Below are 57671 nucleotides of genomic sequence, written 5' to 3'. Positions count from 1 at the left end.
CTACTTTTGGCACCTGTTGACGCTAAAATCTATAATAATTTTACTTTAGTTGATGACGAAAAAAGCAAATAACTAACTTTCAATCTATACCCCCGTATAATTCTGCGGCGTAATTGCTTTTATCTCTACTTTAACATTATCACTCACATCCAAACCATCCACAAAACCGGCAATGGTTTGCGCGTTAACCTGCGTGTTGGTACGTGTAAGCTCTTTTAATGCTTCGTATGGGTTTGGATACCCCTCGCGGCGTAAGATGGTTTGTATAGCCTCGGCAACCACCGCCCAGTTAGCTTCCAGGCTGGCGTTAATGGCCATTTCGTTCAGCAATAATTTATTTAAACCTTTTATGGTCGATTTAAAAGCGATCAATGTATGCGCTACAGGCACGCCAATGTTGCGTAGTACGGTACTGTCGGTTAAATCGCGCTGTAAGCGGGATATGGGCAGTTTGGCCGCCAAATGCTCAAACAAAGCATTGGCAATACCTAAGTTACCCTCGCTGTTCTCAAAATCTATAGGGTTAACCTTGTGCGGCATGGCTGATGAACCCACTTCGCCGGCTTTTATCTTCTGTTTAAAAAAGTTCATGGATATGTAGGTCCATATATCGCGGTCAAGGTCTATCAATATATTATTAATGCGTTTTAAGGCATCACACTGCGCGGCAAAATTGTCGTAATGCTCTATTTGGGTGGTAAACTGCGAGCGGTGTAAACCTAAGGTGTTATTGATAAAATTATTACCAAAAGCTTTCCAATCTATTTGCGGGTAGGCTACATGGTGGGCATTGAAGTTACCCGTAGCCCCGCCAAACTTAGCCGAGTAAGGTATAGCTTTTAATAAAGCCAACTGGTTTTCTAAACGTTCAACAAATACGTTGATCTCTTTACCTAAACGGGTTGGCGATGCCGGTTGCCCGTGTGTATGTGCAAGCATAGGTATAGCATCCCAATCGGCAGCATACTTTTTTAGCAAGCCAAGCAATTCGTCAAAGGCACCAAAGTAAACCTCGTTAAGTGCCATTTTAAATGAGTAGGGAATGGCAGTATTATTAATATCCTGCGAGGTTAAGCCAAAATGGATAAACTCTTTAAATTCCTCTAATCCTAAATTATCAAATTCCTTTTTAATAAAATACTCAACCGCTTTAACATCGTGGTTGGTAGTTTTCTCAATATCCTTTATGGCGGCGGCATCAGCTTCGGTAAAATTCCGGTAAATGTCGCGTAACTTTTCGCTCTTGGTTTTATCAAAACCTTGTAGTTGCGGTAATGGGTGCTCGCAAAGGGCTATAAAGTATTCTATCTCAATAAATACCCGGTATTTAATAAGGGCGTATTCAGAAAAATAAGCGGCAAGGCTTGAAGTTGCGTTACGGTAACGGCCATCAATAGGGGATATAGCAGAAAGGGAATTTAATTCCATGTAAATGAATTTTTGCAAAGATAACAATATGTAACATTTAAGGGAATGTCCAATATAGTAATGTTCATATGTATATACTTTGTCAGCCAAACGTAATTTGCTTTGGAAACTTTGAAATCTAAAAATGTTTCCATAGTTTTGACCCATAATGTCAAACGGTCAAATAGATAGAATAATAAAAGGCGCACTCGACTTGTTTTTGCAAGCCGGTATAAAAAGCGTTACGATGGATGATATAGCCAGGCATTTAGGCATGAGCAAAAAAACCATCTATCAATTTTTTAGCGATAAAAACGAATTAGTAGTAGCCCTGGTAAAAAGCAGGTTAAAAGAAGACGAAGACCAAATTAATGCCATTATAGAAAGTTCGGCAAATGTGATAGAGGAAATGATTAATATGATGAAATGCTCTGAAGATATTTTTTCGAGGATAAATCCTATTGTATTTCATGATATGCAAAAATATCACCCTGATGCATGGCAGGCGTTTCAGAATTTTAAAGCATCTGTCATGATCAACAAACTGGAAGAACTTTTAAAGAAGGGGATGGATCAGGGTTTTATTCGCGAAGATATAGATGTGAAGATTTTAGCCACTATGCGGGTTAACCAGGTAGAAATGGGCTTCAACACTATGATATTCCCGGTAGCGCAGTTTAATACGTGGCGTGTACAAGTGCAATTGTTAGAGCATTTTAACTACGGTATTTGTACCATAAAAGGCCACAAACTGCTTGACCAGTACAAAAACGTTCACGAACAAATAAATTCATAATAATTATAATACTTGCTGACATAAGGTTGTCAACCAAACCCATTGTTTTGCATAACAATAACATAAATAACCTATCATATATATCAACTAAATGAAACGAATAATAACCCTACTAATGCTAATAACCGGGGCCCTGCGTACGTTTGCGCAGGAACAACCCGCAAGCCAAACGTATAATTTTTCTATTAACGATGCCATTAATTATGCATACACCCATAAAGACTCGGTGGTTAATGCCGGCCTTGATGTTAAAAGTGCTGATTATAAAGTAAAAGAAACCATAGGCCAGGGACTTCCGCAAATCAGCGGCTCGGCTGCTTTTCAGGACTATTTAAAAATACCTACTACTTTATTACCCGGCGAGTTTTTTGGCCAGCCGGCCGGTACTTTTATTCCGGTAAAGTTTGGTGTTAAATACCAGTCTAACTTAGGCGTAAGCGTTAATCAGCTACTTTTCGACCCCAGCTACATAGTTGGCTTGCAGGGCCGTAAAACATACAAGGAGCTTTATAACCGCGCTTACACACGCACCCGTATTGATGTTGGTGTAAATGTTACCAAAGCTTACTACCAGGTATTGGTAAGCAACGAGCAGATAAAGTTGCTGGATGCCAATATAGCGCAGCTAAAACAACAGCTGGATCAAACAGTTGCCCAAAACAAACAAGGCTTTGTAGAAAAAATTGATGTTGACCGTATAACCGTTCAATACAACAACCTGATAACCACCCGCGAAAACACAGTGAGGTTACTGGCACTTAACTATCAGTTGCTGAAATTTCAGATAGGTATGCCAATTGAGTATAACCTAACATTAAAAGATGGCCTTAGCGATGTTGCCCTTACCGATGATGTAGCAAACACACTTACCGATACTACTTTTTACCGTAACCGCATTGAGTATGGTTTGTTAGAAACCAGCCTTAAGCTAAGCAAGTTTGACCTTAAACGCCAAAAAGCACAGTTTTTACCAAAACTATCAGCCAATGCAAGCTATGCGGCATCGTATCAAAACAACAACTTTAGTAATTTATATAGCAACAGCTTCCCGTCAAGCTATATAGGTTTAAGCTTAAACGTGCCTATTTTCAGCGGTTTTCAACGCTCAAACCAGGTTAAGCAGGCGGCAATCACCGTTCAAAAAAACCAAAATAATTTAAGCAGCCTTAAAAATGCTTTAAGTCTGCAAGCCAGCCAGGCAAAAATTGTTTATTTCAACGGCTTGCAATCGCTTAATAACCAAAAGCGCAACCAGGAACTGGCCCGCGAAGTGTTAAGGGTATCAAAGATCAAGTATCAGCAGGGAGTAGGCTCAAGTATAGAGGTTACACAGGCCCAAACAGCACTTGAAGATGCCGATAATAAATATATACAAGGCTTATACGATGCCTTAGTAAGCAAAGTAGACCTGGATAAAGCATACGGAAAAATACAATAAATACACTAAACCCACATATATCAATACAAGATGAAAAAATTAATATACATACCGTTTATACTGTTAATGGCGGCTTGCGCGTCTAAGCCAAAAGACAAAAAAGCCGAGTTAGCCGATCTGCAAAAGCAACAGGCAGAAATTAACGCTAAAATAACCAAACTGCAGGCCGAAGTTGGTAGCAGTGATTCGGGCAAAACCACCGATGTAGCGGTTTACGCCGTTAAAACCGGGGCATTTACCAACTTTGTACAAATACAAGGTAAAATTGATGCGCAGGATAACGTTACCGCTTATCCGCAATCGGCAGGTACCATTACTGCTATATATGCAAAACCCGGCCAGCATGTATCAAAGGGCCAGGTATTGGCACAATTGGATAATAGCGTATTGCAACAAAACATAGCGCAATCGCAGGCGCAGTTAGATCTTGCCCAACAACTGTACAACCGTCAAAAAAATCTTTGGGATCAAAAAATAGGTACCGAGGTGCAATTTTTACAAGCACAAACCAACTTGCAAAGCGCCAAAAAATCGGTAGCAGGTTTACGCCAGCAGGCAAACTTATACCGTATTGTGGCGCCAATATCAGGCACTGTAGATCAAATGGACCTTAAACTGGGCCAGGTAGCACAGCCGGGCACCACTGGTATACGTATTGTTGATGCTGATGTATTAAAGGTAAAAGCCGATGTTCCTGAATCGTACGCAGGCCGTGTTGGTACAGGTAACAAAGTACAAATACTGGTACCTGATGCAAACGACTCACTGGTTACCAATGTAACCTTTGCTGCCAAAGCGATTGACCCTACATCACGTAGCTTTGCGGTAGAGATAAAACTACCTACCCGTAAAACCCTTCGCCCTAATATGACGGCTATTATCAAAATAGCCGATTACTCAAAAACCGACGCGATAGCGATACCGGTAAAAGCGGTACAACGTGCAGAAGATGGCGACTACGTTTACTTAAACCAAAATGGTGTTGCTAAACGTGTTACTGTTAAAGTAGGCGTAACCTATGGCGGCCAGTCTGAAATATTATCGGGTTTAAAAGCCGGCGACCAGCTGATAACAGAGGGTGCTTCGGATATTGAAGACGGTGATAAAGTAAAGGTTTTACAAACTGCTAACTAATATTTTATTAATAAGCTGATCTGTTACAGATGAAAGATATTAAAAAAGAGTTTGGCCCCTCAAGTTGGGCCATAGAAAACAAGACCGCCATATACGTTCTCATATTTTTGATAACGGTATTGGGTTTGATAAGTTACAACAACTTACCAAAAGAGAATTTCCCGGATATAGCCCAGTCAAAGGTGTTTGTCACTACGCAGTTTTTAGGCCAATCGCCGCAGAACGTCGAGAATTTAGTGACCAGGCAGATAGAGAAAAAGCTAAAATCGTTAAAAGGCCTTAAAAAGGTAACATCAAATTCGGTACAAAACGTATCGATCATTACAGCCGAGTTCCAGGCAAATATCGATATTAAGGATGCCAAAATAGATGTTAAGGATGCGGTTGATAAAGCCAAGCAGGATCTGCCTCAAAATGATGCTAATTTAAAGGAATCGACCATTTCAGATATCAACGTTGCCGATTTGCCGATACTTTACATTAACATCTCCGGCGATTATGACCTTAAACGCCTTAAAGAGTATGCTGATATTTTAAAGGACGAGATTGAAAGCTATAAAGAGATATCAAAGGTTGATGAAGTAGGTGCCTTAACGCCCGAAATTCAGATAAACGTTGATATGAATAAAATGGCTGCCGCACAGGTAAGTTTTGGCGACATTATACAAGCAGTTGGTAACGAAAACATCCTGTCATCGGCAGGTAGCGTTAAAACTGATGGCGTACGCCGCAGTATTGATGTGAAACAGGATTTTAAAAATGCCGACGAGGTAGCCGCTATGGTTATACGTAACCCAAAAGGCCAGGCAGTTTACCTGCGCGATATTGCCGAAATTAAAGATTCATTTTTAGAGCAGGAGAGTTATGCGCGTTTAAAAACTAACGACAACCCTAAATTTAAAAATGTAATTACCTTAAACGTAAGTAAAAGGGCGGGTGAGAACCTGATACAGGCATCAGACAAAATAAACGAACTGATAAAGCTAAAGCAGAAAACAGTTTTTCCTAAAGGCTTAAACATTACCGTAACCGGCGATCAGAGTGATAAAACGCGTACAACACTTAATGACCTGATCAACACCATTGTAATTGGTTTCTTGTTAGTTACCATTATCCTGATGTTTTTTATGGGTACCACTAACGCTATATTTGTGGCGCTGTCAGTTCCATTATCATGTTTTATTGCCTTTTTGATTATGCCGGCCATTGGCTTTACGCTCAACATGATCGTATTGTTCTCGTTCCTGCTGGCATTGGGTATTGTGGTAGATGATGCCATTGTGGTAATAGAAAACACCCACCGTATTTTTGCCAACGGTAAAGTACCTATTAAGGAGGCTGCTAAAATGGCTGCCGGCGAGGTATTTTTACCGGTGTTTTCGGGTACCATGACCACCCTTGCACCATTTGTGCCACTGGCCTTTTGGAATAGCTTAATTGGTCACTTTATGTTCTTTTTACCTATAACTTTGATCATCACATTATTGGCGTCGTTGGTGGTGGCGTATATTATGAACCCGGTTTTCGCGGTTGATTTTATGAAACCACACCATAAGGGAGAGCACGACAACCCTAAAATGGATAAAAAAACCACTAAAGTATTGCTTATACTATCGGTATTGGCTGCTTTAAGTTATGCCATGTTTGCCGTAGGTAAATGGACAATGGGCATGGGTAACTTATTAGTACTATTTATTATTCTTTATCTGCTTAACCACTTTGTGTTGTTAAGAACTATTGATAAATTCCAGAACAATGTTTGGCCAAAATTCCAAAACTGGTATGCCAAATGGCTGGAGAGGGCAGTGAAAAGGCCGGTTACCATGTTAGTGGGCACTTTCGGATTATTTATTTTGGCTATAATATTAACTGCCACAATAGGCAAAACACCTGAATTTTTCCCATCGGGCGACCCTAACTTTGCTTATATATACATTACCATGCCAATTGGTACCGACCAGGCTACCACTAACGAGGTAACTAAAAAAGTTGAGCAAAAGGTAGCACAGATTGTTGAGCCTGATAAAGATGTAGTAACCTCTGTAATATCAAACGTAACCAAAGGGGTAAGTGATCCTACAGATGAAGACCAGGGCGATTACCAAAATAAAGGTAAAGTAACTGTTGCCTTTGTTGAATTTGGTAAACGTAACGGTAAGGACACAAAAGCCATACTAAAACGTATACGTGGTGCCGTACAGGGTGTGCCGGGCGCTAAAATAGCTGTTGCACAGGAAGCCTCGGGCCCACCGGTGCAAAAAGATATCAGTATTGAGCTGATAGGTGACAACCTGGATTCGTTGGTTAAAACCGGTAACCGTTTAAAGAACTACCTGGCTAAGCAAAATATAGCCGGTATAGAAAACCTGGTAGCCGACGTGGAAAATGACAAACCCGAATTAGTGTTTGACATTGACCGTGAAAGGGCCAACCGCGAAGGTATATCTACCAAAACCATAAATGATAACCTTCAGGCAGCTGTTTTTGGCGCGCCAGCGGCTAACTTCCGTAATACTAAGGAAGATGATTACAAGATACAGGTAAGGGCGCTGGAATCGCAGCGTGGTAATATTGATGAGTTGCGCAACTTAAAAATAACCTATCGTGATTTGGCTACAGGCGGTGCTATACGCCAGGTACCTATATCTGCATTTACCGATGTACGTTACACCAATACCTACAGCAATATTAAGCGTAAGCAACAGCGCAGGGTGTTAACCTTAGGTTCAAGTGTTATAAAGCCTTACAACCCTAATGATGTTAACAATAATATCACTAAGGCCATTGCCAACTTTAAACATGCTGACGATATCATTATCAGGCAGGGTGGCGGCCAGGAAGACCAACTCGAGGCAGTAACCTTCCTCGGCGGTGCTTTAGCTACATCATTTGGTTTGATATTGATCATCCTGATGATACAGTTTAACTCGGTGGGTAAAACTTTCATTATCATCAGCGAGATATTCTTTAGTATCATTGGAGTATTGCTTGGCGTTAGCATATTTGGTATGACCATGGCCATTGTAATGACCGGTGTAGGTATCATAGCCCTTGCGGGTGTGGTAGTGCGTAACGGTATATTACTGGTAGAGTTTACCGATATGTTAATAGAGCAGGGTACCAGCCTGCACGATGCAGTGGTTGAAGCCGGCCATACACGTATGACACCGGTATTATTAACCGCTACAGCAGCTATATTAGGTTTGATACCATTAGCCGTAGGTTTTAATATCGACTTTGTGGGCATGTTCTCTCACTTTGAACCACACATACACTTTGGTGGCGATAACGTTGCCTTCTGGGGGCCATTGGCGTGGACAATGATCTTCGGACTTGGTTTTGCCACTATTATCACCTTGATATTGGTGCCATGTATGTACATCATCCGTGTAAATATGAAGAACTATTTCTTCGGCGAAAAGAAATTATCTGCAAAAGAGCAACGCCTGATAGAGATAGAACAAGCTAAAGCCTAAAATCAACATCTATATATCCAAAAGGCCTCCGGGGAAACCAGGAGGCCTTTTTTATTTTAATGATTTTTTAAACTGCATGTATTAAAGGTATACCTTGTTTTAGGAATGGTTATTGATACTTGTTTAGTAAATATTCATAAAGATGAAATCATCAGCAACCAACCCATTCACACAAGCCGCCGGCTTAGGCCTTATTGCCGGCATGCGCACGTTTATAGCCCCGGCTGTTATCAGCCATATGTATAGCAGACACCCATCTAAAAAGCTTAGAAAGAGCAAGCTCGACTTTTTACAAACCATCACTACCTCAAAAATATTTAAGGTGCTTGCCGCAGGAGAACTCATTGGCGATAAACTACCAACTGCCCCTAACCGTACTGCTGCACCGGGTTTAATAGGCCGTGCTTTATCTGGTGCCGTGGCGGGTGCTGCGGTTTATAGGGTTGCAGGCAAAAATATGGTGGTTGGCAGCTTGATAGGCAGCGCTGCCGCTGTTGCCTCAACGTTTGGCTGCTTTTTTTTACGTAAGGCATTGGCTAAAACCAAAATAATACCTGATGCTTTAGTAGGTGGTATAGAGGATGCTTTGGCCATAAGTGCAGGCATAGCCATAGCACGCACCGTGTAAAAATTTAACATCTTAACATCATCTTTACACTGGGCCCTATTTGTATTACTGGAAATTTGATAAGTTTGTTAAAAAAGTCAGGAATTATAGAAAAATGAGCTCAGGCGCAGATCAGCAGGATATAAAGCGGGAAAAGATTTTAGAAGCATCGCACCAGCGTTTTTTGCATTATGGTTATTCAAAAACAACCATGAACGAAATAGCAGGCGACCTTTCTATGTCGAAAGCGCTGCTTTATTACTACTTCCCTGATAAAAGCGAGCTATATATTGCTGTAATGCGCAAGCTGGCTAACGACTACCTGCACCTTTTAGAAGCTAAGCTTGATCATTTTACTGACCTGCATGAAGCATTCTTGTTCCAGGTAAATACCCATCACGAATTTATAGTTACCAATTACAACTTCTTCGACTTTTTTAGGCTTAACGAGCAAAACCTGCCCGATACCATATGGAGCATTGTTAACCAAATACGCGATACCGAAATACGCCTGTTAACCAACGCAATACATATTGAAGTTGAAAAAGGTAAAATTAAGCCGGTAGACAATCCCGAAGAAATAGTCGAATTATTTATTGATGCCTTACAAGGCATAAAGGTAGGTACGCTGCCACAAAAGAAAAACAACTACCCCCGCAAGGAACATCTTGACGAAATACACCAAAAGCGCCTGCTGCTGATAGATATTTTTGTTAAAGGCCTACGATAACGAGGTATCTATAACCACATTACCAATCAATAGCTTATGAACAGGGCAGGCATCAGCAATGGTGATGAGTCTTTTGCGTTGTTCGTCCGTTATTTCGCCTGTAAAATGTAGTTTCGTTTCTATAAATACACCGGTGGCCGTTTTAAATAGCTCCAGGTTAACGTTTATAGCGTCAATAGCCCACATTTTACGGTTGATGTACATGCGCAGGGTAATTACCGTGCAACTGCCCAGGCTGGCTAATAATAGCTCAAAAGGGTTCATCGCCTTGTCGGTACCACCTTTGTCTTCAGGTTCATCTGCGTTAACGGTATGCTTGCCGCTGGTGATAACCGTATGGTATTGGTCGCGGCCAATTTTACCGCTGGCCGATGCTATGCTATCTTTGTGGTCTTCCATAAGGTGGTAGCGGCGTTAATTATCCTGGTTCAGGTCAAGCATTGTCCAGTTTTGCGTTTTACCCGCTGCGCCGCCGTTATATTTTAAAGTGATAGTGAAATTAGTTTTCGAGCTTTCGCCGTTATTATCTTGCGACGAGTACTGCGATTTGATAACATAAACTGAGTCAGATTTTTTTGCAAATTTATATTCCGAATCGGAGTACTTTATATTGCCCGAAAGTACGGTAGGGGTGATAAACTCTTTGGCTATAGTGTAAGCCTGGTCACTATCGGGCATACCCGAAAATACAGATGCTGATCCGGTAAGCGCGAATTTTGCCAAAAAAACGGCAAATAACACTACTACGGCCACTAACATCCATGCAACAGCTGATGCAGACTTCTTTTTTTCTGATTTTGCCTTTAAATAATCCTTTTCGGTAGCCATAAATTAGGTAGGTATAAATATAATTCGTTGAAGTTAATAAAAATCATAACATCTCCTATTGCCTTCAAATTTGCGCGGCGCGTTTGTACGCGATGGCAACGTGGTTTCGTAACCTATACTGCCCTCGCTAGTGCCGCTGGTATTGCTGTAATTAAGGCCACCGGCGGGTACATCATGGCTAACGCCCAGGCGCAGCCTTTCGCCGCCCTCTTTATTAATAAACAGGTCGAATACAAAGGAAAGTACCAGCGCTTTTGAGCCACCGGAATTGCGGTACCAAAGGCCGGCATTTATACTGCGGCGTTTATACTGCATACCGGCGCTTACGGCTTGTGCTGTTGACTGCTTATAAAATACAACCGATGGTATAACGTACGAGCGGTCCTCTTCGTCCATATTGTCATCGGTGCTGATGTTTAAACGGTAGCTGGCATGCAGGGTTGTGCGTATGGGTAGTTTTGATGGTGTACCTGTAAACGACTCGTTGGGGCGGTTTATATGCTGTGCCGCGCCACCCAGGTTAAAGTTGCCCGCGGTAAGGTTAACACCTGCGCCACTATCAAAAAAGAATTTGTTGTTAAAAACGGGAAGATCGGCCGAGGTACCCGAACCTGGTACATAGCCCAGTGAGGGGTCTATCTGGTCGCCAAATACAAGCCTGCTAAAATCCACCGAACGGTTAGTAACACCGGCCTGTACACCAAAGGATAACACATAACTATCAGACCCAACACTGTACGAATAAATACCCGCTATATTGTTTTTATACAAGTAAGCCAGGCCCTCGGCGCTGCGGGTAAATATTAAACCCAGCCCGCCGCCAAATTGCGGTACATTATAATCAATAGATGCCGATACGTAGCTTAAAGCGCCGGGTACAGATGTATATTGATTGCGATAAATAAGGTTCATGCGCAGGTCGCCATTAAATTGCCCGTTTAGGGCGGGGTTTAAATAAAGCGGCGAGTTAAAAAACTGCGAATACATATGATCCTGAGCGGATAATTTTAAATACCCGGGTAATAACAACAGCAACATAACGGCGCGCCTTAACATCCTCATCTTAATAAATTAATTACACCGGCGCGTTTGGGCAGGTTGGCATTATAGCTCATTCCTTTCCATTCCGATCCGTTTAAAAATACTGCCGTTGCCTGCCATACATATGCCCCCTGCGGCACAGGCTGGCCCTTAAAAGTACCATCCCAGCTTTCTGCCGGCGAACCGTTACTATCCAGCTTAGTGGTTTCCCATAAAAGTGCACCCCACTTATTAAATACCTGCAAACGGTAACTGCCAATACCTGATCCCTTTGCCATAAATGTGCGCAGCTGTGTACTGCTGCCACCCGGCATAAAGGCATTTGGTACATATAATTGGCCCGGTATACCGGTAATATGTACCGTTTTTGTAATGGTGCTGTCGCAGCCCAGGCGGTCAATTACTTTAAGCCTTACTTTATACCGGCCTGTATCAGCATAAGTGTGTACAGGGTTACGATCAATAGATGCCTTACCATCACCAAAGGTCCAGTCCCAAACAATTGGCGTTCCTACCGTTCTATCTTCAAAAGAGAATGTGTAATTGGGGAGCGAGGTTACCGTATCGGGCTTTACATTAAAGTTAGCACCGGGTGGCGGTGTAACTACAATTATCCGTTGCTTAACAGCAATATCTGCACAGCCCGAAGATGGATCGGTAGCGGTTAACGAAACCGTAAAGGGTGAGCCTGCATAGCGGTATAAATGTTGCGGCGGCGCGTTGGTACCGGTAACAGTATATTGGGTACCGTCGCCAAAATCCCAGGTGTATATAAGCGAACTTGACTGTGCATCGGGCAGGCTTTGCGTTTTATTACTAAATGTTACCAGCAGCTCGCGGCAGCCCCGTACACTATTTATCGTGAACTCGGGCTTTGGCACCGGGTAAACCCTAAATGGCTTACGTTCGGATAATTTTGTTTCGCAACCATAGCCGGTTAGCTGTATGTAAAAGTTACCATAGCCGGGAAATTTATATTCGGTAATGCCTTGTGTAGTGTTTTGCCGGGCTATAAGGTTGTTGTTGGCATCATATATAAAATAATAATAGTTTGCCGCCCCAACAGAAACATTGTTTAGTTGAATTGTCAACGGTTCGCACCCCTCTGTTTTATTAGCTGTAAAATCTACCTGAAAAATGCGCGGGGCCACAGGTATCTGGTAAGAGGTACTCACCGCCGAGCCGCATTCATTTTGGGCTTCCATGTTAAGCACATAGGTTTTACCCACGGGCAGGTTATCAAATGGTATCTGCACATCGCTCTTGTCGGTTTTCACTATGGTATTTACAACTGTATTGCCATCGTAAAGGCGATAGGTATAGCTGTTATTGGTGCCCAGCGTACTATTTTTAACCGTTAAAATATAAGGCGCGCAAATAGATACCGCGCCGGGGACAATAGCCGGAGCAGGGCGAGATAAAACGGTTATATTTTTAAAGGCTTCGCGGGTACCGCAGCTACCGGTTACGGTAAGTTTTACACGGTAAATTTTGTCGCTGCCATCGGTACTGGGGGCAAATATATGTATGGGGTCAGCCTCGGTAGTTGTGCTGCCATCAGCGAAATCCCAGGTGGTAGGATTACCGGCCGAAGGCACAGACTTGTTGGTAAAAACGACCCTTAGCGGCCCGCAGCCTTTAACCGTGCTGGCCGTAAAGTCGGCCGTACAGGTTTGTGCTTTGGCACCGGTTAAAAAACCCAGGCATAATAAAAAAACAAAAAGGGTTTTAGTAAAGCTTTTATCCATCAATTCTATCTTTCGCACAGGGCTTTATACGCATTATAACCGGCCTGGTTACAACCATGGCAAATAAACACGGGGTATACATTATTATCCAAAAAATAAGTAGGAGATGAGTATGGCCGCTACAACTCCGGCAAAATCGGCCAGTAACCCCGCCGGTATAGCGTACCTGGACTTTTTAATACCTACTGAACCGAAATATAGCGCAACTATAAAAAAGGTGGTATCTGCGGATCCGTTGAATACCGAACCTAAACGCCCGGCAAAGCTATCGGGGCCATAAGTTTGCATGGTGTTTATCATCATAGCTTTTGAACCCGACCCGCTTAAAGGTTTCATATAAGCTACTGGCAGGGCATCAACAAAGCGGTTATCAATATGCGCCGCATTCACTACATATTTAACGCCGTTGTTTAAATAATCTAACGCGCCGCTGTTCCTGAAAACGCTAATGGCCACCAGCATGGCTACCAGGTAGGGTATTATTTTGATAGATACATCAAACCCACCCTTGGCACCATCAATAAAGGCTTCAAAAACGTTTATCTTTTTATACATGGCACCCAGTATAAATATTACCGGTATGGCAAAAAGCAGAGTATTGCTTATAACCTTTGATACTGTGGCAATTTGCTCTTTAGCCAGGTAAGCTGTAAACACCCATACCAGCAGGGTAATAAAAGCGGTTAAACCACCCAGCCAGCCAATGATCACCCTATCCCAAAGGTTTATTTTTTGTTTAACGGCAACAGCAAGCAAGCCAACAACGGTTGCCACATAGGTTGCTATTATAATGGGGATAAAGACATCGGCAGGGTCTTTAGCGTGCAGTATAAAACGCTGCGCTATAATGGTAACCGGCAGTAATTGCAAGCCCGAAGTATGCAACACCAAAAACATGATCTGCGCGTTAGATGCGGTTTCTTTATCAGGGTTAAGCTCCTGCAAACTGCCCATGGCTTTAAGGCCGAGCGGGGTAGCAGCATTATCCAGGCCCAATAGGTTGGCCGAAAAGTTCATCATCATTTGCCCATTTGCCGGATGGTTTTTAGGAACTTCGGGAAATAAGCGGCTTAAAAATGGCCCAACAATGCGCGAAAGGAAATTCATAGCACCGGCGCGCTCGCCAATATTCATGATGCCGAGCCACAGTACCATGTTGCCGGCAAGGGGCAGGGCAATATCCATCACCGACGATTTTGATGAATCAAACATACCGTCGACCAGTAACTTAAAGGAATTTACATCGCCCAAAAAGATGAGCTTGGCAAGGGCAATTACAAATGCGATGATAAAAAACGCTATCCAGATGTAGTTAAGGGCCATAGCAATGTTTAAGGCCATGAAGTTAATTTTTTTTGAATAATTATTAACTATTCAGGCTATTTTAGATGTATTTTGTTTGAACTAAACCTGCAACATGAAACAAACTGCCATTCTGTTAAACCTTACGGTTGATGATTTTATAGCAAATGCTGCCGACGTAAACTGGGATAACCATACTGCACCCGGTAAATGGACAAATAAAGAGACATTAGGCCATTTGATAGATAGTGCCCACATTAACTTGCAACGTTTTGTGCGCTGCACTTTTGAAGAAGGTTTTAAACTGATATATCACCAGGACGAATGGGTGAAAGCCCAGCACTACGCCATTGCAAACGCAGCCGAGCTTTTAAAACTATGGGAACTGGTAAACCTGCAGATAGTACGCGTATTAGCTAATTATCCTGCCGACCGCACCCAAATTACCTGCGACAACAATCGCGGGGAACCTATATATAATACAATTGAGTTTATAGCGCAGGACTATGTGGCCCACATGCAGCACCACTTAAAGCAGTTGGTTTAATTATAGGCCGTTATACCCTTATCAGATACTATCTGTATGTCGTACTCGCGCCTTAGGGGGTTGTAGGGGTTACTATCGTTGCTTATGATATATATATTACCCAGGTCTTTTACATTGTAGGCTTTTACATCAACGGTAGTACTCTCTTTATTCACATAGTCGGCAATGGATGTGTAGATGAGATTATACTGCTCCGGCTCGTTGGTTTCTATCTCCATGTATAGTCGCCTGCCGTCGGTACGCATGCTAATGTTTACGTACGTGCCGCCAGGAATGGTAAGGTTATATTTACGGGTATGTTTGGCAATGTCCTTTTTCATCAGCCTAAATCCCTTGGCGTTAAAAAAGGTATCGGCCTTATTAATGTTGTTATGCAAAAGGTAATTCAGGTCATCATAAGATACCAGGTTTTTTTGAGCAAAGAGGGCAGAGGTGGAACAAAAAAACAAGGCGGCTGCTAATAAATATTTCATCAAACTATCAGGAGTTTATCAAATTAAATTTCGCTAAGTAAACTATTTTTTTATATTAGTGAAGCCGCCCGGTGGAATTTAATGCAATCGACTTAAGCCGGACGAACAAAAAGAAGGAATTTTTTGTGCTACTTTAGCAAAATAATACAACATACTTATGCCTACTATAAAACTATCACGCGTAAGCGGCCTATACGGTTTTGAAGCCAGCGACGAGAACGGACACACCGTTAGAATGGACAGCAGCCCCGAGAGCGGCGGCGAGAACTTTGGTGTTCGCCCTATGCAAATGCTTTTAATGGGTTTGGGTGGCTGCTCGGCAATTGATGTTATCGCTATCCTAAAAAAACAGCGCCAGGATGTGGTTGATTATAAGATGGTTATATCAGGCGAGCGCGAGGCAGGCAAAGAGCCTTCATTATGGCAGGATATTACCTTAGAATTTCATCTATACGGCGATATTGACGAAGATAAAGCCAAAAAAGCAGTAGAATTATCCCTAATAAAGTACTGCTCGGTTGCTGCTACCCTATATAAAGCCGAGGCCAACATCACACCAAAAGTGTTTGTACATCCGGTTGAAAAGTAAAAAAGGGTAGGTTCAAACCCATCAAATACTTGTTTCGCACTGTAGCTATAACGGCTGGTTTTTGTATGTTTTTTACAGTTGTGTACTATATTAAGCGCACATTCCTATAAGTTTTATTTGGTATAAAACACATGCGCTTTTTTTGAAACACAGCTAAAGTGTTATCAGAAAGGCCTTTTGGCCAGTCATAACTTTGTTTAGTGTGTTAAATTTGTTACTGGCATCAATGTTGCCTAAGGGGGTTAGTAAGCTATAAATATAGCAGACAATTAAACTTTACAACATGAAACCAAATTTAAAAAAAGCTACAATGCTGCTAACCGGCTTAATGGTTGGTAGCAAATTATTTGCACAAACCGCCGATAGCATTGCTACCAGCGATTACGTTAAACCGTTCTCTCCCGAGAGTTCATTCCGCACATGGTCAATAGGCGTGGGCGCAGGTGTATTAACCCCTTACACCATATTTGGAAGCAACAGCAGACAAGATTTCAGAAAACCTGAATCAAACTTAGGGTACAGTGCCTACATTAAAAAACAAATATTGCCTTCATTCGGCTTAAGCCTTGATTATATGGGCGGTAAATTAGGTGGCACAAACGCCGCAATTGAACCTAATACGATCCCACGCGAGAGCTACGAAACCAAACTAAATTATGCAATTACCTTAAACGCTCAGTTCACCTTAGCTAATATTAACTGGCGCCATCAAAAAGGGTATATTCAACCATATCTTAGCTTGGGTGGTGGTATAATGGGTTATAAGCCGGTTACCACAACAGCAGCAGGCGATGTAGTACCATTTAAAAACGGTGCAACTATTAATGAATTTATAATACCTGTTGGTGCAGGTGTTAAATTTAACATTGCCAGCGGTGTTAATTTAGATCTGGGTTATTCGGTTGCGTTTAGCAATTCAGACAACTTAGATGGTTTTACAGCCGGATCAACCAACGACAGGTTCTCATACGGTCACATAGGCTTAGAATTTGCCTTGGGTAAACGTTCAAAACCACAATTAGCTACACATAACCCGGTGGCATCAATGCGTACAGAATACTTATGGGAAAATGCAAATACTAAAAACCAACTGCAAGCTCAAATTGATGCAGAAAAAGCGGCAAATGCTAAGTTAAGAAGTGACTTAGATGCTACCAATGCCAACCTTAGCAAATTCACCGCTGATAGCGATGGCGATGGCGTACCTGATTTTTACGATAAATGTCCTAATACACCTGCTGGTACTAAAGTTGACGGCTCTGGCTGCCCGCTACCAGTTACCAAAGATGTTAAGGTATACGTAACAGAAGAAGATAAGAAAGTTGTTAGAGAGGCTATTCAAAACCTTGAATTCGACTTTGGTAAATCAACTATCCGTGCTAAATCATACCCAAGCTTAAACAGAGTTGCTAATTTGTTGATCAATAAAAACTTTAGCTTAAAATTAGCCGGCCATACAGATAATGTAGGTTCTGATGCAGCAAATTTAAAACTGTCAAAAGACCGTGCCGAATCAATTAAATCATACCTGGTTAGTCAGGGCGTAAATGCATCACGTGTTGAAGCTACAGGTTATGGTGAAAGCCAGCCAATTGCATCAAATAAAACTGCAAAAGGCCGTCAGGCAAACCGTCGTGTCGAGTTCACTTTATACTAAGAGTTTAAAATAAAACAAAATGCCGCCTAATTTAGGCGGCATTTTTTGTTTATATATAGGCGAAAAACTTATTATTTCTTATATATTTATGTTATTAAATCAGGTAACATAACTTATTAAAAGATAATAATAAATGGCCATAGGCTTTACACCTAAACATACTGAGGATTATTCCCTAGACAATTTAACGGTATATGAGTTTTTAACCATAGCTAACGAATCGGTTAAAGCCCTTGAATGGGAGTTAGTCTATATTAGCAATATTGGATTGATTGCTTATACAAATAAGAGTGTTTTTTCGAGGAACTTTGAAGTTAAGATAAAGATAGTTGATAATATCGCCGATGTAACAAGTTCATCTATAGGGAGTGAAATAATCGACTTTGGCAAAAACAGAAAAAATGTTGCCACTTTCATTTCTGAGTTTAATGAGCTCCGTTCAAGCCTTTTGCCTGAAGAAATTGCTGAAAAATATTTAGAGATAAGTGACCGTATAACGGCACAAGATGAGGATATATTAAAACTACCACCACCTACTACAATTGAAAGCATTAAGGGATTCTTCTCAATATTTAAACCCGTTATAGGCTATTACATCACACCACTCCTAATCAACATCAATATTTTGGTTTTTGCGTTGATGATAATTACCGGCACAAACATTTTACTGCCAGATAACGAAAGCCTATTAAATTGGGGGGCCAATTTTCGCCCTATAACCTTGGAAGGACAATGGTGGCGCCTTATAACAAGTTGCTTTTTACACGCCGGCGCGTTACATCTGGTTTTTAACATGTATGCCTTGTTATATATAGGTTTATTATTAGAACCTCACTTAGGAAAATTAAGATTTTTGTCCGCTTATCTGTTAACTGGAATAATCGCAAGTGTGACAAGTTTAGCTTGGCATGATCTGACCATTAGTGTTGGTGCATCTGGGGCTATTTTTGGTATGTATGGGGTTTTTTTAGCCCTACTTTCGACAAACATTATAGAAAAAGCGACAAGAAAGGCCTTATTAACCAGCATCGGTGTTTTTGTTGTATTTAACCTAATGAACGGTTTAAAAGAAGGGATAGATAATTCTGCACATATTGGTGGGTTATTGAGTGGTTTGATTATAGGCTTTGTGTTTATTCCGGGTTTAAAAAAACCGGATAGTAAGGAATTTAAAATATGGCCCATTGGTGCATTAGCTATATCAGTATCGGTATTAACATTTTTTGTTTTTAAGAAACTGCCAAACGAATTAGGCAAATACGATACTCTTATTAAACAATTTACGGTTAATGAAGAGAAGGCATTAGCCATATTAAATCAAAAAGGCGAGGGTAAAACTAAGCAGCGTGTTGCATACGAATTGAAATATGAAGGCGTGCCTATTTGGAATGAAGAAATTAAGCTTGTTGACGAGGCAGAAAAGCTAAAAATCCCGGACAATTTTCATAAAAGAGACAAAAAATTGAGACAGTATTGCGAATTCCGTATAAAAAGTTACAACCTAATATATAAGGTTCTTGATGAGAATACATATAAATATCAATCTCAAATAGACAGCTGCAACCGCGAAATTACAGCTATCATTGAAAGTTTAAAAAGCGAGTCTCATGAATAATTTTATCCCTCCGAAAAAAAATCGGCAAGGTTACCAAAGTAGCTATCATTCCACCCTTCGGCAATATCATCAAAATCAGCATCGGGTATGTTGGTGTGCCTTAATTCAACTGATGAGCCATGCTTATCGGGATGCAGCTTAATAGTGACGATAGATTCATCGGATTGCCCATCGAAATACCATTGTTGCACGATTTTTTTACCGGGTTCAAACTCAATATTTTTGCCCACAATGCTACCTTCCCAAAGCGAAAATTCCGAACCCGGCTCGGTTGACATTTCGGCAGCTTCGCCGGTCCATAATTCTAAAGTTACCGGATTAGTTAATGCCATGTAAACCTCATCTGGAGTGGCTGGCAGTGTATAATACTTTTTAAGATCTTTCACGGGGCAAATTTAGCAGAATATTTGGTGTTTCTATTTGGTTTCAACAGTACCGATCGGTAATACAACCCTGCCATAAGCCTCGTTCAACACGCCGGCAATACCGGTATAAATAGCCGATAAACCACATATAATTCCCTCATAGCCGGCCAAGTGTTTGATATTTTCGTTCCCTGTAGCATCGCCTGCAACTAATAAAAAGAACAGTACAGTTAAGGATGCAAACACAAACTGCAATGCACGGCTTATTTTTAATGTGCCAAAAAACATGCAAAAAGTGAATACGCCCCATATGCCCAGGTAAGCACACATAGCACCTTCAGATGCTTTTGGCGCCCAACCCAACTTAGGCATTACAATTAACCCAACTAACGATAGCCAGAAAAAACCATAACTTGTAAAGGCAGTAAGCCCGAATGTATTGTTCTTTTTAGCTTCGATAATACCGGCTATTACTTGCGCCAGCCCGCCGTAAAATATACCCATTGCCAATATCATGGCGTTTAACTCAAAAAAGCCGGCGTTATGGATGTTGAGTAGAACGGTGGTCATGCCAAAGGCGCACAAACCTAAAGGTGCAGGGTTGGCAACGCCATCCTTTACAATTACAGGAGTGGTAGGGATCATAATAAGAATTTTTTAAAATTGGTTTATGATGCAATCTAATTTAATTACAATTAATTAGCAATAGTTTTAAACCTAAGGGCTTGCTTTATGTTTAATTTTACAGTTATGCAAAAATTAGTATTGTTACGCCATGGCGAAAGCGTATGGAACCAGGAAAACCGCTTTACCGGCTGGACGGACGTAGACCTATCAGCAACGGGCCTGGAGCAAGCAAAGCAGGCAGGGCAAATACTGGCAAAAAACGGGTATACCTTTGATATTGGCTTTACATCCGTGTTAAAAAGATCCATCAAAACCATGCACTTTGTGTTGGAAGAGTTAAACCATTTATGGATACCAGTACATAAATCATGGCGCTTAAACGAACGGTTTTACGGGGCCTTACAAGGGCTTAATAAAGACGAAACCATAGCCAAATACGGCGAAGAGCAGGTGCATAAGTGGCGACGCGACCCACACGAGCACCCACCGGCAATAACAGAACAAGACGAGCGCTTCCCGGGGCATTACCTGCGTTACAATGACCTTACTTACCGCGAGCTACCGCTAACCGAAAATTTAAGCGAAACAATGACCAGGGCTTTACCTTTTTGGCACGAATCAATAGTGCCCGCCATACGCGAAAACAAAAAAGTAATTATATGCGCGCATGGAAACAGCTTAAGGGCACTTGTACAATACATCGAGAACTTGAGCGACGAGGATGTGTCGAGGTTGGATATACCTACCGGCACACCCTGGGTTTATGAGCTGGATGAACGCTTAAACAGCATTCAGCATTACTATTTAAAGTAAACGGTTATTCGCCTTTTAGGCGATTATAGTCTTGCGCAGTATCAATATCTATATTACCTAAGGGGAAGGGGATGGTTTCAACATCATCTGCATGCAGTTCAAACAGTTTTTTGGCACCATCTTTACCCTTTAAGGCAAGCAGGTAGGGGAAATACTTTTGCTTAAACAAGGCCGGCACACCCACCGCTTCGTAATATGTGCAGGCAACTATCCCTTTATCAGTCGCCGATGCTGTATCTATCAACTGCTTTAATATTTTTTCATCAGCAAATGGCTGGTCGCAAAGCATAAATAAAACAGATGTGATCTGTAAGTATGCGGTTTGTATATGGTCTATAGCCAGGCTTATAGATGATGCCATACCTTCGGGCCAGTTAGGGTTATAGATAATGTTTACATGCTGGTCGGTAATGGTATGCTCAATATTTTCACGATTAGCACCAAGCACTACCAATACATTTTCGGAAACTGAAACAGCATTTTTTATGGCAGCTTGTAACAACGTTTGCCCTTTATAAACCAGGTTTTGCTTAGGCAAACCCATACGGCTTGACGAGCCAGCAGCAAGAATAACGATAGCGTTCATGGTATACTAACTGTTATCGGGCAGTAAATGTTCTATAATTTGTTCGTCTTTACGGGTATGGATCAAAGCTTTATATTTTAACGATGCTCCGTTTCGCCTTTTTAATACAGCTTGTATCTCTGCGATAATTGAGAGCGCTATCTCTTCCGAATTTTCTGAACCAATATCTAAGCCTGCGGGGCCGTAAACATTTTGTAGTTGGTCAGCACTTATATCTGTCCCTTCGTCCCGCAATTCATCCAGCATACGGGTTAAGCGCTTTTTAGGGCCCAAAGCGCCTATGTAAGATAGGTTTAGCGTTAAAAGTTGTTTAAGGATAGCTATATCATAATTGTAGTTATGCGTCATCAGTACAAAAACTGTCCTTTCATCCGTTTTAATTTTTGATAAGGCATCATCGGGCCGTGCAACTATCAACTTGTTGGCCAGCGGAAACCGCTCAGCAACAATATAATTGGCCCTGCCATCAATAAGGGTAATATGCCAGCCCAACGCATGGGCCAGTTGGGTAAGTGGTATAGCATCGTTACCGGCACCGACTATTATTAGCGATACTGTCGGCTGTAATAACTCAATAAAGCAAGTGTATTTATTGGCATACACGTAAGTTTTGGTAACCGAATTGCCATTCTTTAGCACATCTTTAGCATCGGCTAATAAAGCATCCTGTATAGTTGCATCCGGGAAGGTGCCCGTTACCTGTTCATCTTTATTCATTAATGCGCAGGTACCCGGCTGTGCCGATTGTTTGTCATTCAGGTTAAAAATAGTTATCAAAACCACCGGCTCGCGTTTGCCTAAAAACAATTTCAACAAGTTTACAGGGTTATTTTCTACTCCGGGGTTAATAGGCTCAATCAGGATATGAATAATACCGTTACAGCCCAGCCCAACACCCAATTTGGCATCATCATCATCGGTGGTATCATAAGTAACCAGCATTGGCTTTTGCTGCACCATTACTAAACGGGCCTTGCGCAGGGCATCGCCCTCTAAACAGCCCCCGCTTATAGCCCCGGTAAGCTGCCCGTCGTCGGTTATCAGCATACGGGCTCCTGCACGGCGGTATGATGAGCCTTCTACATGCACTACTGTAGCTAATGCGGTTTGTTTGCCCGCTTGCTGTGCTATATCAAATGCCTTTATAATATCTTTTAGTTCCTTCACTTACTATGCTTTATTCAAAAATATGTTTATCCTGCCATTTATTCGACACTAATAGTACATTTAAAAAACATTGTAATCGTTAACTTTACAAAACTTTGGTTAGGCTAACGCTGGCCAATTACATAATTCAGGAAGACTTGCTTTTAGATAATCACGGACGAAAGATAAATTACCTGCGCCTGGCTGTTACCGACAGGTGTAACCTGCGTTGCTTTTATTGCATGCCCGAAGATGGCCTTAACTGGCTATCGCGTAAGGAGCTTATGAGTTACGAAGAAATGATGCAGGCCTGTACGCTACTGGTTAAAATGGGTGTCGAAAAGATACGTATTACCGGTGGCGAGCCTTTTGTGCGTAAAGATATCATGCAACTGCTTACCTCAATTTCGCAGTTAGAGGGACTAAACGAGTTAAGTATTACCACTAATGGTGTTTTAACAGCGCCTTATGTGGCCGATCTTAAAAAAATAGGGGTACGGTCGGTAAACTTAAGTTTAGACACGATGGATGCCAATCGTTTTTTTGCCATAACACGGCGGGATGAGTTTAGCAACGTTATGAAAACCATGGAAGCTTTACTGATGCACGGTATAGAAGTAAAGATAAACGCCGTGGTAATGGATGGAAAAAATACCCAGGATATTATACCACTGGTTCAATTAACCAAAAACTTGCCTGTGAGTGTGCGTTTTATTGAAGAGATGCCATTTAACGGTGATGGACATAGCTACAGCGGCATCAATTGGGATTACGTAAAGATATTTGATGAGATTAGGCAGGTCTTCCCGGAAATTCAAAAAGTTACTGATCCGCAATATTCTACCGCATACAATTATCAAATACCGGGGCATAAGGGTGGCGTGGGCATTATTGCAGCGTATTCGCGTACATTTTGCGGCACCTGCAACCGCATACGCATTACCCCGCAGGGCACTTTAAAAAATTGCTTATACGACGATGGCGTGTTGAATATAAAAGACCTTATACGGGCCGGAACAAGCGATAACAAACTGCAGGACATTTTAACAGAGGCATTTAACAATCGCGAAAAGGACGGTTGGGAAGCCGAACGCAAAAGGCTGGAGAACCCTAACTTTCACGAATCTATGGCAACTATTGGCGGTTAAACTATATATAACATGACAACGGTAGAACAAGCCGAACAGATGATACTTGCCCAGCTTAAAGATTACGGCACCGAAACACTACCGTTTGAGCAAGCTTTGGGCCTGGTACTGGCCGAAGATATACAAGCCGACCGCGACCTGCCGCCTTTTAACCGGGCTACAATGGATGGAATAGCCATAAGCCACAAAGCCATTACAAAAGGCATTACTACCTTTAAAATAAAAGCTACACAAGCCGCCGGCGACGAGCCGCTGCAAATTAATGAAACAGACGAATGTATAGAGATAATGACGGGGGCCGCATTATCGGCTGAGTTAGATACGGTGATAAGGTACGAGGACATTAAAATAGCAAATGGCCATGCTAAATTAATGTTAGTCGATATAAAAAAGGGGCAAAACATTCACCAGCAGGGTAAAGATAAAAAACAAGGTGATATTGTAGCTGCAGCCAACCAGGTTATAACACCTGCCATTATTAGTTTAGCAGCATCAGTGGGGCAGGCCCAAATACTGGTTAAAACATTGCCCAGGGTAGTTATCATTTCTTCGGGCAATGAATTAGTTGATGTGGCCGATACGCCCGCTCAATATCAAATACGCCGCTCAAATAACTACACTATTAAAGCTGTTTTGCAACAACAAGGCTTACAGGCTGATATGCTGCACATACCCGATGACCTGGCAGCAACCAAACAACAAATACAATACTGCTTGCAAAGCTACGATGTGCTATTGCTGAGTGGCGGGGTATCAATGGGTAAGTTTGATTACATACCAAAAGCATTAGAAGACCTGGAAGTAGCCAAACTGTTTTATAAAGTACAACAACGCCCCGGCAAGCCTTTTTGGTTTGGCAGGCATAATAACGGCAGCCTTGTATTTGCCTTTCCGGGCAACCCTGTAGCCACGTTTATGTGCCTTCAGCGCTATTTTTTATCATGGCTTAATGCAACGCTCGGCTTACCACAAAAAGCGCCCGCATACGCTGTATTAGGCAGCAATGTTACTTTTATGCCGCAGCTTAAGTACTTTTTGCAGGTAAAGCTTAACTTTACTAAAGAGGGCTATTTAAACGCGACACCCATAGAAGGTAATGGATCAGGAGATTTTGCCAACTTAGCTGATACCGATGCTTTTATGGAGCTGCCTTTGGAAATTAATGAGTTTAAGGCAGGGGAAGTTTTTAAAGTAATAAGGTTTTAAAATATCGGTGCAATCAAATTATAATCAGTGGAATCGCAAAAATTAACGCATTTAGATAAACAGGATAACCCAGTGATGGTAGATGTATCGGCAAAGCAGGTTACGCACCGCACAGCTACCGCGCAAAGCATTGTTGTATTGCCAGATGAGGTTTTACAGTATATAAGCGGAGGCGAGCTGCAAACCAAAAAGGGAGCGGTTTTCCAAACAGCTATTATTGCAGGCATTATGGCCGCCAAAAAAACAGGCGACCTGATACCGCTTTGCCATCCGTTGGGTATGGATAATTGCCACATAACCATAAAGTTATCAGCGCAAAATGAAGTGGTGATTGAATGTACTGCCAGCATTAGCGCCAAAACAGGTATCGAAATGGAAGCCCTTGTAGGTGCATCAATAGCGGCACTTACGGTGTATGACATGTGCAAGGCCATGAGCCACGATATTGTAATTAAAGAAACCAAACTGATAGCAAAAACAGGAGGGAAGCGTGACTTTAAACGATCATAAAAAACATGCGGCAATAGCCCGCCCCGCGAATGGCAACTTTGGCCGTAATGAGTGGGCATTTGTAGGAGGGCCATGCACGGTAATTAAATTCCTTTCGGACCAGATCATAACCGCATTGTCGCCGCAATATCAATGTGCCTATGCCGATACCTCGCACAATGATGATGTAACTCAGTTACCGGGACGTTTGGCTAACGGCGCAACGTTAGATTATACCGACCAGATAAATTATACGCAACTTAATTACAAGGCAGCATTGGAGCCGTTTAAACAACGCATGCTATTTTCAGAAATAGATTTGGTGTTGGTAAATGGTAATCATCAGCAGGCAAAAGCCCAGGTAGTTATTATAGATACCAACAAGCAGGCATCATTATTAAAACGGGCAGGGCAATTAAGCAATGTGCAAATGATATTGCTGATGGATAATGCCGATGAACCATTTGATTTTATAAAAGAACTTATACCTAACTGGCAGCAATTGCCCATCTACAAAATAAACAGCGATACGGCGCAGATCATCGCATTTTTCACAGCTAAACTGGAGCAGGCCAAACCCAAACTAAATGGGCTGGTATTGGCGGGTGGTAAAAGCGCCCGTATGGGTTTTGATAAGGGAACGGTTAATTGGTACGGCAAAGAGCAACGCTACCACATGGCCGATATGCTAAAAAAGCATTGCAGCGAGGTGTTTATTTCTTGCAGGGATGCGAATCAGCAAAAAGAGATCAACCCGGACTATTTAAGCATAGCCGATACCTTTACCGGTCTAGGTCCATTTGGTGCCATACTATCGGCCTTTCGGGAGCAGCCCGATACTGCCTGGCTGGTAATAGCCTGCGATTTGCCTTTGGTAGATGGCTCCGTAATTGGAAAACTGGTAGATAGCCGCGATACTTCAACCATTGCAACGGCCTACAAAAGTCAGGTAAACGATTTTCCAGAACCTTTAATAACTATTTATGAGCCAAAGGCTTACCCAGCGTTACTTCAATTTTTAGCGCAGGGATATTCATGCCCAAGGAAGGTGCTTATTAATAATAATATTACTCTTTTGCAATCTGCCCCTGAGGATGCACTGGCAAACGTAAACACCCCCGAAGAGCTGGAAAGAATTAAACGCATATTGCATCATAAAATATCCATAACCGATGCACCCTGATCTGTTACGATATAGTTGCCAGATAGCACTCCCGGGCTTCAACGAGGCCGCTCAGCAGCTTTTACAAGGTGCAAAGGTGTTAGTGGTTGGCGCAGGTGGTTTGGGCTGCCCTGCGGCCCAATATTTAGCATCAAGCGGTATAGGCACCATAGGTATAGCCGATTATGATACCGTATCTGTTAGTAACCTGCACAGGCAAATACTATATAACCCCACAGATGTAGGTTTGTACAAAGCAGAGGTAGCCTGCCGGCGTTTACAACAGCAAAACCCTGGTATAAATATAGTACCATTTGTATTAAAGATAACATCGGGTAACGTAATGCAGATTTTGGCTGATTATGATATCGTATTAGATGGCACCGATAATTTTGAAACCCGCTACTTATTAAATGACGCAGCAGTTTTATCAGGCAAGCCTGTTGTATATGGCGCCATATATCAGTTTGAAGGCCAGGTAGCTATATGGAATACTTTAAATCCTGATGGCACACGCTCGCCAAATTACCGCGACCTGTACCCGCACGTTGATGCCACCCAAATACCCAATTGCGCCGAAGGTGGTGTTATACCTACTTTAGCCGGTATTATTGGCTGCATGCAGGCAAACGAGGTAATAAAATACATTACCCATACAGGCGAATTGCTTGCAGGCAAAGTTTTACTATTTGATGCCCTAAGTATGCAAAGCCGGGTAATAAAGATAGGTACAACTACAAATACCAATATTACCGGTTTACAAACCACAACAAGTATCCCCACAATTACAGCAGTTGAATTGCAAAAAGGCCTGGCAGACAATAACCTCCAATTAATTGATGTACGCACCAATGAGGAGCGGGAGGCATACGATATTGGAGGGCTGCATATCCCTATGGACGAATTAGAAGATAGCCTGGATAAATTAAGTGCTGATGAAACCTGGGTTTTATACTGCGCAAGTGGTAAAAGGAGCGGGGAGGCGGTAAAATTGATCTTAGATAAATTACCCGGTCTTAAAGTATTCTCACTTGCCAATGGCCTAAAAAGCTGGGTGGAGCTTAATCGGCTAATAGCTGATAGGTCTTAATGCTAAGGATGTGCCGCCACCCAAACTTCGCCGTCCTCAAACAACTCTTTTTTCCAGATTGGTACGGTTTGTTTTAGGGTATCAATAATGTAGCGGCAGGCATCAAAAGCAGCATCGCGGTGGGCGGCAGATACCGCTATTATCACGGGTACTTCGCCAACTAATAGTGTTCCCGTACGGTGATGAATCAATATCTTTTGCACCGGCCATTTTTCAAAAGCCTGCAGAGCTATTTTGTTCATCTCATTGATTGCCATTTGATTATAGGCTTCAAATTCAAGCTTTAATACAGTCTTACCTTTAGTGGTATTGCGTACCGTCCCAATAAATACATCAATGCCACCACTCTCCGGCGACATGATCCAATCGATACATTCGGCGGCATTTAACGGAATGTCTAATATCTCTATCCGGGTATTAATCATTGGCTATCCTCCGCTAACTGGTGGTATAATAGCAACCTCATCACGGTCGTTAATAATGCTGTCATCTTGCGCGTACTGGTTATTTACAGCCACCATGTACGATGCCAGTTGCCTTAGCCTTGGGTACTTATTTTCAAGTATGTTTTTAAGTGAAGCGGTATCTGCATTAGCGGGCAGATCAACCGATATGGATGACCCACCAAAAATATCTTTCGCAATACCAAAAGCCAGTATATTAATATTCATAGTTTATTAAGACAAATATGCAACATTCTTGTTCAACATACGTAATAGGGGGTTAATTACAAAAATCGCTCAATGCATATACCTGCCTTGAGTTGATCACAAAAAGGCACGATTAAAAGGCATCATTTAATTGTAAATCAATTAATTAATAATATTTATATTACAAGTAAATTTTGTAATTTTATCTCGCATCATCATCTTAATAATTATTAAAAAGTTAGTTCTACTTTGGGAAAAGCTGACAGGGAAAAATGGACATTTCTCGCTGGAGGCCCGTATTTTTCATGCTGTTTGCATCATATCTATGGTGATGCTAAGCATAAACATTCCCATAAACTACATTATTCAGGCGCCTTTACTTTCGCTTTTAATGCTGGGTATATTTACAGTTGTAGGTTTTATTTACTACAACTCACGCATGAACCGGCAGCTTAATTCCAGCATATTTATATTCGGGGTGTTAAGTAACTTCTTCTTTATAGTCAACTATTTTTATAATGGTGGTGTAAACGGGCCAAGTCTGCAGGTATTTATACTTTCTTTTTTCCTGATCATCGCTATAGCACCAAAAAATCAATATTGGTTTTGGATACCGCAAAATATGGTAACTGTGGTTGCACTGTTGTTAATAGATCACAGCCACCCCGAATGGATAAAAAGCGTTTATCCTACTCAAACAGACCGTTTTATTGATTTTGGCTATTCTTACATCGCTATTACCGGTATTATTTGCCTGGTAATTTTATATGTGCGCAATAATTACCAGGAACAGCAAGCCAAGCTTAAGAAAGAAGCCCTTGAGCTTGAAATGGCTAACGAAACAAAAAACAAGTTGTTATCTGTTGTTGCACACGATTTAAGGGCGCCATTAAGCTCGATACAAAGCTATCTTGAAATACTGGCCGAGTACAAGCTGGATGAAGATGAAAAAAAGAGCATAGAGCAGGACCTTTTAGAAAAGACAAAACACACCGGCGATATGCTTTCTAACTTGCTATCGTGGACGATGAACCAGATGGATGGTGTATCTGTTCATTTAAAAAACACTTATCTTAACGATACCTTAAAGGGGATTATCCAGCTACAGCAATCATTAGCACGTGATAAGGGTATTGAGTTGCGAAACAATATAAAAGATACCGTTTGCGTAATGGCTGATGCCAATATGCTGCAGTTGGTTGTACGCAATTTAATAAGCAATGCTATAAAATTCACCCCGCCGGGCGGCGAGATATCGCTTACCACCGAAATACGCGAAGCCGACTGCTTTTTGATCATCAGGGATAATGGTATTGGTATATCGGGCGATAGACGCGACGATATTTTTTCGCTAAAAACAAAATCGACCTATGGCACCAAAAACGAAAAAGGCGCCGGCTTGGGTTTAGTACTGTGTAAAGAATTTACCGAGTTACAACAAGGTAAAATTTGGTTTGAAAGTTTAGCCCGTGAAGGCACCGCATTTTACATTAGCCTAAAACGATGTGGGTTTGTAGAGACAAGCACCGTTATTGATAACCAAAACACTGCTGCTTATCCTACAGGTAAAAAAAGCTACTTTTCCTCGTAAGCTGTAAACAGATCTGTTACCAGCACACCGTTAATTTTCATACCCGATATATTGCATTGGCTTATGCTTACGCCTGACAGATCGCAAATAAGTATTTCGCTGCCATTCAGGTCGCAATTTTCAAACTTTAAGGGGCGCTGTTTGGCATTAGCGTCATAGTGGGGGTGCCCTTTGGGCGGCATACCTATATTGTGGATGTAAGCGCCGCCCAGTTGCGCACTCGCAATTTCAATATCGCTTAGGTTTGCGTCGGTAATTTTAACATTAATAGCTGCAATGTCATTAAATACTGTACCATTTAAGCACGAGGTAGTGATACTTGAATTTTGCAGCATAGCCTCGTTAACATCCAGCTGCCTGGCGGTTCTTTTTATTTCTAATACTTCCATATTGGCTTTTTTTAACAAATATCATAAAAGCACCGGCTTAAGTGTAAGGTGTTATTGCGCCAAATTGCAGGTAGTTTTGCGACTACAAAAATCTATTGGCCCCAGGCTGTAATAACTAAACTACGGTAGCCGCCGTGGTTGCGGTGTTCACACAAGTATATCCCTTGCCAGGTACCCAGGGCCAGGCGTCCGTTGCTTATTGGTATGGTTACTGTGCAACCCAGCATAGCTGCCTTTAAATGCGCCGGCATATCGTCGGGCCCTTCGTCGTCATGTAAATAATCGGGATCTTTCTCGGGCACGGCTTTATTAAAATACATTTCAAAATCCTGCCTTACCGTTGGGTCGGCATTTTCGTTAATGCTGAGCGATGCCGATGTATGCTGAATAAAGACCTGGCAAATACCTGTTTTAATGTCGGCTATTTCGGGTATGGCGTTGATCACATCGCGGGTAATTATATGAAAACCGCGCTTTTTGGGGCTAATGTCTATTTTATGTTGGTAAATATTCATGGTTCTGTTTAACGCATAAAGTTATTTATAATATAAGCATTACTGTATTTGTGAGTATAAATAACTATGTTTAGTTAACTATTGTAAACAACCTTAACTGAGGATATTATATGAAGAGACCCTTACTTTTCGTTGCTGTTTTATTACTATGCTACACTTCCTCAATGGCACAAACCACGCGCCAATTAATTGATTCAGCCCGGGCGTATAAAAGTAAGGATTTCGCAAAAGTTATTTCATTTGCAACTAAAGCATATGATCAATCAATAGCCTCTCGGCAAACCAAGCTTGCCGGCGAAAGTGCGTTTATGCGCGGAGTAGGGAATTACCTGTCTGGTAAGTACGAAGAATCGTTACGATGGTATTTAGAATCGGAACATCAATATCTTACTATAAACGATAATACAGGCCTGGCCGAACTGTATGCAGATATGACCGTATTTTACCTGGGCGTTAAAAAAATAGAAGAGTCTGATGCTATCAGTAAAAAGGCGGTAAAATATGCATTGTTAACCAATGACAAAGAGCGGCTTTCGACAGCCATAAATAACCGCGGTTTGATGTTTTTGGATGGCGGTAAAATAGATAGTGCAGCAACTTATTTTAAAAAAAGCTACACGCTATATAAAGCCATTAACGACAAGGTAGGCATGTCGTACAGTTTAGATTACCTTTCATCAGCCCTGGCCGAGCAAAAGCAATACCAACCAGCCCTAAAAGCGTTGAACGAAAGCATGAAGCTGCGTGCCGGCGTAGGCGATAAAACCGGCGAAGCTATTGCTATAAATAACATAGGCGAACTATATTTAAAGCAAAACAAACCCGCCTCCGCTATCCCTTACTTTAGCGAAGCTATTGTTAAGGCTCAGGCTATAAATTACACCGAACTTGAAATATATTGCTATAGCCAATTAGCACAAACCTATGCCATGTTGGGAAACTACAACCAGGCCTTTAAAGCGCAAAGCAAATACCTGGATCTGAACCAAAAAATGCAGGATAAGCGGCGAATAAAGGATATGGAGGAGCTGCAAACCAAATACGAAACCAATAAAAAAGAGCAGCAAAACAAACTATTAAGTGCACAGTACAAAGAGCAGCAAATTATTTTAAGCCGTAACCGCATAGGTATAATAGCACTCGCCATAACCATACTATTGGTTATCGTACTATTTTACTTATTATACAATAGGTACAGGCTTAACCAGCAAGCGCGTTTTAAGGATGCCATGCTTGAAGAACAGCGGCTACGTGCACAAAGTATAATGGATGCCGAGGAGAACGAGCGCCAGCGCCTTGCCCGTGAGTTGCACGATGGTATAGGCCAATTACTTTGCACCGTGCGCAGGCAGGTGGAGTTTGCCAATGAGGGCGCACCCGACAATACCGGTGATGACGTACTAAAAATGCTTGATGAATCGATAAAAGAAGTGCGCGATCTGAGCCACAGCATGATGCCGCCTTACATCCTTAATAAAAGCTTAAAGGAAGTAATTGAAGAATTTATTGACCGGGTTAACTACACCAATAAATTACAGATACATACCGAATGGGTTAGCGCCGATAAACTTGATATTGATAAAACGGCTACATTAATGCTTTATCGCAGCATTCAGGAGATCGTATCAAACATATTTAAGCATGCTAAAGCCAGCAGCATACATATTGAACTGGTAAACCATGGCGACGAACTAAACCTGATGATAATAGATGATGGTGTAGGTTTTGATAAAGACACAATTCTTAACTCTGGCAAAGGCCTGGGGTTAAAAAACATTCAGTCGCGTATTGCGTATATAGGTGGCAGTTTAAACGTCGATACTATGCCGGGCAGGGGGGTAACCTATATCATAGAATTGCCATTAAATGCCAAACAAAGCGCTTAAACATCAGGTTGCATCTACAGCATATTCTGCTTACAATTGTAACTTACAAAGGTGTTAATGAAGAAATTTTCGGCTATAACCTGTTTCCTATTTGCTTATGTATTATCTGCCAACGCACAATTGCCGCCTGTATTTAGCAAAACAAGGGCAAATCAGTCGCGCGCAGAGGAACTGGTGCGTAAATACCTGCCACCGGTACGCATTTTATGGCGATCGGATAGTAACAGCATACGCAATGCTGAAACACTGCTTAAAGTTGGAAAAGGCCAGGCCGACCTAAGCGGTAAAGACCTGTGTATATTAAAAAACAAAGCAGGCATTTTACTTGATTACGGTAAAGAGCTTCATGGCGGCCTGCAACTGATCACCGATCAATCTAAAGGCGGCAAACCTATCCGCATACGGCTAAGATTTGGCGAATCGGCCGCCGAAGCGATGTCTGATATTGCCGATAACACAAAAAATGCTACTAACGACCATGCCATGCGCGATTACATTGTGGCTGTGCCCTGGTTGGGTAAACTGGAAGTGGGCAATACCGGCTTCCGTTTTGTAAGGATAGATTTGGTGGATGATAATGCCGAACTAAAGCTAAAGGAAGCCAATGCCATTTTTATTTACCGCGATATACCTTACCTGGGCAGCTTTAATTGCAGCGATACCCTATTAAATAAAATTTGGATGACCGGTGCTTACACCGTTCACCTAAATATGCAGGATTACCTTTGGGACGGCATTAAACGCGACAGATTAGTTTGGGTAGGCGATATGCACCCAGAAACATCAACGATAGCGGCGGTGTTTGGCAATAACGATGTGGTAACCAAAAGCCTCGACCTGGCAAAAAACATTACCCCACTGCCCGAGTATATGAACGGTATGGTTTCCTATTCGATGTGGTGGATACTGATACAGCGCGACTGGTACATGCACAACGGGAATCTGGCCTATCTTAAACAGCAAAAAACTTATTTAAATGGCTTACTTAATCACTATTTACAAAAAATAGATAACAACAACAGCGAACAACTAAACGATGGCACGCGCTTTTTAGACTGGCCATCAAGCGAGGACCCTAAAGCTATACACGCAGGTTTACAGGCCATGCTGATAATGACCCTACAGGCAGGCGCCGAATTAAGCCACACCTTGCAGGATGAAGCCATGGTGGCTAAATGCAATGCCGCTATTAAAAAACTAAAGCGTAATGTGCCCGATGCTAATAATTCCAAACAAGCGGCGGCTCTGTTGGCCCTATCCGGCTTGATGCCTGCTAAGGATGCTGATAAACTGTTGTCTGTTGACGGCGTTCACCGTTTCTCCACCTTTTTTGGCTATTACATGTTACAGGCAAAAGCAAAAGCAAACAATTACCAGGGTGGGATAGATGCCATAAGGCAATACTGGGGGCCAATGCTTTATTTGGGTGCAACAACATTTTGGGAAGATTTTGATTTAAACTGGCTGCCCAATGCATCGCGTATTGACGAATTGGTACCGGCGGGTAAAAAAGACATTCATGGCGATTATGGTGCTTATTGCTACAAAGGCTACCGGCATAGCCTTAGCCATGGCTGGGCATCGGGGCCAACACCCTGGCTAACCGAGCACGTTTTAGGGATAAAAGTAGTTAGCGCAGGGTGCCGTGTAATTAAAATAAAGCCCCATCTTGGCGATCTTACTTTTGCCGAGGGTACATACCCAACGCCATATGGTATAGTTAAAATAAAGCATATTAAACAAGCCAACGGCACTATCAAAACCACAGTAAGCGGACCTAAACAAGTGAAGCTTATTATCGGTAGTTAGCAAAACCGGATAAAAAAATCAAAATATTCTTGCATTATTTATATTAATCGTAATATTGCAATATATAAATATGGGACTCACCAAAACAGAAATATTCACCGACGAGCAAAACCAGTTGGCTACCGCTTTAAAGGCCATAGCACACCCTGCACGTATTGCCATATTGCAGCAAATAATAAAAGCCAAAGCTTGTATTTGCGGCGATTTGGTAACAGAGGTAGGCCTGGCACAGGCAACCATATCGCAGCACCTACGCGAGCTTAAATCGGCGGGTATTATTCAAGGCACAATAGAAGGAGTGAGCGTTTGCTACTGCATTAACCCTGTGGTTTGGGACAAATTGGGCAAAACATTAGGCAGTTTTTTTGCCACCGCGGATACAAATAATAACTGCTGTTAAAATTTTTTTAATCACATATATCGCAATATTACGATTACAATATGGAAACATTAAACTGGGAAAGCTTTAAAACCGCATTATTAAATAATACCACACAATACTTGCAGTTTCAGTATGCGGCAGATAAATGGGTAGACGCATCTTACCATATCACCGAAATTAAACAAGCGCCCATCACGTCTGTTGACTGCGGCGGAGTAATGAACAATTGGACAGAAGTTATAGTGCAACTTTGGGAGCCCGTTGATGCAAAGCAAGACAAGCCTATGAAAGTAGAAAAGGCTTTAAGTATCATTAACCTGGTTGAAAAAGCATTGCCTTTAGATAAGGCAGCCATTGTTAAGATAGAATTTGGCAATTCGCAGTTTGATACCAGGCAAATGGTCCCTTCAGCTATCATAAATGAATGCGAGAATTTGATTATTGACCTGCGCCCCGATATTACCCAATGTAAAGCCATTAACCGGGGCGGTAGCTGCGGCACAACCGATACCGGGGAAGAATGCTGCACACCTGCCAAACCAAAATTACAGTTAGTAAACCTTGCAACCACAACCGAGTGCTGTAAACCAGGTTCGGCGTGTTGTTAATTAAAATATAAGTATGCAATTCGAAAAAGCAGACCAACACAAAGCCGAAGTAATTGCGCTGTTAGAGACCCAAAAGCTGCCCGCTGCCGACTTACCCGCCTTGCTTGATAACTTTACAGTTGCCGTTGACCACGATGGATTAAAAGGCGTAATAGGCCTTGAAATTTATGGGAGTTATGGTTTACTACGCTCGCTTGCTGTTGATGAGAAACACCGTGATAAGGGCATAGCTTCGGGCTTACTTCAACAGCTGGAAACTGACGCCGCCCAAAAGGGCTTAAAGGCCATATACCTGCTTACCGAAACCGCACAAAGCTATTTTGAACGCAAAGGTTACGAGCATGTTGCCCGAATGGATATCGCCGAAGCGGTAAAGGCATCATCCGAGTTTAGTCATGTTTGTCCACAATCTGCCATTGCGATGGTAAAATATATCAATTAATGAAAAATGTATTAGTGTTATGCACCGGCAATAGTTGCCGCAGCCAGCTTGCCGAAAGTTATTTACGCCATTTTGCAGGTAATCGGGCCAATATCTACAGCGCCGGTATAGAAACCCATGGCGTTAACCCTAAAGCCATACAAGTAATGGCCGAAGACCACTTGGATATATCGGCACATACCTCAAACCATGTGGATGAGTATTTGGCTATCCCGTTTGATTATGTGATAACCGTGTGCGATAATGCCAACGAGGCTTGTCCGTATTTCCCTGGCAACGTAAAACGCTTTCACTATAACTTCCCCGACCCTGCAAAAGCGAAGGGTACCGATGATGAGGTAATGGATGAGTTTAGAAGGGTAAGGAATATGATAAAAGTTTACGCTCAAGATTTTGTAAAAGAAAACATCAACTAATATGTCGGCAAATACCTGTGCTCCTGTGGCCGAACGTAAAAAACTTGGCTTTTTAGACCGCTATTTAACCCTTTGGATATTCCTGGCAATGGCTATAGGAGTGGGTACCGGATACTTTATTCCCTCTTCATCGGTTTTTATCAATTCTTTTTCAAGCGGTACCACCAATATACCTTTGGCTATAGGGCTTATATTGATGATGTACCCGCCATTGGCCAAGGTAAAATACGAGAAAATGGGAGAGGTGTTTAAAGATACTAAAGTGCTAAGTGCCTCGCTGCTGCTTAATTGGGTGATTGGCCCTATACTGATGTTTGTTTTAGCGATAACGCTACTGCGCAACCACCCCGCCTATATGGTTGGGTTAATATTGATTGGCCTTGCCCGCTGCATAGCGATGGTAGTAGTTTGGAACGAATTGGCCGAAGGCAACCGCGAATACGCCGCAGGCCTGATAGCGTTAAACAGCATTTTCCAGGTGTTGCTTTATAGCGTTTATGCGTATATTTTTATAACCGTATTGCCGCCATTATTTGGTTTAAAAGGCCTTGCTGTTAACATTAGCATCAACCAGATAGCTAAAAGTGTGGGCATATATCTGGGGATTCCATTTGCGGCGGGTATCATCAGCCGTTATACTTTGATCAAGCTAAAAGGCGAGGATTGGTTTCAAAACAAATACGTGCCGTTTATATCGCCTGTAACCTTAATAGCCTTGTTATTTACCATAATAGTAATGTTTAGCTTAAAGGGCAACCTTATAGTACAGATACCTTTTGATGTGATCCGCATAGCCATACCGCTGGTTATTTATTTCGCCATTATGTTTGTATTGAGCTTTTTTACAGGCAAATACTTTGGTGCCGATTATTCGAGGAGCACATCTATTGCCTTTACAGCAACGGGCAATAATTTTGAACTGGCCATAGCGGTGGCCATTGGTGTATTTGGCATTAACTCGGGAGAGGCTTTTGCCGGTGTTATAGGGCCATTGGTTGAGGTGCCAGCACTTATTGCTTTGGTTAACCTGGCGTTTTGGTTCAGGAAAAAGTATTATACTACGCCAGCCCTTTAGGCTCTTTTACCAATTTCTGATCAATATACTGTATAAGCAGCAGGCTTACTATTATAAACACTATTGCCCATTTATATGGTGCCATTTCAAACTTTAAACTCCAGCTTACTTGCTTGTTGGTTTTAATAAGCAAGTAATAAATTGCAGTGCATCCTGCCGTAAAAACAGCAGCAATGATCATAAAAAACTGTATCAAATTATCACGTTGGGCCTTGGCTTGTACCTGCCGGGCAACTTTTGCTGCAAAGTTGGCAGGCAGGGTAAACTCCGGCTCCCTGTTCAATTCGCTAAATAAAAGCTGGTAAGCTTTAAAATCGTTTTTTTGAGCAGCAGGCACATTATTGCCATTTGGCTTATCGCTACCTTCCATCATTCGCTGTAAATCCTCGTCGGTTAGCTCTTTCATATTTGGTCGTTATTAATATCCCTTTGTATTTTATCCTTTAATAATTTGCGTGCCCTTGATAGGTAACTTTTTATGGTCCCCTCGGGCATACCCGTTATTTTTTCAATCTCCAATAAGCTAAACTCGTTTAAATGATACAACGTAATTACTGTACGGTACTGTACCGGCAGTTGCGTAATTAAAGCGTTTATATAAGCCGATGTATCTTTTTTGGTTAACAACAGCTCCGGGGTATCATTTGTAAAATGATAATTATCCAGGTTGTCGTTATTGTCGCTATACTTATCGTTTTTATTCTTTTTTAAATGGTTAACGGCTGTAAGGTAGGCTATACGGGCTATCCAGGTTGATAGTTTAGACTGAAACTGAAAGCCATGCAGGCTTTTGTGCACTTTAATAAAAACCTCCTGGCATATATCCTGCTTATCTTCGGTGTGGCTAACCATACGGTTAACTACGTAAAAAACAAGCTTTTGATATTGTTTTACCAATTGCTCAAAAGACCTTATATTGCCTTTTAATATATTGGAAACAACCTCCCTTTCATTAAACATGCCTAAGTAGTCACGGGTTACTGCATAAAGGTTGCAATAAAAATCTTAATTATTTGCAACCCGCCATACGCAATGCTTGACTAATGGAGTAAATCATTTAAAAAACAACGATCATGAAACACATTATTCCATTTATAGTAATGATAGTATTTGTAATAGCAGTAGCTATTGTTATTATCCACGCATTTAACTTCAAGCTTAAAAAACGCATTATCGAATCGGGTAATATTGATGAGAACGCCTTAAAATTCTTAGACTCCATCTCGGGCGTTAACTCCGAGGCGTTAAAATGGGGCCTAATATTATTATTTGGCGGTATAGGCCTGGTAGTGATAGAGCTGCTGCCTTACTACTCCGAAGATTCGCCATTACCATACGGTATCGAATCGATCTTTTTAGCCATCGGCTTTTTAGCTTATTACCTTTTAGTACGCAAAAAGGCATAAACACCTCTACTTAGCCATCCCTTTAAGTACACATTTTTAAAAGAGCATATGCTACTTAAGGGGATCGCTTTGCCTAAAAAATCACCTGCACCTTAACAATTAACACCACACATCATGAAAACGATCATAAAATTATATTGCCTGCTATTTGTGTTTATATCCGTAGCAGCCAATACCAATACAGCAGTAGCCCAAACTACTTATCAGCTTACAGGTACAGTAGCCGATTCGGTAACCAAACAACCATTAGGCTATATCACCATCAATGTTAAAAGCAGCGATGACATAGCCATTAAGGCAACCCTAAGCAAGCCAAACGGGCAGTTTAGCCTTGATGGCTTAAATGCCGGCAAATACAAATTAGCTATAGTTGCTGTAGGGTATCAGCCCAAATACATGGCGTTTGAATTGACTAACAAATCTCTTCAGTTAGAGGCTATATACCTTGCCGAAAACATAAAGGGTTTAAAAGAAGTAACTATTACCGGCGACAGGCCCATTGTAAAACAACAAGCAGACCGTATAACGTATGACTTGCAGGCCGACCCGGAAAGCAAATCGAGCAATGTATTGAACATGATACGCAAAGTGCCTTTCCTATCACTTGATGCGGACAATAATGTGCTTTTAAAAGGTAACAATAGCTTTAAAGTGCTTATTAATGGCAAACCCAGCTCAATGGCCGATAATAACTTAAAGGCGGTATTGCAAAGCATGCCGGCATCAACCATCAAAAGTATCGAGGTAATAACCAACCCACCCGCAAGGTACGATGCCGAAGGCATGGCCGGTGTTATCAATATCATTACCAACAAAAAAGTGGATAACGGTTTTAAAGGCACACTAAACGCTAATGAGAACCTGCCGGTTGGCGGGCCAGCCCTGGGCACATCGTTTTCGTTAAAACAAGGTAAGTTTGGTGCTACCGGTTATGGGGGTGCAAGTTACAACAAGCAACCCGGCACAGGTTATTTAAATACCCGCGCTACATTTGGGCAAAGCACCAGCAATTTGGTACAAAGCGGTAACGACAAGGCTACGGGCCGTAACGGCTACTTTGGCACCGAACTGAGTTACGAGATAGATTCGCTTAAATTGCTATCGGGCCAGTTTAACATCAGCGGAAACCACGATAATAGGCACAGCGACCAAAGCACTTTAGTAACCGCACCCGCAACTATTTTACAGCAATACAGCTTGCAAAGCTTAAACATAAGCGATGGTAATGGCTTTGACGCCGGCCTAAACTACCAACTGGGATTTAAAGCTGATAAAAGTAAGTTGCTTACCTTATCGTACAGCTACAACAATTATAATAACGACCAATTGAATGATATTAACTTGTTTAATACCATTAATTACAGTGTGCCTAATTACAAGCAGGATAACCATACCGGCAACCGCGAACAAACTTTGCAGGCAGATTATGTACAACAGGTTAAAAAGCTATACATTGAGGGCGGCGTAAAAGCCATACTGCGTAACAACCAAAGTAAGTTTAATTATTTGCAGCAAGATTCGATAACCGGTGCTTATGACATTTATACACCATTTTCTGACGCTTTTAATTATAAACAGGATGTATTTGGGGCCTACAACTCCTACAGGTTAAACCTGGCTACCTGGAGCTTTAGCGGAGGGGTGCGCATGGAGGAAACGGTGGTAAAAGCTAACTTCCTTTCCACAGCATCTATTGTAGATCAAAATTATTTTAATGTAATACCTACCATAGCCATCAACAAAGAATTTAAAGACAGGAGCAGTATTAGTTTTGGCTTTAACCAGCGTATTAAACGCCCAAGCATCAGGCGCTTAAACCCCTTCGTCGATCGCTCGAACCCTAACTTTGAATCGACAGGCAACCCTAACTTGCGCCCTGTTATAAGCAATAACCTGCAGTTGGGGTACAATGGGTCGGGCAAGTTATCGGTTACAACCGCTTTAAGTTATTCGTTCCTAAATAACATTGATCTGCGAATATTTACAGTAGATACCACTACTAACATTACCTACACAACTTATAAAAACACAGGCAAGGCCAGCCGGCTGGGTTTAGATTATAATATGCGTTACCCCATTACTAACAGTTGGAACGTAAGTGTAAATGGGAATATGGAATATTTTGAGATAGAAGGATTAGTAGGCACACAAGTGATACATAACTATTTGCTGGGCGGGTCGGTTTCGGCAGCTACAGGTTACCGTTTTGATAAGGGCTGGATGGTAAATGCCAATGCCAGCTACCTCAGCCGAAGGGTTACTGAGTTGCAGGGAACAGGTAACAGTGCTTTCCGCACATCGGTGAGTGTGAATAAGGATCTTATAAAAAACAAACTGTCAATGTCGGCTTTTGTCAACAACCCTTTTACCAGGTTTCGTGATAATACCACTAATACCAAAGGGCCCGATTTTGTACAGGTGAACACCACATACGAGTATTTCCGCTCGTTTGGGGTAAGCCTTAACTATAATTTTGGCCAGCTAAAAAGCGAGGTTAAAAAAGGAGCAAGGGGTATTAATAATGATGATGTAAGTAACTAAGCAAATATCCGGTTAATTGGGGAGGGAGTGGTTTTGCCACACCTCCTCGGTTTTACTGGATATTTCTTTTATTATGGTATCCAGTTCTTTAGCCGATCGCATAATGTTATTCAAAAGGTCCGGTTTATCAATATCGGTGCTTTTGTAGCATTCAAATAACTCAATAAGTCCCATAATACGTGCCAGCGGTGCCCTTACTACATGCGATTGTATCCAGGCAATATCCTGCAAGCGTTTGTTTTGAAGTTCGATAGCGGCAGTGTGGTTTAATTGCTCAGTGATGTCGTTTGCCAATACCAGCCTTGTACTTTTGCCATTAAACTGTATAAAGGTACTTTGTATGTTTACCAATATAATTTGTCCATTCTTTTTTTTGTGTTTAAATACCCCGGAATTATATGACCCCGGGTGCTGACTTGAAATAATTGCATCATCCAGCTTATCATTTTCTTCATCCGGCCTTATATCCCTTATGGTCATAGACAAAAACTCTTTAAGGGAGTAGCCATAATGGTTTATAGCGGCGCTGTTCACATTCAAAAACTTCAAAGTTTCTTTATCAAAAACCCACATAGGTAAGGGGCTTAGATGAAACAGATCGCTATAGTTTTTTTCAGATAGCTCTAAAACATTTAAATGATCCTCTAATTCGTTATGTAGTTGTTTTAGTTTAGTTTCGGCCAATTTACTTTCGGTAATATCAAGGCAGGCACCAATCATTTTAATAGGGTTTCCCTCATCATCAGTTTTTAACCGCCCCCACGATCTTAAGTAGCGCACTTCGCCATTAGGCCTTATAATGCGCTCTTCAAATACTACGTCCTGCTTGGTTTGCAGCACGTTTTGTATGTGGGTATAAACCATCTGCCGGTCATCGGGGTGCAGCAGTTCCTGGTAGCCTTCAAAAGTTGCCTTAAACGAGGCACGGTTTAGCCCATAAATAGTATATAACGTATCTGACCATTTAACTACATTGTTTACAATATCCCAGCGCCAGTTGCCAAAGTTGGCCAGTTCCTGGCCCTGCTCCATAAGCATGGTGGTTTCTTGTGCTAACTCATAGTTTTGGCGGTTCTCCAATATCACCTTTAAAATGGCTGCCGAGCGCTCTATTACCTGCAACTCTTCTTCGCGTGGTGTTTTTACTTCTTTATAATAAATACCAAAAACAGCTACTACTATACCGCTGGAATTGATGATAGGGCAGGACCAACAAGCCTTTAATCCGTAGGGTAGGGCAAGATCTTTATAATTACCCCAAATTGGGTCGGTAGCTATATCGCTTACAATTACACGTTCTTTTAGCCAGGCAGCGGTTCCGCAGGATCCTACCATGTTACCAATAGCTAAACCCTCTAATATGTTTGTATAGGTTTGCGGTAAACTTGGCGATGCCCAACCATACAGCTTATCGTCTTTTACCCGCAACAGCGAGCAGTTCATCTGCGGGAACAAACGCTCGATACCTTCCAAATAAACCGTTAATATTTTCGCCAGCGGGATTTGCTTTTGGGCATTTAATTCCAGCACCTGTTTCTCCAAACGGTCAAGGTCGGTTAACCTTTTGGTAGATGTTATATCCACCATAAGGCCCCTTAGCAGCTTAGGTTTACCTTTTTCAACAATAACGGTAACAATATCCTTTATCCAAACCAAGTCGCCGTTTGCTTTTATCATGCGGTAATCAAAGGTGTGGTTTCGGCACTCCTGGGTTTGCACATGGCAGTAATTTATAGCCTGCTCGCGGTCTTCGGGATAAATATGATTTTCCCAAAAGTTGGGCACGCTCATCCATTCTTCGGGTGTGTAACCTAAAACACTTTTTACATTATCACTTACAAAATTAAACTCCAGGGTTGCTACATCGGCCTCCCATACAATACCCTCAACCGTTTGTATAAGCGATTGAAACTGGTTGCGCGATTCTTCCTCGTTACGTTTGGTAGCTAAATAAGTGGTTACATCAATAACAGTTCGTATAATGTATTCTATTGCGCCGTTATCATCAAATACAGGGGTATTGATAACATCAAACGATTTATACTCGTAGGTATCAGTGCCGGGAATTTTTAATTCGTATTGCTGGGTAGCATTTTTAAAGGGTTTCTTTTCATCTACCACTTTTTGCAAACCCGGCATGCCAATACCAACATTGTCGGGGAATACTTCAAAATATCCTTTGCCTATTAATTGATCTTTTGTGAAATTGGTGAGGGCCAGGTAAGCATTATTTACTTCGGCGATGGTAAATTTAGGTGCATCCGGTTTTAAAATTAAACCGGGAGATGGTGTAAATTCAAATATCTTGCCGAGAGCGTTATTGTTGATCATTTATTACCTGATGAATACCTGTTAACAAAACCCCGCTAAGTTTATAAAGAATTAGCATCTGTTATACATATTAGCGTATGTACAACTAAAATAAAGATAAGTATTTTTATATATCAAATATTACAAAAAAGTAATTCGTACTTTTAAGTGTAACTTTTAGATACTCAGCTTATTCTAAATAGTATGACACATAAAGAAACTTTTAACATCAACGGCAAAAACCTGATGAACAAGGTAAAGGAAATAATTGCCGAGGGTAATGTTACCCGTATCACCATAGCAGACAGCCATGGCAAAGAGATGCTCACCTTCCCCTTAACTTACGGGGTTGTAGCAGTTGTAGTGGCGCCTATGCTGGCGGCGGTAGGGGCTATAGCGGTTTTTGTTGGCGAATGCAGCGTAATAGTTGAACGCGAAGTTGATGAAAACAGTGATAATACTGTACTATAACAAGTACTTGCAATAGTTAGGCGTATTTATTTATATTTATACGATTTCCCTAATTAGACAAGTGCAGATGGATAATACAGCCGAGAAGGATACTAACACTAACAATCATTCGCAAAAGGTAAATGAACTTAAGCGTTATGCCATTATCAATACTTCAAATTTAGCTATTGAGGCCGCTAATGTCGGCACCTGGTTTTTAGATGTAGAAACCAACGTTTTTATACCATCGCAGCGCATGAAAGAGCTGTACGGTTTCAATAAAGAAGATGAGATAACATACAGTGATTGTATGGCTTGCGTAACCGACAAATACAAAAAGCGCGTACAGCAAGCTACGGATGCCACTCTTGCAAATAAGCAAAATTACGACATAGAATACGCCATTAATTGCCACGAAAGCTCAAAACAGCGATGGATAAAAGCTTTGGGCGCACTCGCGCATGACTCTACCGGCAAAATAATACATTTTTCGGGGGTGCTGATAGATATTACGCAGCAGCGAAAAGCGGAAAAAAATAAATTCAAATTTATTGGCGTAGTAAGCCACGAACTTAAAACACCCCTTACCACCTTAAAAGCCTACGTTCAGATGCTGAACAACTGGGCCAAAAAACAGAAGGATAACTTTACTATGGGCACTTTATCAAAAGTGGAAAAGCAAATAGTAAAAATGACCACCATGATAAACAGTTTCCTGAATATATCACAAGCCGAAACAGGTAAGATACGCCTTAACCTGCAGGAATTTAATATTGCCCAACTGTTAAAGGATGCTATAGATGAGACAAGGATAATTACCATGAGCCATACCATGGATTTTTTGCCCGGCGAGCCTGTAATTGTAAATGCCGATAAAGAAAAAATTGAGCAGGTGATCATTAACCTGTTAAACAACGCCAGCAAATATTCGCCGGCAGGTACGGCTATTGATGTTAACTATAAAAAGGTTAATGATACCGTTGAGGTTTGCATTAAAGACCAGGGGATAGGCATCGAACCACAAAATATAGGCAAGTTGTTTGACCAGTATTTTAGGGTAGAGAATGACGAAACACAAAAAGTGGCTGGCTTTGGTATAGGGCTTTATTTAAGCGCCGAGATCATACACCTTCACCAGGGCCAAATTTGGGTACAAAGCGAATTTGGAGCCGGTTCCTCTTTCTACTTTTCCTTACCCGTCAACGGTTAATTAATCTATCGCTTCGCGCAGCAACAAGGCCCCAACGGTTACATTGGTACGGCTATCTATAATAATAGCGCCGCCGTTCGCCTTGTTTACCTGGTAAGCATCAAATGCTAAAGGCTCGGCTGTTTTTATGATCACTCGGCCAATATCGTTCAACTTGAAATCTCCGTCGTAATCTTTTTCAAGCGTGTTAATGTTTACCTTGTACACTATCTCGCGTATTTTGCAGCGCACGGTTTTGGTATTGTGCTGTATCAAGTAAGTAAGCGAGGTATCCAGCGGGCGGGTATCCATCCAGCACAGGTCGGCTTCAATCGCGCTCGACAATTGCGGCTGGCCGGCACTGTTCACTATAATATCGCCGCGGCTAATGTCTATATTATCCTGCAAATGCACAGTTACTGATGTACCCGCCAATGCCTCTTCCAATTCTTTATCAAACAGTTCTATTTTTGATATGGTAGTACTAAAGCCTGAGGGTAGCACAGTTACCTTATCGTTAACCCTGAAGGCACCGCTTGATACACGCCCGGCATAGCCGCGATAATCGTGCAGGGCCTCTGTTTGGGGCCTTACAACCCATTGTACCGGCAACCTGGCATGTGCCGATGAATCATCTACCTCAACGGCTACGTTTTCTAAGTGGTGCAGCAGGCTATCGCCTTTGTACCAGCTAATGTTTACCGATGGATAAACAATATTATCGCCTTTAAGCGCGCTAACGGGTATATAGGTAATGTTATCGGTTAGGCCCACCTTACCGGCAAGCACCTTATAATCGGCTACAATTTTATTAAAAACGGTTTCGCTGTAATCAACCATATCCATTTTGTTTATGGCTACTACCACCTGCGGTATTTGCAGCAGCGACACCAAAAAGGAGTGGCGGGTAGTTTGTTCGACCACGCCTTTACGGGCATCTATCAAAATTATGGCTAAGCCGGCATTTGAGGCACCTGTAACCATGTTACGGGTATACTGTATATGGCCCGGCGCATCGGCTATAATAAACTTGCGCTTGTCGGTCTCAAAATATTTATAGGCCACATCAATGGTAATGCCCTGCTCGCGCTCGGCTTTAAGGCCGTCGGTTAATATGGCAAGGTCAATAGAGCCATCGTCGTTTTTACGGTTTGATGCATGCAGGGCCTCTAACTGGTCGGCCAGTATGGCTTCGCTATCGTATAGTAACCTGCCTATTAATGTGCTTTTACCGTCGTCTACACTGCCTGCGGTAATAAATTTTAGTATATCCATTACAATTTTGGATTTTAGATGTACGATTTTAGATTTAGTTGCCTTACCCCAACCCTCTCCTTTGGAGAGGGGGCTTAAAGCTTTTTAAAGTCCTCTCCTTTGGAGAGGATTTAGGAGAGGCCTAAAAGTATCCCCCTTTTTTCCTGTCTTCCATGGCGGCTTCGCTTACTTTGTCGTCCATGCGGGCGCCGCGTTCGCTTATTTTTGATGAGGCTATCTCATCTATAATATCATCTATCTCAAACGCGTACGATTCTACCGCCGCGGTACAGGTCATGTCGCCTACGGTACGGAAGCGCACATTTTTACGTTCTACCTTATCCTCGCTATCCATGTTCAGGAAAGGCGATGCGGCCATCAGTTGGCCGTTGCGGGTAATACAATCGCGCTGGTGTGCAAAGTATATGGTAGGCAGTGGGATGTTTTCGCGCCTTATGTAGTTCCATACATCCAGCTCGGTCCAGTTACTTATCGGGAACACGCGCACGTTTTCGCCTTTATGTATCTTACCGTTATAAATATCCCAAAGCTCGGGCCGCTGGCGTTTGGGGTCCCATTGGCCAAACTCATCCCTTACCGAAAATATACGCTCTTTTGCCCTTGCTTTTTCCTCGTCGCGACGTGCGCCGCCTATGCAGGCATCAAACTGGTGTTTGGCAATGGTATCTAACAGGGTAACGGTTTGCAGGGCGTTACGGCTGGCGTTTTTGCCTTTTTGCTCTATCACCTTGCCTTCGTCAATACTATCCTGTACATGGCCCACTATCAGCTTTTCGCCAATGCGGGCTATCATCTCATCGCGGTAGGTAATGGTTTCTTCAAAATTGTGCCCGGTATCAATATGTACTAGGGGGAAGGGGAACTTACCCGGCCTGAAAGCCTTTAGCGCCAAATGTACCAGCGTAATAGAATCCTTACCACCCGAAAACAACAGCGCAGGTTTTTCAAACTGACCCGCTACCTCGCGCAGTATATATATGGCCTCTGCCTCTAATTCATCCAGGTAATCTAACCGGTACTTGCTCATTCTCTTAATATATTTTATTTAGCCCTTCTCCTTCGGAGAGGGGTTGGGGTGAGGCTGCATGCAAACCACACTCTTTTTTAGTCTGATCTTCCCACCACCAGCGGCCAGCCCTAAAATCTTCGCCGGGTTGTACCGCCCTTGTGCAGGGCTGGCAGCCAATGCTGGGGAAACCCCTGTCGTGCAGTGTATTATAGGGTATATTGTGTTGTTTAATATATGCTTTTACATCGTCAAGCGTCCAGCTAAAAATAGGGTGGAACTTTATCAGTTGGTTACTCTCATCCCATTCTACATTGCTCATATCCTCGCGATTGGCCGATTGCTCGGCACGTATGCCGGTTATCCAACACTGGTTACCCGCCAAGGCGCGTTTAAGCGGCTCTATTTTGCGTATGCCGCAACATTGTTTGCGGTTATCCACCGATTCGTAAAAGCTGTTCGGCCCCTTGGTGTTCACCATTTCTTCTAACAGGTGATGCACCGGGTAGTAGGCATGTATGGGTTGCCCATATATTTCCATAGTGCGGTTCCACACGTAATAGGTTTCGGGGAACAGCCTGCCGGTTTCAAGCGTAAATACTTTTATAGGGATGTTATTGGCAAATATCATATGCGATATCACCTGGTCTTCCCAACCAAAGCTGGTCGAAAATACGATCTCGCCCGGAAACAGCTCTGCCAATGCCTGTAAGGCAGCAACAGGATCTTTATCCTGTATTAATTGCGATATATAGGTAGTATCGGCCATTATATCACCTTTAAAATAAAGTTAATTATACTTCTTAAACTTATCAAAATAACAATTACCGCTACCGAAAGCATAATGGCCCGGGCCGATATTTTGTTTGATATACGCGCTGCCACGGGCGATGCCAATGCACTGCCAATTACAAGGCCGGCCACTGCTTCCCAATGTTTGCCATTAAGCATGGTAATAAAGGTTAGAGAACTCATGAGTGCTATAAAAAAGCGTGATAGCTTTACCGTACCTAAGGAAAAACGGGGATGACGGCCACCTGCTATAAGGGTAGATAATACGATAGAGCCCCAGCCACCGCCGCCAACGGCATCAATAAAACCACCGCCCAAACCTAACAGGCGTATGTTTTTTATTTTGGCAGTTGTTCTTTTACGATTAAGGTTAATGGCTTTTGACAAGATAACGATACCTAATATCAGCGTATATACCGATACCACAGGCTTGGTATATTTTTCGTAATGCTCTAATGACGATAGCAGGTAAGCACCTGTAACCGCGCCTATTATGCCCGGTATAAGCAATAGCTTAAACAGTTTCCAGTTTACGTTACCCATGCGGTAGTGCATCCAGCCGGCTATGCCGTTGCTCATTATCTCTGACAAATGCACGCCCATACTTGCCGAAGCAGGAGGGATGCCCATTGAAAGCGAAAAGGTAGTACTGGTTACGCCGTACGACATGCCTATGGCACCATCTATCAGCGCGAAAATAAAGCCTGCCCCTAAAAAGTAGTAAAATAGGGGGTTAATGCCCTCAACAAAGTTTTGGAAGCCCGGCTCCTTTAACCATAAAGCGGTAATGGTAATGGCCAAAAAAGCTATAAATGTAGCCCAAACAAGCAGCTTTAAATTGTTATTACTTGGCGGCGTTTTGCCTGCTGATAAAACGGCTGTTACCCGGTTAAGCTCCTTTACTTTGTGGGTAAAATCGCCCGACAGGCCGTTTCTTATAGCGTTCATTTGTTGCAGGGTGGTGTCCAGTTCGGCAGGTAAGGCTTCGTTTAAAACCTCTTTTAACCTTTTGGCTATGGTTGGCGATTTGCCATTGGTAGATATCCCTATCTTCAGGTCGCCTTTTTGTACGATCGAACCCAGGTAAAAATCGCAAAGCTCCGGTTTGTCAGCAACGTTAATAAGTAACTTACGATCGTGCGCCGATTGGCGTATGTAATTATTTAGTTCGCTATCGTCAGTAGCGGCTATTACCAGGTCAGCACCGTCCAAATCATTATCGGCAAATGCTTTTTCAATTAGTTTTAGTTGCGGGTAGTTGGTGGTCAACAAATCAACCTCCGGTAAAAATGCTTTCGAAATAACGGTAACAGCAGCAGCCGGACTATTTTGCAGTATGGCAGTCAGTTTTTCTAAACCAACATGGCCACCGCCAACCAGTACGGTATGCAGGTTATGCAGCTTTAAAAACACCGGGAACAATTGATTGCCCTGTGCCTTTACCGGCTCGGTATCTGTTATGTTATTCCTGGGCAATAATGTCATAAAATTCCCTTATAGGCTGAAACTTTGGATGCAACGAAACCACTTCGCCAAATACAATTAATGCAGGCGATGTTACCTTATTTTCTTCGGCAACTTCGGCAATGGTATCTGCTACACCAATAACTACCTTTTCGCTAACGGTAGAGCCGCTTTGTATAACAGCAACCGGCAAGCGGCCTTTGCCTTGTGCCGAAAATATTTGTGCTATTTCCGCCAGTTTATGTATACCCATTAATACCACAACAGTTGCGTTGGTTTTGGCGGCCTGGTACAGGTCGGCAGATATCTTTCCATCGCTGGTGGTGCCGGTAACCACCCAAAAGCTTTCGCTTAAGCCACGGTGAGTAACCGGTATGCCCTGTAAGCCCGGCACACCTATTGAGCTTGATATACCCGGTATAACCTGCGCGGGGATGCTGTAATCGGCAGCATGATCCAATTCTTCATATCCACGGCCAAATACAAACGGGTCGCCACCCTTTAAACGTACCACATGGCCATAGTTTAAAGCGTAGTCTATCATCAGCTTGTTAATATTCTCCTGCGAAAAAGAATGATCGCCAGAGCGTTTGCCTACATATACTTTAGTAGCATGTGCGGGTGCAAATTCCAGCAACTCTTCGTTCACCAAAGCATCGTACAATACCACATCGGCGGTTTGCAGGGCCTTAATACCTTTTATAGTTATCAGTTCGGCATCGCCGGGGCCTGCGCCAACCAGCGTAATGCGTGGCTCTTTAATAGTAGTTTTTAGTTGGGTTTGTATCATAATTGTAAAACCGCCTCTCTTTTATCTTTTACTGTTTGTAAAAACGCTGATGCCTGCTGTAAATAAGTAGTAGCAAAGGCCTCAGATGGTTCGTTTTTGTTTATCTGCAATACCAGGTCGTTAAAAGTACCTTCAACGGTAAATTCACCTGTTGTTACGTAGTGGTTATCAAATTCTTTAATTATACCTGTTTGTGTGCTGCTGTTTACGCCTTTATCAAGCAGTAATGCTTTGGCAGCACTTATCATGGTGTTATACGAATGGTAAATGGCATCGGCCCATAAGCCTTTTGCGTAAGCACCGTTTGCCCAACCAAGTTTCTCGTCGCTTTCAAATAAAAGGGTAGCAACAAGGTCTATCACCACGCCGGCGCACTCGCCCACGCCAATAGCGCTCACATAAGTTTCCTGGTGGCCCCAATCAACAAATTCATCATCGGTAAGGGTAGTAAGATCGGCCAGTGGTTTTAACAGGCGGTAAAAATAATCCTTACCCTGCCTGTCATAATAAGCATGGAAGGTCTCATCCTCCTGCGATAGGTTTTTGTAATCATCTAACACGGCCCTTAGTACATGCGTAGCTCTTTTTGAAGGGACTTTTATCACCCGCTCTGCTGCCCGGCCTTCGCCGTTGCCTACGGTGCCGCCACCTAACATTACCTGTACCGATGGCAAAACTTTTGCACCGGCCTTAAGCGAGCTGCCATGAAAACCAATATGCGCCAAACCATGCTGGCCGCAGCTATTCATGCATCCGCTTATTTTTATTTTGATCTCGCGGTTGTAAATAAAGTCTTCGTATTCGTTATATATCACATCCTCCAACACTTTTGCCATGGTCATGCTGTTAGATATGCCCAGGTTACAGGTATCCGTACCGGGGCAGGTAGTAACATCGGCCACACTATCAAAGCCGGGAGTTGCCAGGTCAATAGCGTGCAGCCCCTCATATAAGGCTGGCAGGGCTTCGGCGCGTACAAACTTTAAAAGTAAGCCTTGGTTTTGAGTGATGCGTATCTCGTTGCCTACATAAGGCTCAATGGCGGCAACCAGCTTACGGGCAATAGCCGTTGGAATATCGCCAACCGGAACCTTGATATATACGCCGTAAAAGCCACTTTGCTTTTGCTCAAAAACGTTTGTTAAGCGCCATTGCTCGTAACGCAGCGGATTGCTTAAAGTTACGGCAGGATAGTCGGTTTGTTGCGGCAGGGCGGGTTGTGGCACACTATCGCGATTAATAGGGTAGGTTTTTACCTTAAGCGCGATATGCTCTTCTTTTGCCAGGCGAAGCACTTCGTCTAAACCTATCTTTTGTATCAGGTATTTTAAACGGGCCTTGTTGCGGTTGTTACGCTCGCCATAGCGGTCAAACACGCGTATAATGGCCTCGGTATAGGGTATTAGCTGGTCTTCGGGTAAAAAGTCTTCTACAGGGCTGGCAAGCAGGGGCTGTGCACCAAGGCCGCCGCCTAATAATACTTTAAAACCGCGGTCGCCATTGGCGTTTACCTTTGGTATAAAGCCCAGATCGTGTATATAGGAGAATGCCGTATCATCGTCATTAGCCGAAAAGGATATTTTAAACTTACGGCCCATTTCCTGGCAGATGGGGTTACGCAAAAAGTACTCGAACATGGCCTGTGCGTAAGGCGACACATCAAACGGCTCCTTAGGGTCGATACCCGAAGTAGGCGAGGAGGTAACGTTACGTACGGTATTACCGCAGGCTTCGCGCAAGGTTATGTCGTCCTGCTCTAACTCGGCCCATAGTTGCGGTGTACGGTCGAGGCTAACGTAGTGTATCTGTATATCCTGGCGGGTGGTAAGGTGCAGGTTGCCACTGCCATACTCATCGGCTATATCGGCAATTTTTAATAACTGTTTAAAGGTAACCTTGCCAAAAGGTAGCTTAATACGTACCATTTGTACACCGGGCTGCCTTTGGCCATAAACACCACGTGCAAGGCGCAAGCTGCGGAATTTCTCGTCGTGTATCTTACCCTCACGAAAAGCCCTTATCTTCCTTTCTAGGTCAATAATGTCTTGTTCTACTATCGGGTTCTCCAGTTCGGTCCTGAAGCTTTGCATATGTTGTGGTATTAGTAATAATTTATAAAAAAACCCCTTCTGCTGCGGCTGAAGAGGCGTATATTTTTAATTTACACTGTTACAGCCGCGATTTTCCCTTCTGCATACAGCAGTTCATCAGGTTATAACAATATGTAATATTTATTATGCTCATTTCAATACCCCAAATATATACATACTATAGGGAATTAGTAGAATTTATTTGAAAAAATAGCTTTTTGATCTTAGCGTGACTTTTAAAACGAACATAAAAAGGAGCAAGCCGCCCGATTTAAAAAAGCTGCATTTAGCAAAAATCGCTTTTTTATATGCTATCTTTTTTTTATATTAAGAGAGTACACCAGTGCAAAAAAATGGAAAAATTCCCGCTGTAAGCTGCAAAATAAACGAAAAATTTAGGCGTAACCTGTAAAACAAAAAGCACCGCCTTGGGGGCAGTGCTTTTATATTTTAGTTTGAAAATATTAGGTAGTATAACCCAGTATTTTTAACACTTGCTTACTGTTTTGCTCTTCGCCGAATACCTCAAAGTTGAAGGTCTCATCGCGGTTGCGGCGTATAATAACATGCTTTGGCGATGGCAGCAGGCAGTGGTGTATACCACCATAACCGCTTAAAACTTCCTGATAGGCACCGGTGTTAAAAAAGCCTAAATACTGTACTTTACGCGTTTTTGGCATAAATACACTGTTCATGTGGGCCTCTTGGTTGTAGTAATCCTGACCGTCGCAGGTGATACCGCCAAGGTTAACACGCTCATACTCACTGTCCCAGTTATTTATAGGTAGTAGTATGTACTTTTGGTTAAGTGCCCACACATCAGGCAGGTTGGTGATGAACGAACCATCCAGCATCAGCCACCTTTCACGGTCGTTTTGCTGCTTACGGCCCAATACCTTGTACAATATACCCGAAGCTTCGGCAACAGTGTATTTACCAAATTCGGTAATAATATCCGGTTCCATGGTATCATTTTCAGCGCATATTTCCTTAATACGGCTTACTATCTCATTGATCATGTATTCATAATCAAAGTCAAAAACAAGGGAGTCTTTAAAAGGCATACCGCCACCAATATCAAGAGTATCAAGGGCAGGGTTTATCTTTTTAAACTTGCAGTAAAGGGTAACGTACTTCTCCAGTTCGTTCCAGTAGTATGGCGTATCTGATATACCCGAATTGATAAAGAAGTGCAATAGCTTTACTTGAAAATTAGGGTTCTTTTCTATTTTATTGTGGTAGAAATCAATAATATCCTCCATGCGCACACCCAAACGCGATGTATAAAACTGCGAATCGGGTTGCTCTTCAGCAGCTATACGAATGCCCAGGTTGCAGGGTACATCCATCTCCACTTCGTCGTCGTACAGGTTAAACTCTTCCTTATTATCTAATACCGGGATGATGTTAGTAAACCCATCGTGCAGCATATCAATAATGTACTGCTTGTATTGGAAAGTTTTAAAGCCGTTGCATATTACCGTAATATCCTTGCTAACGGCACCTTTTTTCTCCAGGGCATCAATCATTGGCATATCAAAAGCCGACGATGTTTCCAGGTGGATCTCGTTCTTTAAGGCTTCTTCAACTATATGCTTAAAGTGCGAGCTTTTAGTACAATAGCAATATTTATAGCTACCACGGTAATCATTTTTTATGATAGCCTGCTGAAAAAGCAGTTTGGCCTGCTGTATTTTTTTACTGATAATAGGCAAATAGGTAAAGCGTAGGGGGGTGCCATACGTTTCTATCATCTCCATTAAATTGAGGTCGTTAAAGTATAACTCATCCTCTATTATCTCAAAACCGTCCTGCGGGAAACCTACGCTCAGGTCAAGAAATTCCTGGTAACTCTGCATTTATTAAAATTTTGGCAAAAATGTAATTTTTAAACGGATTATTTACCAAAATGTTGGGGTAATTTATAGTGGTATTGTAATTTGTTTGATGTACACCGCTTAAGGGTTTGGCTACTATGCCGACAATAAGCCATATTGCTGCCGATAACTTTTATTTTTCTAATCCTTCAACTCCAAATGCACCTCTGCTATCATACACCTGGCGCTGCCGCCACCATTGGTTTCAATGGTATTGATATCTGCATAAACAAGCTTTCCATATTGACCAAGGCTGTTTCTTTGATCTTCGGCTAAGGAATTATAAGCATTTTGTGACATCACCACCAGTGTTTCGCCTTTGTTGTTTTTCACCTCCAGCATGTTACCTGCAAAACTGTTCATGTGAGCAAAGCCGATGTCAATTATTTCTTTTTTAGTTGCTGTTAATGATTGTATAACTAATTCTTTTTCAGACAAATTAGTTATACTATCTAAACAAATAACTGCAAAATTACTGCCAATGGCCATTAACACGTTTGTATGATAAATGGCTTGTCCATGCTGGTCAAAAGCATCAAAAGTGATGGCTTTATAACCTGTATACTCGCAAAAAGCCTTTAACACTTCGGCATTGGTGCGGGGCGACAGGCAGGCATAGGCTATTTTGTTCTCCCTGTCCAACACCATGCTGCCTGTGCCTTCTAAAAACTGTTTTTTTGCTTCAAATCTGCTCAAGTCTACCACATGATTAGCTTTAAAACTATCTTCTAATTGCCTAATAATATCTTCCCTGCGTTCTAAACGGCGGTTTTCGGCCTGCATAGGGTAAAGGAATATATCGCCGTTGTTATGAAACGAAACCCAGTTATTCGGAAAGATGGAATCCGGTGTATGCGGGTCGGGCGTATCTTGTATTACGGTTACACTAACACCGTTGCTACGCAAAACCGCTACAAAGCTATCAAACTCCTGCTGTGCTTTTTGCTGCACCAGTTGCTGGTCTTCGTCGCGATTTTGAAAGGCATTGCTCCCGGCCGTTTGCGCGTTAAACCCGAAGTTTACAGGCCTTATCATTAATATATTACTGGTACTTTGGCTCATTAGTTCATTTGTTTAATAGTTCATTGGTGCATAGTTCAAAGCATCCCTACCAATGAACTAAGGAACCAGTGAACGAATGATTACAAAATTGCATCTCGTTGTAGCGGCATGCTCATACAATGAAAACCACCACGGGCACGCGAAAGCTCGGCAGATGGCATTAGAATCAGCGTATCTTTCATGGTCTGCGGGTCAAGCTCGTTGTTTTCAAATTTTTGAAGTAGTTCCTTTACGTGTATTACACTAAAACCGTTTTGCTTGAAGGCACCTACTGTTTTGTCGTTACGGTCGTAGCCCAACACCACACCCTCTTTTAAAGCCAGCAGGTTGCAACTATCTGTCCATTGCTCGCGGGCATCAAACGGAAACTCGTTGTTACCTGAGTATATAAACTTAGTTGGTTCCTGGCTTTGCAGGTCGTTACGGCTTATATCATCCAGCAAGCTCTCTAAGCAATCAAATACCTTTGGCTTTTTGCCATTTTCAAACTGTACAATTTCGGGCTTGTCTTTGTTCTTTTTATCGGCAAACCAGGCTATTGGTTCTTCCTGTTCCTGTGCGGTCTCGGCAATAGCTAATGAGCGCAGCAGCACCCAGGTATTACGTTTTACCTGTGTAAAAACCGTATCAATATGCATGTAATCGCGCTTGTGCGGTATTTTTACTATGGTAACCTTGTTTACCACATTGTTAGCAAACAGTAGTTTAATAGCTTCATTGGCACCGCTAACAGATGTACGCTCGCTACAACCTATTAACAGATGCTCTGGGGCAACCATCATCACGTCGCCACCCTCTAAGGTGGTTTTTTCTTCCTGTGCCTCACCGGGCCTTAAAAAGTGCTGAATGGTATCGGGTATCTCTAAAATATTATCGCGGTAGCCCTCAAACAAAGGGTGATTAAAGAAAATATACCTCACCAGCAGCGTTTCGCGGGCACGGGCCTTTTTGGCCGGCTTGTTAAGCAGCATATGGTTATTAATAGCAATACCAATATCCCGGGAGAATATCATATTCGGTATCGGGGCAAATATCATGGTATCATCGCTTAACGAACCCGATATAAATATTTTAGCTAATTCAACCGGGTCGGTATCTATTAGTTGCAATTGCAGGCGATAATTGCAGCTTTCTATAGCGCATACAGCGGCCACCAGCTTTTTACGTATATCGGTTTGTTGTAAAATATCGCTTAGCAGGGTTTGTATCTCTACAACCTTATCAGAGTTATGAAAACCCGCGTTGTCTGGCTTGAAAAAGGCACGTTTAGTTTTCCGGCTGTCAATTTCACTCAGCTTACCTTTTATTTTTGCGGGGTCTAAAAAGTACATCAGCAGTTTAATGTAGTAATCGTACTCTTTACGGCGCATGGTATCCAAGTGTACAATATCCTCAAAAAGCCAATCCTGTGCCTTTGAGGGCACAACTTTACCTAAACCACTATCGGGACTATGCACCAAAAGCACACGCAAGTTGCCAATTTCGGATGTTACATCTAACTTAAAATCGTTATTTTTTAGAATCATAAAGGGTTATAAGAGTAAACAAAGGTAGCAGTTTAGTCTGTAAAGTGCGAGGATTGGTAAGAGGCCGTTTGCAGCTTTCCCGACTTTCGGACTAAATAACTATTTTTGCG

General features: G+C 42.2%; 56 protein-coding genes (1 of these 56 only partly in view). 29 read left to right on the top strand and 27 right to left on the bottom strand.

From position 1 onward, the window contains the following. Window positions 1-72, top strand: partial view of a hypothetical protein gene (locus tag FFF34_005425; protein ID TSD66842.1) — the end only. It extends 495 nt beyond the left edge of the window; 72 of the gene's 567 nt are visible here — the last part of the coding sequence; the start codon falls outside the window, past its left edge; its stop codon occupies window positions 70-72. 12 nt (window positions 73-84) lie between these two features. Here FFF34_005425 and purB read toward each other — a convergent pair whose 3' ends face one another. After that, complete coding sequence (gene purB, locus FFF34_005420; protein ID TSD66841.1) at window positions 85-1428, bottom strand: adenylosuccinate lyase; 1344 nt, start codon at window positions 1426-1428, stop codon at window positions 85-87. Window positions 1429-1576: 148 nt separating this feature from the next. Between purB and FFF34_005415 the strand changes: the two genes are divergently transcribed. From FFF34_005415 to FFF34_005390, 6 genes are all read left to right on the top strand, one after another. Then, window positions 1577-2203, top strand: a complete 627-nt coding sequence (locus FFF34_005415) for a TetR/AcrR family transcriptional regulator (protein TSD66840.1) — start codon at window positions 1577-1579, stop codon at window positions 2201-2203. Window positions 2204-2294: 91 nt separating this feature from the next. Beyond that, window positions 2295-3641, top strand: a complete 1347-nt coding sequence (locus FFF34_005410; GenBank protein ID TSD66839.1) for a TolC family protein — start codon at window positions 2295-2297, stop codon at window positions 3639-3641. A 30-nt stretch (window positions 3642-3671) separates the two neighbouring features. After that, window positions 3672-4775, top strand: coding sequence for an efflux RND transporter periplasmic adaptor subunit (locus tag FFF34_005405; protein TSD66838.1), 1104 nt, complete (start codon window positions 3672-3674; stop codon window positions 4773-4775). A 29-nt stretch (window positions 4776-4804) separates the two neighbouring features. Next, entirely contained in the window at window positions 4805-8251 is a 3447-nt protein-coding gene (locus FFF34_005400) for an efflux RND transporter permease subunit (protein ID TSD66837.1), read from the top strand. 142 nt (window positions 8252-8393) lie between these two features. Continuing rightward, complete coding sequence (locus FFF34_005395) at window positions 8394-8879, top strand: DUF4126 family protein (GenBank protein TSD66836.1); 486 nt, start codon at window positions 8394-8396, stop codon at window positions 8877-8879. 94 nt (window positions 8880-8973) lie between these two features. Next, window positions 8974-9588 (top strand): TetR/AcrR family transcriptional regulator, encoded by a 615-nt coding sequence (locus FFF34_005390; GenBank protein TSD66835.1) that lies wholly within the window; start codon window positions 8974-8976, stop codon window positions 9586-9588. Here the strand turns inward: FFF34_005390 and FFF34_005385 are convergent. From FFF34_005385 to FFF34_005365, 5 genes are all read right to left on the bottom strand, one after another. Beyond that, entirely contained in the window at window positions 9580-9987 is a 408-nt protein-coding gene (locus FFF34_005385; GenBank protein ID TSD66834.1) for an OsmC family protein, read from the bottom strand. The genes FFF34_005390 and FFF34_005385 overlap by 9 nt on opposite strands. 15 nt (window positions 9988-10002) lie before the next feature. Then, window positions 10003-10416, bottom strand: coding sequence for a hypothetical protein (locus tag FFF34_005380; GenBank protein ID TSD66833.1), 414 nt, complete (start codon window positions 10414-10416; stop codon window positions 10003-10005). A 33-nt stretch (window positions 10417-10449) separates the two neighbouring features. Continuing rightward, a complete protein-coding gene (locus FFF34_005375; protein ID TSD66832.1) occupies window positions 10450-11478 on the bottom strand; it encodes a type IX secretion system membrane protein PorP/SprF in 1029 nt (342 codons plus the stop codon). Then, window positions 11475-13223 carry a PKD domain-containing protein gene (locus FFF34_005370; GenBank protein ID TSD66831.1) on the bottom strand — a complete coding sequence of 583 codons (1749 nt, stop codon included), beginning with the start codon at window positions 13221-13223 and terminating at the stop codon, window positions 11475-11477. Before FFF34_005370 ends, FFF34_005375 begins: the two co-directional genes overlap by 4 nt. A gap of 66 nt (window positions 13224-13289) precedes the next feature. Continuing rightward, a complete protein-coding gene (locus FFF34_005365; protein ID TSD67968.1) occupies window positions 13290-14528 on the bottom strand; it encodes a hypothetical protein in 1239 nt (412 codons plus the stop codon). Between the two features lie 94 nt (window positions 14529-14622). Between FFF34_005365 and FFF34_005360 the strand changes: the two genes are divergently transcribed. Further along, window positions 14623-15054: a DinB family protein gene (locus tag FFF34_005360; GenBank protein ID TSD66830.1), complete on the top strand. Its 432-nt coding sequence runs from the start codon at window positions 14623-14625 to the stop codon at window positions 15052-15054. Here the strand turns inward: FFF34_005360 and FFF34_005355 are convergent. Then, window positions 15051-15527, bottom strand: coding sequence for a hypothetical protein (locus FFF34_005355; GenBank protein ID TSD66829.1), 477 nt, complete (start codon window positions 15525-15527; stop codon window positions 15051-15053). The two genes, FFF34_005360 and FFF34_005355, sit on opposite strands and share 4 nt — an antisense overlap. A 157-nt stretch (window positions 15528-15684) precedes the next feature. On the opposite strand from FFF34_005355, the gene FFF34_005350 reads away from it, so the two are divergent. The 3 genes from FFF34_005350 to FFF34_005340 all read left to right on the top strand — a co-directional run bounded on the left by FFF34_005350 (window position 15685) and on the right by FFF34_005340 (window position 19388). Next, window positions 15685-16116: an OsmC family protein gene (locus FFF34_005350; GenBank protein ID TSD66828.1), complete on the top strand. Its 432-nt coding sequence runs from the start codon at window positions 15685-15687 to the stop codon at window positions 16114-16116. A gap of 283 nt (window positions 16117-16399) precedes the next feature. Then, window positions 16400-17773 carry an OmpA family protein gene (locus tag FFF34_005345; protein ID TSD66827.1) on the top strand — a complete coding sequence of 458 codons (1374 nt, stop codon included), beginning with the start codon at window positions 16400-16402 and terminating at the stop codon, window positions 17771-17773. 133 nt (window positions 17774-17906) lie between these two features. Then, complete coding sequence (locus tag FFF34_005340; GenBank protein ID TSD66826.1) at window positions 17907-19388, top strand: rhomboid family intramembrane serine protease; 1482 nt, start codon at window positions 17907-17909, stop codon at window positions 19386-19388. A gap of 2 nt (window positions 19389-19390) precedes the next feature. Here FFF34_005340 and FFF34_005335 read toward each other — a convergent pair whose 3' ends face one another. Together FFF34_005335 and FFF34_005330 are read right to left on the bottom strand one after the other, a co-directional pair. Further along, the gene (locus FFF34_005335) at window positions 19391-19774 is read right to left on the bottom strand and encodes an ATPase (protein TSD66825.1); all 384 of its coding nucleotides are present in this window, start codon (window positions 19772-19774) and stop codon (window positions 19391-19393) included. Window positions 19775-19804: 30 nt separating this feature from the next. Further along, entirely contained in the window at window positions 19805-20398 is a 594-nt protein-coding gene (locus tag FFF34_005330) for a hypothetical protein (protein TSD66824.1), read from the bottom strand. Between the two features lie 105 nt (window positions 20399-20503). Here FFF34_005330 and gpmA point away from each other — a divergent pair, with 105 nt between their 5' ends. After that, window positions 20504-21193 (top strand): 2,3-diphosphoglycerate-dependent phosphoglycerate mutase, encoded by a 690-nt coding sequence (gpmA, locus tag FFF34_005325; GenBank protein TSD66823.1) that lies wholly within the window; start codon window positions 20504-20506, stop codon window positions 21191-21193. 4 nt (window positions 21194-21197) lie between these two features. Here gpmA and FFF34_005320 read toward each other — a convergent pair whose 3' ends face one another. Both FFF34_005320 and FFF34_005315 read right to left on the bottom strand, forming a co-directional pair. Continuing rightward, a complete protein-coding gene (locus tag FFF34_005320) occupies window positions 21198-21779 on the bottom strand; it encodes a nucleotidyltransferase family protein (protein TSD66822.1) in 582 nt (193 codons plus the stop codon). A gap of 6 nt (window positions 21780-21785) precedes the next feature. Continuing rightward, window positions 21786-22946: an XdhC family protein gene (locus FFF34_005315; GenBank protein TSD66821.1), complete on the bottom strand. Its 1161-nt coding sequence runs from the start codon at window positions 22944-22946 to the stop codon at window positions 21786-21788. 137 nt (window positions 22947-23083) lie between these two features. Here FFF34_005315 and moaA point away from each other — a divergent pair, with 137 nt between their 5' ends. The 5 genes from moaA (at window position 23084) to FFF34_005290 (ending at window position 28020) form a co-directional block, all read left to right on the top strand. After that, the gene (moaA, locus tag FFF34_005310) at window positions 23084-24073 is read left to right on the top strand and encodes a GTP 3',8-cyclase MoaA (GenBank protein TSD67967.1); all 990 of its coding nucleotides are present in this window, start codon (window positions 23084-23086) and stop codon (window positions 24071-24073) included. A gap of 12 nt (window positions 24074-24085) precedes the next feature. Further along, complete coding sequence (locus FFF34_005305; protein TSD66820.1) at window positions 24086-25279, top strand: molybdopterin molybdotransferase MoeA; 1194 nt, start codon at window positions 24086-24088, stop codon at window positions 25277-25279. 75 nt (window positions 25280-25354) lie between these two features. Then, complete coding sequence (moaC, locus tag FFF34_005300; protein ID TSD67965.1) at window positions 25355-25789, top strand: cyclic pyranopterin monophosphate synthase MoaC; 435 nt, start codon at window positions 25355-25357, stop codon at window positions 25787-25789. Window positions 25790-26210: 421 nt separating this feature from the next. Further along, entirely contained in the window at window positions 26211-26951 is a 741-nt protein-coding gene (locus FFF34_005295) for a molybdenum cofactor guanylyltransferase (protein ID TSD67966.1), read from the top strand. Then, window positions 26941-28020: a thiamine biosynthesis protein gene (locus tag FFF34_005290; GenBank protein TSD66819.1), complete on the top strand. Its 1080-nt coding sequence runs from the start codon at window positions 26941-26943 to the stop codon at window positions 28018-28020. The genes FFF34_005295 and FFF34_005290 overlap by 11 nt, the downstream gene beginning before the upstream one ends. Window positions 28021-28022: 2 nt before the next feature. Here FFF34_005290 and FFF34_005285 read toward each other — a convergent pair whose 3' ends face one another. Together FFF34_005285 and FFF34_005280 are read right to left on the bottom strand one after the other, a co-directional pair. Beyond that, window positions 28023-28445: a molybdenum cofactor biosynthesis protein MoaE gene (locus FFF34_005285; protein TSD66818.1), complete on the bottom strand. Its 423-nt coding sequence runs from the start codon at window positions 28443-28445 to the stop codon at window positions 28023-28025. 3 nt (window positions 28446-28448) lie between these two features. Then, the gene (locus FFF34_005280; protein TSD66817.1) at window positions 28449-28691 is read right to left on the bottom strand and encodes a MoaD/ThiS family protein; all 243 of its coding nucleotides are present in this window, start codon (window positions 28689-28691) and stop codon (window positions 28449-28451) included. A 304-nt stretch (window positions 28692-28995) separates the two neighbouring features. Here FFF34_005280 and FFF34_005275 point away from each other — a divergent pair, with 304 nt between their 5' ends. Then, window positions 28996-30261 (top strand): HAMP domain-containing histidine kinase, encoded by a 1266-nt coding sequence (locus FFF34_005275; GenBank protein TSD66816.1) that lies wholly within the window; start codon window positions 28996-28998, stop codon window positions 30259-30261. Here FFF34_005275 and FFF34_005270 read toward each other — a convergent pair. Next, window positions 30246-30650: a pentapeptide repeat-containing protein gene (locus FFF34_005270; protein TSD66815.1), complete on the bottom strand. Its 405-nt coding sequence runs from the start codon at window positions 30648-30650 to the stop codon at window positions 30246-30248. The two genes, FFF34_005275 and FFF34_005270, sit on opposite strands and share 16 nt — an antisense overlap. A 92-nt stretch (window positions 30651-30742) precedes the next feature. Further along, complete coding sequence (locus FFF34_005265; protein ID TSD66814.1) at window positions 30743-31165, bottom strand: YjbQ family protein; 423 nt, start codon at window positions 31163-31165, stop codon at window positions 30743-30745. A gap of 110 nt (window positions 31166-31275) precedes the next feature. On the opposite strand from FFF34_005265, the gene FFF34_005260 reads away from it, so the two are divergent. The 7 genes from FFF34_005260 to arsB all read left to right on the top strand — a co-directional run bounded on the left by FFF34_005260 (window position 31276) and on the right by arsB (window position 37783). Beyond that, window positions 31276-33051, top strand: coding sequence for a tetratricopeptide repeat protein (locus FFF34_005260; GenBank protein TSD66813.1), 1776 nt, complete (start codon window positions 31276-31278; stop codon window positions 33049-33051). Between the two features lie 57 nt (window positions 33052-33108). Further along, window positions 33109-34860, top strand: coding sequence for a Bacterial alpha-L-rhamnosidase (locus tag FFF34_005255; GenBank protein ID TSD66812.1), 1752 nt, complete (start codon window positions 33109-33111; stop codon window positions 34858-34860). 70 nt (window positions 34861-34930) lie between these two features. Then, entirely contained in the window at window positions 34931-35260 is a 330-nt protein-coding gene (locus tag FFF34_005250; protein ID TSD66811.1) for a winged helix-turn-helix transcriptional regulator, read from the top strand. 41 nt (window positions 35261-35301) lie between these two features. Continuing rightward, window positions 35302-35850: a hypothetical protein gene (locus tag FFF34_005245; protein ID TSD66810.1), complete on the top strand. Its 549-nt coding sequence runs from the start codon at window positions 35302-35304 to the stop codon at window positions 35848-35850. 13 nt (window positions 35851-35863) lie between these two features. After that, on the top strand, window positions 35864-36292 hold the full coding sequence (locus FFF34_005240) for a GNAT family N-acetyltransferase (GenBank protein ID TSD66809.1): 429 nt from the start codon (window positions 35864-35866) through the stop codon (window positions 36290-36292). Further along, a complete protein-coding gene (locus FFF34_005235) occupies window positions 36292-36708 on the top strand; it encodes an arsenate reductase ArsC (protein TSD66808.1) in 417 nt (138 codons plus the stop codon). Before FFF34_005240 ends, FFF34_005235 begins: the two co-directional genes overlap by 1 nt. Before the next feature lies 1 nt (window position 36709). Continuing rightward, window positions 36710-37783, top strand: a complete 1074-nt coding sequence (gene arsB / locus FFF34_005230) for an ACR3 family arsenite efflux transporter (GenBank protein ID TSD66807.1) — start codon at window positions 36710-36712, stop codon at window positions 37781-37783. On the opposite strand, the gene FFF34_005225 is transcribed toward arsB, so the two are convergent. Both FFF34_005225 and FFF34_005220 read right to left on the bottom strand, forming a co-directional pair. After that, the gene (locus FFF34_005225; GenBank protein ID TSD66806.1) at window positions 37767-38189 is read right to left on the bottom strand and encodes a hypothetical protein; all 423 of its coding nucleotides are present in this window, start codon (window positions 38187-38189) and stop codon (window positions 37767-37769) included. The genes arsB and FFF34_005225 overlap by 17 nt on opposite strands. Continuing rightward, window positions 38186-38743: a sigma-70 family RNA polymerase sigma factor gene (locus tag FFF34_005220; GenBank protein ID TSD66805.1), complete on the bottom strand. Its 558-nt coding sequence runs from the start codon at window positions 38741-38743 to the stop codon at window positions 38186-38188. The genes FFF34_005225 and FFF34_005220 overlap by 4 nt, the downstream gene beginning before the upstream one ends. Before the next feature lie 113 nt (window positions 38744-38856). Between FFF34_005220 and FFF34_005215 the strand changes: the two genes are divergently transcribed. Together FFF34_005215 and FFF34_005210 are read left to right on the top strand one after the other, a co-directional pair. Next, window positions 38857-39189 (top strand): hypothetical protein, encoded by a 333-nt coding sequence (locus FFF34_005215; protein ID TSD66804.1) that lies wholly within the window; start codon window positions 38857-38859, stop codon window positions 39187-39189. Window positions 39190-39303: 114 nt separating this feature from the next. After that, the gene (locus FFF34_005210; GenBank protein TSD66803.1) at window positions 39304-41730 is read left to right on the top strand and encodes a TonB-dependent receptor; all 2427 of its coding nucleotides are present in this window, start codon (window positions 39304-39306) and stop codon (window positions 41728-41730) included. A 12-nt stretch (window positions 41731-41742) separates the two neighbouring features. On the opposite strand, the gene FFF34_005205 is transcribed toward FFF34_005210, so the two are convergent. After that, the gene (locus tag FFF34_005205) at window positions 41743-44061 is read right to left on the bottom strand and encodes a PAS domain S-box protein (GenBank protein ID TSD66802.1); all 2319 of its coding nucleotides are present in this window, start codon (window positions 44059-44061) and stop codon (window positions 41743-41745) included. 183 nt (window positions 44062-44244) lie between these two features. Here FFF34_005205 and FFF34_005200 point away from each other — a divergent pair, with 183 nt between their 5' ends. Next, window positions 44245-44511, top strand: a complete 267-nt coding sequence (locus FFF34_005200) for a DUF4342 domain-containing protein (protein ID TSD66801.1) — start codon at window positions 44245-44247, stop codon at window positions 44509-44511. 67 nt (window positions 44512-44578) lie between these two features. Then, entirely contained in the window at window positions 44579-45700 is a 1122-nt protein-coding gene (locus tag FFF34_005195; GenBank protein ID TSD66800.1) for a PAS domain S-box protein, read from the top strand. Here the strand turns inward: FFF34_005195 and FFF34_005190 are convergent, their stop codons facing one another. The 9 genes from FFF34_005190 to FFF34_005150 form a co-directional block, all read right to left on the bottom strand. Further along, a complete protein-coding gene (locus FFF34_005190; protein TSD66799.1) occupies window positions 45701-46954 on the bottom strand; it encodes a sulfate adenylyltransferase in 1254 nt (417 codons plus the stop codon). 121 nt (window positions 46955-47075) lie between these two features. Continuing rightward, the gene (gene cysD / locus FFF34_005185; GenBank protein ID TSD66798.1) at window positions 47076-47981 is read right to left on the bottom strand and encodes a sulfate adenylyltransferase subunit CysD; all 906 of its coding nucleotides are present in this window, start codon (window positions 47979-47981) and stop codon (window positions 47076-47078) included. A 4-nt stretch (window positions 47982-47985) separates the two neighbouring features. Further along, complete coding sequence (locus FFF34_005180) at window positions 47986-48729, bottom strand: phosphoadenylyl-sulfate reductase (protein TSD66797.1); 744 nt, start codon at window positions 48727-48729, stop codon at window positions 47986-47988. Further along, the gene (locus FFF34_005175; GenBank protein TSD66796.1) at window positions 48729-50237 is read right to left on the bottom strand and encodes a TSUP family transporter; all 1509 of its coding nucleotides are present in this window, start codon (window positions 50235-50237) and stop codon (window positions 48729-48731) included. The genes FFF34_005180 and FFF34_005175 overlap by 1 nt, the downstream gene beginning before the upstream one ends. After that, window positions 50215-51006: a uroporphyrinogen-III C-methyltransferase gene (gene cobA, locus FFF34_005170; GenBank protein TSD66795.1), complete on the bottom strand. Its 792-nt coding sequence runs from the start codon at window positions 51004-51006 to the stop codon at window positions 50215-50217. The genes FFF34_005175 and cobA overlap by 23 nt, the downstream gene beginning before the upstream one ends. Further along, the gene (locus FFF34_005165; GenBank protein TSD66794.1) at window positions 51003-53096 is read right to left on the bottom strand and encodes a HEPN domain-containing protein; all 2094 of its coding nucleotides are present in this window, start codon (window positions 53094-53096) and stop codon (window positions 51003-51005) included. Before FFF34_005165 ends, cobA begins: the two co-directional genes overlap by 4 nt. Before the next feature lie 464 nt (window positions 53097-53560). Next, window positions 53561-54955, bottom strand: a complete 1395-nt coding sequence (locus tag FFF34_005160; protein TSD66793.1) for an arginine decarboxylase — start codon at window positions 54953-54955, stop codon at window positions 53561-53563. A gap of 159 nt (window positions 54956-55114) precedes the next feature. Continuing rightward, window positions 55115-56008 carry an amidinotransferase gene (locus FFF34_005155; protein TSD67964.1) on the bottom strand — a complete coding sequence of 298 codons (894 nt, stop codon included), beginning with the start codon at window positions 56006-56008 and terminating at the stop codon, window positions 55115-55117. A gap of 107 nt (window positions 56009-56115) precedes the next feature. Beyond that, window positions 56116-57561 (bottom strand): amidinotransferase, encoded by a 1446-nt coding sequence (locus FFF34_005150; GenBank protein ID TSD66792.1) that lies wholly within the window; start codon window positions 57559-57561, stop codon window positions 56116-56118. Window positions 57562-57671 lie beyond the last annotated feature (110 nt).

The sequence above is a fragment of the Inquilinus sp. KBS0705 genome (genome assembly GCA_005938025.2).
Lineage (GTDB): Bacteria > Bacteroidota > Bacteroidia > Sphingobacteriales > Sphingobacteriaceae > Mucilaginibacter.
The sequence above is the reverse complement of the archived record's forward strand: the minus strand, read 5'-3'. Positions and strand labels throughout refer to the sequence as shown.

Coding starts and splice junctions, on each gene's coding strand:
- FFF34_005385 (TSD66834.1), bottom strand. CDS start 9,987: ATGGAAGACCACAAAGATAGCATAGCATCGGCCAGCGGTAAAATTGGC.
- FFF34_005240 (TSD66809.1), top strand. CDS start 35,864: ATGCAATTCGAAAAAGCAGACCAACACAAAGCCGAAGTAATTGCGCTG.
- cobA (TSD66795.1), bottom strand. CDS start 51,006: ATGATACAAACCCAACTAAAAACTACTATTAAAGAGCCACGCATTACG.
- FFF34_005245 (TSD66810.1), top strand. CDS start 35,302: ATGGAAACATTAAACTGGGAAAGCTTTAAAACCGCATTATTAAATAAT.
- arsB (TSD66807.1), top strand. CDS start 36,710: ATGTCGGCAAATACCTGTGCTCCTGTGGCCGAACGTAAAAAACTTGGC.
- FFF34_005285 (TSD66818.1), bottom strand. CDS start 28,445: ATGATTAATACCCGGATAGAGATATTAGACATTCCGTTAAATGCCGCC.
- FFF34_005360 (TSD66830.1), top strand. CDS start 14,623: ATGAAACAAACTGCCATTCTGTTAAACCTTACGGTTGATGATTTTATA.
- FFF34_005320 (TSD66822.1), bottom strand. CDS start 21,779: ATGAACGCTATCGTTATTCTTGCTGCTGGCTCGTCAAGCCGTATGGGT.
- FFF34_005410 (TSD66839.1), top strand. CDS start 2,295: ATGAAACGAATAATAACCCTACTAATGCTAATAACCGGGGCCCTGCGT.
- FFF34_005275 (TSD66816.1), top strand. CDS start 28,996: ATGGTGATGCTAAGCATAAACATTCCCATAAACTACATTATTCAGGCG.
- FFF34_005290 (TSD66819.1), top strand. CDS start 26,941: ATGCACCCTGATCTGTTACGATATAGTTGCCAGATAGCACTCCCGGGC.
- FFF34_005205 (TSD66802.1), bottom strand. CDS start 44,061: ATGATCAACAATAACGCTCTCGGCAAGATATTTGAATTTACACCATCT.
- FFF34_005210 (TSD66803.1), top strand. CDS start 39,304: ATGAAAACGATCATAAAATTATATTGCCTGCTATTTGTGTTTATATCC.
- FFF34_005175 (TSD66796.1), bottom strand. CDS start 50,237: ATGACATTATTGCCCAGGAATAACATAACAGATACCGAGCCGGTAAAG.
- FFF34_005380 (TSD66833.1), bottom strand. CDS start 10,416: ATGGCTACCGAAAAGGATTATTTAAAGGCAAAATCAGAAAAAAAGAAG.
- FFF34_005235 (TSD66808.1), top strand. CDS start 36,292: ATGAAAAATGTATTAGTGTTATGCACCGGCAATAGTTGCCGCAGCCAG.
- FFF34_005350 (TSD66828.1), top strand. CDS start 15,685: ATGCCTACTATAAAACTATCACGCGTAAGCGGCCTATACGGTTTTGAA.
- FFF34_005150 (TSD66792.1), bottom strand. CDS start 57,561: ATGATTCTAAAAAATAACGATTTTAAGTTAGATGTAACATCCGAAATT.
- FFF34_005295 (TSD67966.1), top strand. CDS start 26,211: ATGGATAATGCCGATGAACCATTTGATTTTATAAAAGAACTTATACCT.
- gpmA (TSD66823.1), top strand. CDS start 20,504: ATGCAAAAATTAGTATTGTTACGCCATGGCGAAAGCGTATGGAACCAG.
- purB (TSD66841.1), bottom strand. CDS start 1,428: ATGGAATTAAATTCCCTTTCTGCTATATCCCCTATTGATGGCCGTTAC.
- FFF34_005225 (TSD66806.1), bottom strand. CDS start 38,189: ATGAAAGAGCTAACCGACGAGGATTTACAGCGAATGATGGAAGGTAGC.
- FFF34_005265 (TSD66814.1), bottom strand. CDS start 31,165: ATGAATATTTACCAACATAAAATAGACATTAGCCCCAAAAAGCGCGGT.
- FFF34_005355 (TSD66829.1), bottom strand. CDS start 15,527: ATGAAATATTTATTAGCAGCCGCCTTGTTTTTTTGTTCCACCTCTGCC.
- FFF34_005165 (TSD66794.1), bottom strand. CDS start 53,096: ATGCAAAGCTTCAGGACCGAACTGGAGAACCCGATAGTAGAACAAGAC.
- FFF34_005345 (TSD66827.1), top strand. CDS start 16,400: ATGAAACCAAATTTAAAAAAAGCTACAATGCTGCTAACCGGCTTAATG.
- FFF34_005155 (TSD67964.1), bottom strand. CDS start 56,008: ATGATAAGGCCTGTAAACTTCGGGTTTAACGCGCAAACGGCCGGGAGC.
- FFF34_005250 (TSD66811.1), top strand. CDS start 34,931: ATGGGACTCACCAAAACAGAAATATTCACCGACGAGCAAAACCAGTTG.
- FFF34_005260 (TSD66813.1), top strand. CDS start 31,276: ATGAAGAGACCCTTACTTTTCGTTGCTGTTTTATTACTATGCTACACT.
- FFF34_005195 (TSD66800.1), top strand. CDS start 44,579: ATGGATAATACAGCCGAGAAGGATACTAACACTAACAATCATTCGCAA.
- FFF34_005190 (TSD66799.1), bottom strand. CDS start 46,954: ATGGATATACTAAAATTTATTACCGCAGGCAGTGTAGACGACGGTAAA.
- FFF34_005390 (TSD66835.1), top strand. CDS start 8,974: ATGAGCTCAGGCGCAGATCAGCAGGATATAAAGCGGGAAAAGATTTTA.
- FFF34_005405 (TSD66838.1), top strand. CDS start 3,672: ATGAAAAAATTAATATACATACCGTTTATACTGTTAATGGCGGCTTGC.
- cysD (TSD66798.1), bottom strand. CDS start 47,981: ATGAGCAAGTACCGGTTAGATTACCTGGATGAATTAGAGGCAGAGGCC.
- FFF34_005220 (TSD66805.1), bottom strand. CDS start 38,743: ATGTTTAATGAAAGGGAGGTTGTTTCCAATATATTAAAAGGCAATATA.
- FFF34_005305 (TSD66820.1), top strand. CDS start 24,086: ATGACAACGGTAGAACAAGCCGAACAGATGATACTTGCCCAGCTTAAA.
- FFF34_005400 (TSD66837.1), top strand. CDS start 4,805: ATGAAAGATATTAAAAAAGAGTTTGGCCCCTCAAGTTGGGCCATAGAA.
- FFF34_005270 (TSD66815.1), bottom strand. CDS start 30,650: ATGGAAGTATTAGAAATAAAAAGAACCGCCAGGCAGCTGGATGTTAAC.
- FFF34_005330 (TSD66824.1), bottom strand. CDS start 20,398: ATGATCCCTACCACTCCTGTAATTGTAAAGGATGGCGTTGCCAACCCT.
- FFF34_005340 (TSD66826.1), top strand. CDS start 17,907: ATGGCCATAGGCTTTACACCTAAACATACTGAGGATTATTCCCTAGAC.
- FFF34_005200 (TSD66801.1), top strand. CDS start 44,245: ATGACACATAAAGAAACTTTTAACATCAACGGCAAAAACCTGATGAAC.
- moaC (TSD67965.1), top strand. CDS start 25,355: ATGGTAGATGTATCGGCAAAGCAGGTTACGCACCGCACAGCTACCGCG.
- FFF34_005160 (TSD66793.1), bottom strand. CDS start 54,955: ATGCAGAGTTACCAGGAATTTCTTGACCTGAGCGTAGGTTTCCCGCAG.
- FFF34_005180 (TSD66797.1), bottom strand. CDS start 48,729: ATGGCCGATACTACCTATATATCGCAATTAATACAGGATAAAGATCCT.
- FFF34_005415 (TSD66840.1), top strand. CDS start 1,577: ATGTCAAACGGTCAAATAGATAGAATAATAAAAGGCGCACTCGACTTG.
- FFF34_005365 (TSD67968.1), bottom strand. CDS start 14,528: ATGGCCCTTAACTACATCTGGATAGCGTTTTTTATCATCGCATTTGTA.
- FFF34_005280 (TSD66817.1), bottom strand. CDS start 28,691: ATGAATATTAATATACTGGCTTTTGGTATTGCGAAAGATATTTTTGGT.
- FFF34_005215 (TSD66804.1), top strand. CDS start 38,857: ATGAAACACATTATTCCATTTATAGTAATGATAGTATTTGTAATAGCA.
- FFF34_005255 (TSD66812.1), top strand. CDS start 33,109: ATGAAGAAATTTTCGGCTATAACCTGTTTCCTATTTGCTTATGTATTA.
- FFF34_005375 (TSD66832.1), bottom strand. CDS start 11,478: ATGAGGATGTTAAGGCGCGCCGTTATGTTGCTGTTGTTATTACCCGGG.
- FFF34_005395 (TSD66836.1), top strand. CDS start 8,394: ATGAAATCATCAGCAACCAACCCATTCACACAAGCCGCCGGCTTAGGC.